Annotated in this window: 53 protein-coding genes (1 of these 53 only partly in view); 18 read left to right on the top strand and 35 right to left on the bottom strand. The window is 66.9% G+C overall.

Annotated elements, in window-relative coordinates; translation table 11 throughout:
- Positions 1–1,523, bottom strand: the 5' portion of a protein-coding gene (locus ACVKN3_RS13385; protein ID WP_354514622.1) for an electron transfer flavoprotein-ubiquinone oxidoreductase. It extends 85 nt beyond the left edge of the window; only the first 1,523 of its 1,608 coding nucleotides appear in the window; the start codon lies at positions 1,521–1,523; its stop codon lies beyond the left edge, outside the window.
- A 160-nt stretch (positions 1,524–1,683) separates the two neighbouring features.
- On the opposite strand from ACVKN3_RS13385, the gene ACVKN3_RS13380 reads away from it, so the two are divergent.
- Both ACVKN3_RS13380 and ACVKN3_RS13375 read left to right on the top strand, forming a co-directional pair.
- Positions 1,684–3,084 carry an amidase gene (locus ACVKN3_RS13380; RefSeq protein WP_285405827.1) on the top strand — a complete coding sequence of 467 codons (1,401 nt, stop codon included), beginning with the start codon at positions 1,684–1,686 and terminating at the stop codon, positions 3,082–3,084.
- Positions 3,081–3,695, top strand: coding sequence for an alpha-ketoglutarate-dependent dioxygenase AlkB family protein (locus tag ACVKN3_RS13375; RefSeq protein WP_285405877.1), 615 nt, complete (start codon positions 3,081–3,083; stop codon positions 3,693–3,695). Before ACVKN3_RS13380 ends, ACVKN3_RS13375 begins: the two co-directional genes overlap by 4 nt.
- Here ACVKN3_RS13375 and ACVKN3_RS13370 read toward each other — a convergent pair.
- The 4 genes from ACVKN3_RS13370 to ACVKN3_RS13355 are packed head-to-tail and all read right to left on the bottom strand — an operon-like array spanning position 3,643 to position 7,126.
- Complete coding sequence (locus ACVKN3_RS13370) at positions 3,643–4,263, bottom strand: ABC-type transport auxiliary lipoprotein family protein (RefSeq protein ID WP_285405826.1); 621 nt, start codon at positions 4,261–4,263, stop codon at positions 3,643–3,645. The genes ACVKN3_RS13375 and ACVKN3_RS13370 overlap by 53 nt on opposite strands.
- Positions 4,260–5,198 (bottom strand): MlaD family protein, encoded by a 939-nt coding sequence (locus tag ACVKN3_RS13365; protein WP_354514619.1) that lies wholly within the window; start codon positions 5,196–5,198, stop codon positions 4,260–4,262. The genes ACVKN3_RS13370 and ACVKN3_RS13365 overlap by 4 nt, the downstream gene beginning before the upstream one ends.
- Positions 5,199–5,201: 3 nt before the next feature.
- The gene (locus ACVKN3_RS13360; protein ID WP_285405824.1) at positions 5,202–5,987 is read right to left on the bottom strand and encodes an ABC transporter ATP-binding protein; all 786 of its coding nucleotides are present in this window, start codon (positions 5,985–5,987) and stop codon (positions 5,202–5,204) included.
- Positions 5,984–7,126 (bottom strand): MlaE family ABC transporter permease, encoded by a 1,143-nt coding sequence (locus ACVKN3_RS13355; protein ID WP_354514617.1) that lies wholly within the window; start codon positions 7,124–7,126, stop codon positions 5,984–5,986. Before ACVKN3_RS13355 ends, ACVKN3_RS13360 begins: the two co-directional genes overlap by 4 nt.
- A gap of 125 nt (positions 7,127–7,251) precedes the next feature.
- Here ACVKN3_RS13355 and gcvT point away from each other — a divergent pair, with 125 nt between their 5' ends.
- From gcvT to ACVKN3_RS13335, 4 genes are all read left to right on the top strand, one after another.
- A complete protein-coding gene (gcvT, locus tag ACVKN3_RS13350; RefSeq protein ID WP_285405822.1) occupies positions 7,252–8,358 on the top strand; it encodes a glycine cleavage system aminomethyltransferase GcvT in 1,107 nt (368 codons plus the stop codon).
- A 90-nt stretch (positions 8,359–8,448) separates the two neighbouring features.
- Positions 8,449–8,844, top strand: coding sequence for a glycine cleavage system protein GcvH (gcvH, locus tag ACVKN3_RS13345; protein ID WP_285405821.1), 396 nt, complete (start codon positions 8,449–8,451; stop codon positions 8,842–8,844).
- A 433-nt stretch (positions 8,845–9,277) separates the two neighbouring features.
- Positions 9,278–9,949, top strand: coding sequence for a met regulon transcriptional regulator MetJ (gene metJ, locus ACVKN3_RS13340; RefSeq protein ID WP_285405820.1), 672 nt, complete (start codon positions 9,278–9,280; stop codon positions 9,947–9,949).
- 234 nt (positions 9,950–10,183) lie between these two features.
- Positions 10,184–11,230 carry an energy transducer TonB gene (locus ACVKN3_RS13335; RefSeq protein ID WP_354514614.1) on the top strand — a complete coding sequence of 349 codons (1,047 nt, stop codon included), beginning with the start codon at positions 10,184–10,186 and terminating at the stop codon, positions 11,228–11,230.
- A gap of 29 nt (positions 11,231–11,259) precedes the next feature.
- On the opposite strand, the gene ACVKN3_RS13330 is transcribed toward ACVKN3_RS13335, so the two are convergent.
- The gene (locus ACVKN3_RS13330; protein WP_354514612.1) at positions 11,260–12,642 is read right to left on the bottom strand and encodes a serine hydrolase domain-containing protein; all 1,383 of its coding nucleotides are present in this window, start codon (positions 12,640–12,642) and stop codon (positions 11,260–11,262) included.
- A gap of 181 nt (positions 12,643–12,823) precedes the next feature.
- On the opposite strand from ACVKN3_RS13330, the gene ACVKN3_RS13325 reads away from it, so the two are divergent.
- The gene (locus ACVKN3_RS13325; RefSeq protein ID WP_354514610.1) at positions 12,824–14,113 is read left to right on the top strand and encodes an NTP/NDP exchange transporter; all 1,290 of its coding nucleotides are present in this window, start codon (positions 12,824–12,826) and stop codon (positions 14,111–14,113) included.
- Here ACVKN3_RS13325 and ACVKN3_RS13320 read toward each other — a convergent pair.
- From ACVKN3_RS13320 to mtgA, 3 genes are read right to left on the bottom strand one after another with little or no spacing between them, the layout of a single operon-like run.
- A complete protein-coding gene (locus tag ACVKN3_RS13320; RefSeq protein ID WP_354514608.1) occupies positions 14,098–14,526 on the bottom strand; it encodes a CBS domain-containing protein in 429 nt (142 codons plus the stop codon). The genes ACVKN3_RS13325 and ACVKN3_RS13320 overlap by 16 nt on opposite strands.
- Before the next feature lie 47 nt (positions 14,527–14,573).
- Complete coding sequence (locus ACVKN3_RS13315; protein ID WP_285405816.1) at positions 14,574–15,545, bottom strand: glycosyltransferase family 2 protein; 972 nt, start codon at positions 15,543–15,545, stop codon at positions 14,574–14,576.
- Between the two features lie 8 nt (positions 15,546–15,553).
- Positions 15,554–16,294, bottom strand: a complete 741-nt coding sequence (gene mtgA / locus ACVKN3_RS13310) for a monofunctional biosynthetic peptidoglycan transglycosylase (protein ID WP_354514606.1) — start codon at positions 16,292–16,294, stop codon at positions 15,554–15,556.
- A 106-nt stretch (positions 16,295–16,400) separates the two neighbouring features.
- On the opposite strand from mtgA, the gene hslO reads away from it, so the two are divergent.
- Positions 16,401–17,324 (top strand): Hsp33 family molecular chaperone HslO, encoded by a 924-nt coding sequence (gene hslO, locus ACVKN3_RS13305; protein ID WP_354514604.1) that lies wholly within the window; start codon positions 16,401–16,403, stop codon positions 17,322–17,324.
- Positions 17,325–17,493: 169 nt separating this feature from the next.
- Here the strand turns inward: hslO and ACVKN3_RS13300 are convergent, their stop codons facing one another.
- Complete coding sequence (locus tag ACVKN3_RS13300) at positions 17,494–20,385, bottom strand: bifunctional diguanylate cyclase/phosphodiesterase (protein WP_456991901.1); 2,892 nt, start codon at positions 20,383–20,385, stop codon at positions 17,494–17,496.
- Positions 20,386–20,648: 263 nt separating this feature from the next.
- Here ACVKN3_RS13300 and ACVKN3_RS13295 point away from each other — a divergent pair, with 263 nt between their 5' ends.
- Positions 20,649–21,608, top strand: a complete 960-nt coding sequence (locus ACVKN3_RS13295) for a hypothetical protein (protein WP_285405812.1) — start codon at positions 20,649–20,651, stop codon at positions 21,606–21,608.
- 1,053 nt (positions 21,609–22,661) lie between these two features.
- On the opposite strand, the gene ACVKN3_RS13290 is transcribed toward ACVKN3_RS13295, so the two are convergent.
- From ACVKN3_RS13290 to ACVKN3_RS13270, 5 genes are all read right to left on the bottom strand, one after another.
- Positions 22,662–23,570 carry a DUF4097 family beta strand repeat-containing protein gene (locus ACVKN3_RS13290; protein ID WP_285406318.1) on the bottom strand — a complete coding sequence of 303 codons (909 nt, stop codon included), beginning with the start codon at positions 23,568–23,570 and terminating at the stop codon, positions 22,662–22,664.
- Positions 23,571–23,593: 23 nt separating this feature from the next.
- Positions 23,594–24,022 (bottom strand): hypothetical protein, encoded by a 429-nt coding sequence (locus tag ACVKN3_RS13285; RefSeq protein ID WP_285406316.1) that lies wholly within the window; start codon positions 24,020–24,022, stop codon positions 23,594–23,596.
- The gene (locus ACVKN3_RS13280) at positions 24,019–24,576 is read right to left on the bottom strand and encodes an RNA polymerase sigma factor (RefSeq protein ID WP_285406322.1); all 558 of its coding nucleotides are present in this window, start codon (positions 24,574–24,576) and stop codon (positions 24,019–24,021) included. The genes ACVKN3_RS13285 and ACVKN3_RS13280 overlap by 4 nt, the downstream gene beginning before the upstream one ends.
- Positions 24,577–24,651: 75 nt before the next feature.
- Positions 24,652–26,436, bottom strand: a complete 1,785-nt coding sequence (locus ACVKN3_RS13275; protein WP_354514601.1) for a phosphoenolpyruvate carboxykinase (GTP) — start codon at positions 26,434–26,436, stop codon at positions 24,652–24,654.
- 108 nt (positions 26,437–26,544) lie between these two features.
- On the bottom strand, positions 26,545–27,135 hold the full coding sequence (locus ACVKN3_RS13270) for a TetR/AcrR family transcriptional regulator (protein ID WP_285406314.1): 591 nt from the start codon (positions 27,133–27,135) through the stop codon (positions 26,545–26,547).
- A gap of 140 nt (positions 27,136–27,275) precedes the next feature.
- Between ACVKN3_RS13270 and ACVKN3_RS13265 the strand changes: the two genes are divergently transcribed.
- Both ACVKN3_RS13265 and ACVKN3_RS13260 read left to right on the top strand, forming a co-directional pair.
- Positions 27,276–28,151 (top strand): alpha/beta fold hydrolase, encoded by an 876-nt coding sequence (locus ACVKN3_RS13265; protein WP_456991897.1) that lies wholly within the window; start codon positions 27,276–27,278, stop codon positions 28,149–28,151.
- A gap of 60 nt (positions 28,152–28,211) precedes the next feature.
- Complete coding sequence (locus ACVKN3_RS13260) at positions 28,212–30,683, top strand: acyl-CoA dehydrogenase (protein ID WP_354514599.1); 2,472 nt, start codon at positions 28,212–28,214, stop codon at positions 30,681–30,683.
- Positions 30,684–31,113: 430 nt separating this feature from the next.
- Here ACVKN3_RS13260 and ptsP read toward each other — a convergent pair whose 3' ends face one another.
- The 12 genes from ptsP to ACVKN3_RS13200 all read right to left on the bottom strand — a co-directional run bounded on the left by ptsP (position 31,114) and on the right by ACVKN3_RS13200 (position 41,128).
- Positions 31,114–32,868 carry a phosphoenolpyruvate--protein phosphotransferase gene (ptsP, locus tag ACVKN3_RS13255; protein WP_285406312.1) on the bottom strand — a complete coding sequence of 585 codons (1,755 nt, stop codon included), beginning with the start codon at positions 32,866–32,868 and terminating at the stop codon, positions 31,114–31,116.
- A 35-nt stretch (positions 32,869–32,903) separates the two neighbouring features.
- Positions 32,904–33,173, bottom strand: coding sequence for an HPr family phosphocarrier protein (locus ACVKN3_RS13250; RefSeq protein ID WP_285406310.1), 270 nt, complete (start codon positions 33,171–33,173; stop codon positions 32,904–32,906).
- The gene (locus tag ACVKN3_RS13245) at positions 33,166–33,558 is read right to left on the bottom strand and encodes a PTS sugar transporter subunit IIA (protein WP_345782914.1); all 393 of its coding nucleotides are present in this window, start codon (positions 33,556–33,558) and stop codon (positions 33,166–33,168) included. Before ACVKN3_RS13245 ends, ACVKN3_RS13250 begins: the two co-directional genes overlap by 8 nt.
- A 39-nt stretch (positions 33,559–33,597) precedes the next feature.
- On the bottom strand, positions 33,598–34,479 hold the full coding sequence (gene rapZ / locus ACVKN3_RS13240; protein WP_456991894.1) for an RNase adapter RapZ: 882 nt from the start codon (positions 34,477–34,479) through the stop codon (positions 33,598–33,600).
- A gap of 20 nt (positions 34,480–34,499) precedes the next feature.
- Positions 34,500–35,402, bottom strand: a complete 903-nt coding sequence (gene hprK, locus ACVKN3_RS13235) for an HPr(Ser) kinase/phosphatase (RefSeq protein WP_051939046.1) — start codon at positions 35,400–35,402, stop codon at positions 34,500–34,502.
- Between the two features lie 167 nt (positions 35,403–35,569).
- The gene (gene hpf, locus ACVKN3_RS13230; RefSeq protein WP_285406307.1) at positions 35,570–35,923 is read right to left on the bottom strand and encodes a ribosome hibernation-promoting factor, HPF/YfiA family; all 354 of its coding nucleotides are present in this window, start codon (positions 35,921–35,923) and stop codon (positions 35,570–35,572) included.
- A 122-nt stretch (positions 35,924–36,045) separates the two neighbouring features.
- The gene (locus tag ACVKN3_RS13225; RefSeq protein ID WP_036140026.1) at positions 36,046–37,536 is read right to left on the bottom strand and encodes an RNA polymerase factor sigma-54; all 1,491 of its coding nucleotides are present in this window, start codon (positions 37,534–37,536) and stop codon (positions 36,046–36,048) included.
- A 111-nt stretch (positions 37,537–37,647) separates the two neighbouring features.
- Positions 37,648–38,367, bottom strand: a complete 720-nt coding sequence (lptB, locus tag ACVKN3_RS13220; RefSeq protein ID WP_036140027.1) for an LPS export ABC transporter ATP-binding protein — start codon at positions 38,365–38,367, stop codon at positions 37,648–37,650.
- A gap of 4 nt (positions 38,368–38,371) precedes the next feature.
- Positions 38,372–38,953, bottom strand: a complete 582-nt coding sequence (lptA, locus tag ACVKN3_RS13215; protein WP_036140028.1) for a lipopolysaccharide transport periplasmic protein LptA — start codon at positions 38,951–38,953, stop codon at positions 38,372–38,374.
- The gene (gene lptC / locus ACVKN3_RS13210; RefSeq protein ID WP_051938635.1) at positions 38,916–39,515 is read right to left on the bottom strand and encodes an LPS export ABC transporter periplasmic protein LptC; all 600 of its coding nucleotides are present in this window, start codon (positions 39,513–39,515) and stop codon (positions 38,916–38,918) included. Before lptC ends, lptA begins: the two co-directional genes overlap by 38 nt.
- Entirely contained in the window at positions 39,512–40,060 is a 549-nt protein-coding gene (locus tag ACVKN3_RS13205) for a KdsC family phosphatase (RefSeq protein WP_354514594.1), read from the bottom strand. Before ACVKN3_RS13205 ends, lptC begins: the two co-directional genes overlap by 4 nt.
- Positions 40,061–40,114: 54 nt before the next feature.
- On the bottom strand, positions 40,115–41,128 hold the full coding sequence (locus tag ACVKN3_RS13200) for a KpsF/GutQ family sugar-phosphate isomerase (protein ID WP_036140031.1): 1,014 nt from the start codon (positions 41,126–41,128) through the stop codon (positions 40,115–40,117).
- A 171-nt stretch (positions 41,129–41,299) separates the two neighbouring features.
- Here ACVKN3_RS13200 and ACVKN3_RS13195 point away from each other — a divergent pair, with 171 nt between their 5' ends.
- Positions 41,300–41,539, top strand: a complete 240-nt coding sequence (locus ACVKN3_RS13195; RefSeq protein WP_036140032.1) for a BolA family protein — start codon at positions 41,300–41,302, stop codon at positions 41,537–41,539.
- A gap of 57 nt (positions 41,540–41,596) precedes the next feature.
- Complete coding sequence (gene murA / locus ACVKN3_RS13190; RefSeq protein WP_036140033.1) at positions 41,597–42,856, top strand: UDP-N-acetylglucosamine 1-carboxyvinyltransferase; 1,260 nt, start codon at positions 41,597–41,599, stop codon at positions 42,854–42,856.
- A 175-nt stretch (positions 42,857–43,031) separates the two neighbouring features.
- Here the strand turns inward: murA and ACVKN3_RS13185 are convergent, their stop codons facing one another.
- The 3 genes from ACVKN3_RS13185 to purM all read right to left on the bottom strand — a co-directional run bounded on the left by ACVKN3_RS13185 (position 43,032) and on the right by purM (position 45,804).
- Positions 43,032–43,730, bottom strand: a complete 699-nt coding sequence (locus ACVKN3_RS13185; RefSeq protein ID WP_285406302.1) for a DUF3108 domain-containing protein — start codon at positions 43,728–43,730, stop codon at positions 43,032–43,034.
- A gap of 387 nt (positions 43,731–44,117) precedes the next feature.
- A complete protein-coding gene (gene purN / locus ACVKN3_RS13180) occupies positions 44,118–44,759 on the bottom strand; it encodes a phosphoribosylglycinamide formyltransferase (protein ID WP_456991889.1) in 642 nt (213 codons plus the stop codon).
- Between the two features lie 7 nt (positions 44,760–44,766).
- Positions 44,767–45,804 (bottom strand): phosphoribosylformylglycinamidine cyclo-ligase, encoded by a 1,038-nt coding sequence (purM, locus tag ACVKN3_RS13175; RefSeq protein ID WP_354514589.1) that lies wholly within the window; start codon positions 45,802–45,804, stop codon positions 44,767–44,769.
- 137 nt (positions 45,805–45,941) lie between these two features.
- Between purM and ACVKN3_RS13170 the strand changes: the two genes are divergently transcribed.
- The 3 genes from ACVKN3_RS13170 to hda are packed head-to-tail and all read left to right on the top strand — an operon-like array spanning position 45,942 to position 48,791.
- Positions 45,942–46,928 (top strand): DUF2066 domain-containing protein, encoded by a 987-nt coding sequence (locus ACVKN3_RS13170; RefSeq protein WP_354514587.1) that lies wholly within the window; start codon positions 45,942–45,944, stop codon positions 46,926–46,928.
- A gap of 4 nt (positions 46,929–46,932) precedes the next feature.
- On the top strand, positions 46,933–48,099 hold the full coding sequence (locus tag ACVKN3_RS13165; protein ID WP_354514585.1) for an AI-2E family transporter: 1,167 nt from the start codon (positions 46,933–46,935) through the stop codon (positions 48,097–48,099).
- Positions 48,096–48,791, top strand: coding sequence for a DnaA regulatory inactivator Hda (gene hda / locus ACVKN3_RS13160; protein WP_354514583.1), 696 nt, complete (start codon positions 48,096–48,098; stop codon positions 48,789–48,791). Before ACVKN3_RS13165 ends, hda begins: the two co-directional genes overlap by 4 nt.
- Here the strand turns inward: hda and ACVKN3_RS13155 are convergent.
- The 3 genes from ACVKN3_RS13155 to ACVKN3_RS13145 form a co-directional block, all read right to left on the bottom strand.
- Positions 48,788–49,813 (bottom strand): metallophosphoesterase family protein, encoded by a 1,026-nt coding sequence (locus tag ACVKN3_RS13155; protein ID WP_354514581.1) that lies wholly within the window; start codon positions 49,811–49,813, stop codon positions 48,788–48,790. The genes hda and ACVKN3_RS13155 overlap by 4 nt on opposite strands.
- A 32-nt stretch (positions 49,814–49,845) precedes the next feature.
- Positions 49,846–50,874, bottom strand: a complete 1,029-nt coding sequence (locus tag ACVKN3_RS13150; RefSeq protein ID WP_354514579.1) for a metallophosphoesterase — start codon at positions 50,872–50,874, stop codon at positions 49,846–49,848.
- 128 nt (positions 50,875–51,002) lie between these two features.
- Positions 51,003–51,806: an inositol monophosphatase family protein gene (locus ACVKN3_RS13145; protein WP_285406283.1), complete on the bottom strand. Its 804-nt coding sequence runs from the start codon at positions 51,804–51,806 to the stop codon at positions 51,003–51,005.
- A gap of 134 nt (positions 51,807–51,940) precedes the next feature.
- Between ACVKN3_RS13145 and ACVKN3_RS13140 the strand changes: the two genes are divergently transcribed.
- Entirely contained in the window at positions 51,941–52,717 is a 777-nt protein-coding gene (locus ACVKN3_RS13140; protein WP_285406281.1) for an RNA methyltransferase, read from the top strand.
- Between the two features lie 15 nt (positions 52,718–52,732).
- On the opposite strand, the gene ACVKN3_RS13135 is transcribed toward ACVKN3_RS13140, so the two are convergent.
- On the bottom strand, positions 52,733–53,341 hold the full coding sequence (locus tag ACVKN3_RS13135) for an exopolysaccharide biosynthesis protein (RefSeq protein ID WP_285406279.1): 609 nt from the start codon (positions 53,339–53,341) through the stop codon (positions 52,733–52,735).
- A 59-nt stretch (positions 53,342–53,400) separates the two neighbouring features.
- The gene (locus tag ACVKN3_RS13130; RefSeq protein WP_285406277.1) at positions 53,401–54,723 is read right to left on the bottom strand and encodes a hemolysin family protein; all 1,323 of its coding nucleotides are present in this window, start codon (positions 54,721–54,723) and stop codon (positions 53,401–53,403) included.
- A 112-nt stretch (positions 54,724–54,835) separates the two neighbouring features.
- Between ACVKN3_RS13130 and ACVKN3_RS13125 the strand changes: the two genes are divergently transcribed.
- Positions 54,836–55,465, top strand: a complete 630-nt coding sequence (locus ACVKN3_RS13125; RefSeq protein WP_285406276.1) for a DUF47 domain-containing protein — start codon at positions 54,836–54,838, stop codon at positions 55,463–55,465.
- Position 55,466: the final 1 nt, after the last annotated feature.

Below are 55,466 nucleotides of genomic sequence, written 5' to 3'. Positions count from 1 at the left end.
TTGCAGTGCACGCAGTTGGCCGAGTTGATCTGCAGGCGGCGCCCGCCTTCGTCCTGCACCATCTCGTAGACGCCGGCCGGGCAGAACCGTTCGCACGGGTTGCCGTATTCCGTCGTGCAGCGATCCACGCAGATGGACGTATCCAGCACCTTCAGGTGCACCGGCTGGTCCTCGTCATGCTCGGTGGCCGCGAAATACACGCTGGCCAGGCGATCGCGCGGGGGCAAGGTGCGGTCGACATAATCCTTCTTCGGTGCCTCGTACTCGCCCAGCTTCTGCAGCGCCGACCAGTCGGCGTGATTCTTCAGTGTCCAGGGCGAACGGCCGCCGGTCACGGTTTCCCACGCGGCGTTGATCAGGCCCCACCACAGGCCCTTGTTGAAACCGGGCCGGATGTTGCGGACCTTCTTCAGCTCGCTCATGACGACGGAGTCGCGCAGCTTTGCATCCCAGCCGGCCGGGCTTAGCGCGTTGCCCAGGAGATGTTCGGCCGCGAGCATGCCCGAGGCGATCGCCTGGTGCGTGCCCTTGATCTTCGGGACATTCACCAGCCCGGCAGAATCGCCGATGAGTACGGCGCCCGGCATCTCCACCTTGGGCAGTGACTGGAAACCGCCCTCGACGATGGCGCGTGCGCCGGCGGAGACAATGGTGCCGCCGTCTAGAAGGCCCTTGACGTTCGCATGGTGCTTGAACTGCTGGAACGCCTCGAACGGCGAGAACATCGGGTCCGGATAGTCCAGGCCGGCGACGAAGCCGATCGCCACCCGGTCGTTTTCCATGTGATAGAGGAAGCTGCCGCCATAGGTGTCGTTGGCCAGCGGCCAGCCCGCGGTATGCACCACCTTGCCGGGTTGGCCACGACCGGGCGGCAGCTGCCACAACTCCTTGATGCCGATGCCGTAAGTCTGCGGGTCGCTGTCCTTGTCCAGGGCGAACTGCCGGATCAACGATTTGGTGATGTGACCGCGGCAGCCTTCGGCCAGCACGGTGACCTTCGCGCGGATGTCGATGCCCTCGGTGTAGCCGGGCTTGTGCGTGCCGTCGCGCGCCACGCCCATATCGCCGATGCGCACGCCGTTCACCGCGCCCGCGTCGTCGAACAGGGCCTCGGCGGCGGCATAGCCGGGAAACACATCCACGCCCAGTGCTTCCGCCTGCGGCGCCAGCCACGCGCACAGCGCGCCAAGGCTGACGATCACGTTGCCGTGGTTATTCATCTGCGGCGGCGTGACCGGGAGTTTCGTGCCGGAGGCGTGGTCGCGCAGCAGCCAGAATTCGTCGGTGGTCACCGGCACGCAGATGGGCGGCGGCGCCGTGCGCCAATCCGGCAGCAACCGATCCAGCGGCCCGGTTTCGATCACGGCGCCGGACAGGATCTGCGCACCGATCGTCGAGGCTTTTTCGATGACGCAGACCGACGTGTCGGGATTGAGTTGTTTCGCACGCATCGCGAACGCCAGGCCGGCGGGGCCGGCCCCGACGACGACGATGTCGTATTCCATGGTCTCGCGGTCGCTCATGGCTGGCTCACTCGAAGTCGGCTGGCGGGGTGACTGACCCATCATTGTCAGGCTTCGTCGCAAGGGGGGCAAATCGCCGTTTGAAACGTCCTCACGCGAGGGGGCCTTGCACGACGTTCACATATCGCGTTCATAATCGTGCCAAGCGCCAGGAGATTTCATGAATACGATGCCGCCGGTGGCCGACACCGACATGCGCCGCGCCACGCTCTTGCAGATCCTGCATTGGCTGGCTATCGGAAGGGTGCAGCCGCAAGCCCTGTCCGATGTCTACCAGAACGCTATCGAGCGCCTCAATCCGCGTTTGAACGCCTTCGTCGATTACAGCGTCTCGCTGATCCAGGAACAGGCCCTGGCCGCGGATCGTCGCCGTCGCGACGGCGTCATCGGGCGCCTGGACGGTATACCGATCGCGATCAAGGACAACTTCGACGTGGCCGGCGTGCCCACACGTGCCGGCATGCGGCGGCGCAGCGTCGTGCCCGACGAAGATGCGCACGTGGTGGCGCGCCTGCGCGCGTCGGGCGCCGTTCTACTGGGCAAGACCAACATGGACGAGGGCGCACTGGGCCTCACCACCAACAATCCCGTGCATGGCGCGACGCACAACCCGCATCGGCTGGGTTACACCGCGGGCGGTTCGTCCGGCGGCGCGGCCGCGGCCGTGGCGTCGGGCATGGCGGTGGCGGCCATCGGTTCGGACAGCCTCGGCTCCATCCGCGTGCCGGCCAGCTATTGCGGCATCTATGCGCTGAAGCCGACCCATGGCGAGATCTCGGCGAGGGGCCTGGTGCCGGCGGCGCGTCGCCTGGATGCCGTGGGCCTGCTGGCGCGCGGGGTAGACGATCTCACCGTGCTGCTGCAGACGTTGGCCGGCTACGACGCGGACGATCCGCGCTCGCGCCGCCGTCGCGTGGCGTTCTCGCCACCGGACTGGGAGCCGGGCAACCTGCGCGCGGGTTTCCTGCCCGACCTGACTGCCATCGGCGTCGGGCAGGACGTGATCGATGTGTTCGAAGCGGCCCTGGCGCGCCTGCAGGGTGAGCTGGGCGAGCGCCGCCAGGTCGATTTCTCGGACTGGGATTTCGCCCGGACGCGGCGGGCGGGCCTGCTGCTGATGGAAGCGGAGATGATCCACACCTTCGCCGCGGAACTGGCCGACGAGGCCTATCCGGTATCGGCGGGCTTCCGCGACATGGTCGGCTTCGCTACCCGCAAGTCGGCTGCCGACTATGCCGCCGCCGATGGCGTACTGGATGCAGCCACCCTGAAGATGCGTCGCCTGTTCGCACAAGTGGACGTGCTGGTGCTACCGACCACGCCGCAGGGTGCCTTCCCGCTCGACGGCCCGGTGCCTGCCTCCCAGGCCGACCTGTGCGGCTTTGCCAGCCTGGCGGGTTGTCCGGCGGTCAGTATTCCCATGGGCACGCTGGCCAACGGTATGCCGATCGGCATGCAACTGGTCGGCGCGCGCGGTTCGGACCTGCGCCTGCTGGAACTGGCGGCGGTGTGTGCTTCGTCGCTCGATGCAGAGCCCGCCTACCCGGTGGAACCCGCCTGACTGCCGCGTGGCAACCGGTCGATCTGCCGGGTGCCGAGGTGGATCTCGCGCCGGCATGGCTGCCGCGCGACGAAGCGGATGCGCTGCTTGCGTCGCTGCTCGCCACCTTGCCGTGGGAGGTCCATCGCATCCGCATGTTCGGGCGGCAGGTGGACTCACCTCGCCTGAGTGCGTGGATCGGTGACGCGGACGCCGCGTACCGTTATTCAGGCACCCGCTTCATTCCGCATCCGTGGCCGGACTCGCTGCACGCGCTGCGCGAGCGTGTGGGGGCCGCGTGCGGTACCTCGTTCAACAGCGTGTTGGCCAACCTCTACCGTAACGGTGCCGACCGGATGGGCTGGCACAGCGACGACGAGACCGAACTCGGTGCCGAGCCGGTCATCGCTTCGGTCAGCTTGGGCGCGGCACGGACATTTCGTTTTCGTGCCAGGGCAGGAGGTGGCCCGGCCGTGGCGGTGGACCTGCCGCACGGCAGCCTGTTGCGCATGGCTGGCGCGACGCAACGCTTATATAAGCATGAGTTGCCGGCGCGACGACGCGTGGACGCGCCAAGGATCAACCTGACGTTCCGCCAGGTGGCACCGCCTGCTCCAGGGTCCAGGCGGTGATCTGGCGGGCCAGCGTGTCCATCGCCCGGCCGAACGCCTCGACCACCTGCGGCACGGCCTTGCCGTCGACCGGCTCGCGCACCTCGAAGCGGCGCGCGCCGACCATCTGGTGCTTGCGCGTGCCAGCGAGGATGGCATCCAAACGGATCACTACAGTTGGCTTGCCGTCGATGTACTCGGTCTGGAACGCGGCCAGGCTGCCATCCAGCTCGTAGTCGGCGCCGAGATTGCCGTCGTCGATGCCGATGGCGCGCACGCGGCCGGTATCGCGGAAGGCATCGGCCAGCCGGTCGCGCACGAGGTGCGGCACGCTGTCGGCCCAGCGCGCGCCGGCGTAGACACTGATGGTATTGGCTTCGGGCACTACGGCGATGCGTGCGCTGTCGAGCGCGCGCGGTGCCGTGGGGGTGGCGATGCGCAACGTCCAGGCCACGCTCGTCGTGGTCGCCGGACGCGCCGCCGGTGCCGCGGGCAGCAGGTAGACACGGGGCGATTCGGCCTTGGGCAGGATCGAGCAGCCGGCCAGCAAGGCAAGGCATAGCGGAGCGGCGAAGCGGGCCAGTCTCATGGCGTGAACTCCCTGGTTTTCTCGCGACCGAGCAGGTAGCCGCTGGGGTTTTCGTCGAGGCGCCGGGTGATCGACCGCAGCGAGCCCAGTGTGTCGCGCAGCTCGTGCAACGCGGGTGCCAGATCGCCCAGGCTGGCGGCACCGCCGTTGATCGCGTCGGCATTGTCGTTGAGCAGGCGATCGACCGATGCCGTGGCGCGTTCCAGCGACGCCATCGCCCGCTGCGCGCTTTCCAGCGTGGCCTTGCCCTGCGTGTCGATCAGGCCGTTGGCGTTGTGCACCAGGGCGCGGCTTTCCGCCAGTGTGTCGTCGGCCTGTCGGGTCACGCTCACCAGTTGCCTGATCAGCACGCGGATGTCCTCCCGCTCGTCGGCGATCACGGCCGTGGTCTTGTCGAGGTGATCGAGCGTGTTCTGCACCCGCTGCACATTGTCCTTGGACAACAGCTCGTTGGCCTTCGCGGCGGCCTGGCTGATGTTGGTCATCAGGTCCTCGCCGTTGGCCAGCAAGCGCGCGAACGGCGACGGGTCGGCGACGATCACCGGCACCTGGCCATCGTGTCCCACCATCAGCGAGCTGCCCGGCGAGCCGCCGGATAACTGGATGATGGCGACGCCGGTCACGCCGGTGAGGGCAAGCTTGGCGTGGGTATCCTTGCGCAGCGGCGTGTCGCCGGAAAGGCGCACGCGGGCCAGTACACGGCGCGGGTCTTCGGGGTCCAGCCTCAGCTGGGTGACGTCGCCCAGCCGGATGCCGTTGTACTGCACGGTGCCGCCCTTCGACAGGCCGGTCACGGCTTCATTGAAGACGATGTCGTAGTAGTTCCATTCCTGGTCGGAATGCGCCCTGGCCAGCCACACGCCGAAGGCCAGGCCGAAGAGGACGACCAGGACCGCGAACAGTCCGATCAGTACGTGGTGGGCACGGGTTTCCATGGTTCATTCCTTGCCGCGGTGGGCGGCGAGCGTGGCGGCACGGCCGCGCGGTCCGTTGAAATACGCCTGCACCCAGGCATCGTCGGTACGTGCGACCTCGTCGATGGGAGCGGCGGCCAGCACGCGCCGTTGCGACAGCACGGCCACGCGATCGCACGTGGAATACAACGTATCCAGGTCGTGTGTCACCAGGAACACGGTCAACCCCAGCGCATTGCGCAGGGTGACGATCAGGCTGTCGAACGCCGCGGCGCTGATCGGGTCCAGCCCGGCGGTGGGTTCGTCGAGGAAGAGGATCTCCGGGTCGAGCGCCAGCGCACGTGCCAGGGCAGCGCGCTTGATCATGCCGCCGGACAGCTGCGAGGGGTATTTGCGCCCCGCGTCCGCGGGCAGTCCGGACAGCGCCAGCTTCACGCCGGCAAGCCGTTGCGCGTCGCCGCGAGCCAGGCCGGCATGTTCGATCAGGGGCAGCGCGATGTTCTCGGCCACGGTCAGCGACGAGAACAGGGCGCCGCTTTGGAACAGCACGCCGAAGCGACGCTCCACGCGCGAGCGTTGTTCGTCGGACAACGCCAGCAGGTTTTCGCCGAAGACGCGTACCTCGCCGGCCACCGGTCGCACCAGTCCGACGATGGTGCGCAGCAGCACCGACTTGCCGGTCCCCGAGCCGCCGACGATGCCGATGATTTCACCGCGGTAGACGTCGAGGTCCAGGTCCTCGTGGACGGTCTGCGCGCCGAAGCGGTTGACCAGCCCGCGCACGGCGATCACGGTCTCCTTGGCGCTCACCAGCCCATCTCCATATAGAAGAGGGCGGCCAGCGCATCCAGCAGGATCACCACGAAGATGGACTGCACCACCGCCGAGGTAGTGTGCTCGCCCACTGACTGCGCGCTGCCGCTCACCTTGAAACCTTCCATGCATCCGATGACGCCGATCATGAAGGCGAACAGGGGCGCCTTGACGATGCCGACCACGAACTGGCCGAGCGAGATGTCCGACTGGAACATCGACAGGAACATCGAGGGCGACATCTTCAGCACCGCCATGCACACCACGCCGCCACCGGCGATGCCCGCGATCATCGCGATGAAGGTGAGCAGGGGCAGGGCGACCAGCAGCGCCAGCACCCGCGGCAGCACCAGCAGCTCCACCGGGTCCAGGCCCAACGTGCGGATCGCATCGATCTCCTCGCGGGCCTTCATCGAGCCGATCTGCGCGGTGAAGGCACTGGCGGTGCGACCGGCGAGCAGGATGGCGGTAAGCAACACGCCGAATTCCCGCAGGAAGGCGAAACCGATCAGGTCGACGGTGAAGACACTGGCGCCGTAACTGGCCAGCGCCGTAGACCCGAGGAAGGCGACCACGGCGCCCACCATGAAGGAAAGCAGGGCGAGGATGGGTACCGCATCCAGGCCGGTCTGTTCGATATGCGCCACCAGGGACGTGACGCGCCAGCGCCGGGGCCGCCATGCCGTGGCGAGAAATCCCTGCAGGGTGATGCCGATGAACGCCAGCAAGGTCGCCGTCTGTTTCCAGGTGCCTTCCAGCGCGCGGCCGATCCGCTCAAGCATGTCCACGAAGCCGGCATCGCGCTTTCGCTTCGTGCCGGTGCAGTAGGTGTCCATGGCGTCGCCGACGGTCTGCAGCAGGGCCCGGCGGGCGGCGGGCAGCACATCGTCCCGGGCGAGTTGCCGCGTGCGTGCGCTACCCAGCAGCTCGGCGACGACGAAGGCGCCCGACGTATCCATCGCGCCGAGCCGGTGGGTATCGATCACGGTGTCGCCATCGATCGCACCGGCCAGTTCGCCGGCGCGACGCTGCAGGTCCGTGTAGTGGGCGAGCGTCCAGTCGCCCGCGAGCATCAGCCGCTGGCCGGCGGCGTCGCGGGTAAGGGTGGCCGAGCCGGGGCGGGATGCCGATGCCATGGGCGGAACACTAACAGGAGCCGGCGCCCGCGCGGCGATCGTGCTGCACCGCGATTGGCCTTCTGCACCGCCGCGGCCGATAATGCCGGGCTACTGCCTACCGCCATCTCCTGCAAGGTAAGACGATGACCGACAAGACCGAACTCAACGCCACCCACCGCGAACTCGGTGCCCGCATGGTCGACTTCGGCGGTTGGGACATGCCGATCGCCTACGGTTCGCAGATCGAGGAGCACCACGCCGTCCGCAAGGACGCCGGCATGTTCGACGTCTCGCACATGACCGTGGTCGACCTCACCGGCGAGCGCACCCGCGAGTTCCTGCGCAAGCTGCTCGCCAACAACGTCGACAAGCTGACCAAGAGCGGCAAGGCCCTCTACACGTGCATGCTCGCCGAGAACGGCGGCGTCATCGACGACCTCATCGTCTATTTCCTGCGCGAGGATTTCTTCCGCCTGGTCGTCAACGCCGCGACGCGCGTCAAGGATCTGGCCTGGATCGAGAAGCAGGCCGCCGCGTTCGGCGTCACCGTGCGCGAGCGCCCCGAGTTCGGGATGATCGCCGTGCAGGGCCCCAACGCCCGCCAGAAACTGCTCGGCCTGCTGCCGGACGAGGTGCGCGAGAAAGCCGGCAAGCTGGGCAAGTTCGCCGCCCTCGAGGTGGAAGGGCCGAACGGCATGCCGCTGTTCCTCGCCCGCACCGGCTACACCGGTGAAGACGGTTTCGAGGTCGTGGTGCCCAACAGTCGTGTCGTCGAATTGTGGAACCTGCTGCGAGAGGCAGGCGTCGCCCCGGCGGGTCTGGGTGCACGCGACACGCTTCGCCTGGAGGCCGGCATGAACCTCTACGGCCAGGACATGGACGAGACGGTCAGCCCCTGGGAAGCCGCGCTCGCCTGGACGATCTCGCTCGACGAGGGACGCGACTTCATCGGTCGCGCGGCGCTGGAAGCGATGAAGGTCCAGGGCGTGCCGCGCGTCATGATCGGCCTGGTGATGGACGAGAAGGGCGTGCTGCGTCACGGCCAGAAAGTGCTCACGGCCATTGGCGAAGGTGAGATCCTCTCGGGCGGGTTCGCACCCACGCTTGGCAAGTCGGTGGCCTTCGCCCGGGTCCCCGCGGGTGACCATGGCGATGTCCGGGTCGATATCCGCGGCCGCGAGATTCCGGTGCGCGTGGTCAGGTTCCCGTTCGTCCGCGACGGCCAGCCCATGCCGGGCATCGTCGATTGATCCGCTGCATGCTTTCGCGAAACGCGTGGACCGGCGACAATGGCCCGACCCGCTATCGCACCCCCGTCCCGAGCTAACGAGGAATACCCCATGAGCGAAATCCCAGGCGATCTGAAGTTTGCCAAGTCCCACGAGTGGGTCCGCGTCGAGCAGGACGGCACGGTCACCGTCGGCATCTCCGACCATGCTCAAGGCGCATTGGGCGATCTGGTCTACGTCGAACTGCCGGAAGTCGGCAGCAGCGTGCAGGCCGGCAACGGCACCGCCGTGGTCGAATCGGTCAAGGCCGCCTCCGATATCTACGCACCGGTGTCGGGCGAGATCATCGAGGTCAACGCCACGCTGAGCGACAAGCCGGAAACGATCAACGAGGATCCTTACGAGGCTGGCTGGATCTTCAAGCTGAAGGTCGACGACAAGAGCGAAATCGACAGCCTGATGTCGGCCGACGAGTATGCCGAGCTCATCGAAAACGGCGACGACTGATCGCCCCTGTCGTGCTTCAACCCGATGCCGGTCGTCCTCGACCGGCATTTTTTTGTCCGCGGGGCGTCTCCGGAGAAATTTTTTTTTTGGCCCAGTCGTCTTCCGTTCATCCCCGGAATTCGCCCCTGAGGCAGTCGCCGGCCGGTATGAAAATATCGCGCGACGATCCTCGCGCCGCGCATGCTCTTTTATTGGAAAGGCGATAAAAAACGCTTTATTTACGGTGTTTGCTGAACGGCCTGTCCGTCGCAGCGTGTTTCGTTATGGAAGTCCATTAGTACGCCGACAGCGTCGACGGTAACGCCCACGGCCACCGTGCAGTCCGTTCGATCGTCGGTTATGTGTCCGCAACGTCTTCAATTTAGAGCCAAAATTTATTGACAGCGGAAATGTTGAGGAATAGCTTTTGCGTCAATTGACGGGGAACCCGGAAATGGAAACAGAAAAATTCATCAGGCCGTACGTGGAGCATGGTTCGAAAGCGGGTGCGGTTCGCAAGATCACCGTCTCGATTCCGCTGCATATCCTCCGCCTGCTATCCGATGAACGTACACGCCGCCAGGTGAACAATTTAAGGCACGCGACGAACAGCGATCTGCTGGTTGAAGCGTTCCTTCATGCTTTTACTGGGCAACCACTGCCAACTGATGAGGAGCTGAGACGAACCATGGCCACTGCCAAGAAAGCCACTGCCAAGAAAGCCGCCGCCAAGAAGGCGACGAAGAAGTCCACCGTAAAGAAGACCACCGCGCGCAAGACGCCGGCCAAGAAGGCCTCGACCCGCAAGGTCGCGACCAAGAAGGCGTCGACCCGCAAGTCGCCGGTCCGCAAGACCACCGCCAAGAAGGCTGCGGTCAAGAAGACCTCGACCCGCAAGGTCGCCACCAAGAAGGCTTCGACCCGCAAGTCGCCGGTCAAGAAGGCCACCACCACCCGCAAGGTCGCCGCCAAGAAGACCGCCCGCAAGGCAGCTACGCCGCGCAAGGCCGCCGCACCGCGTAAGGCAGCTGCCCCGCGCAAGGCTGCCGCTCCGCGTAAGGCCGCCACCAAGAAAGTCGCCACTGCCAAGGTTGCTCGCGCTACCCGGACCGCCAAGGTCAAGTAAGCGTTACCTACTTATAAGAACGTGCTTTGCGAATTATCTCCCCGCGGTGCCCAGCGCGGGGAGACGCTTCGAAACTTGACCCCGGCTTGCCGGGGTTATTCATTTGTGGGACGGCCATGCTGGATTCACGCGGCCATTACGGTTACCTTGTCGCCACATCGCGCTGCGGGGGACGGGGGGTCCACCGCGTCAAGCCATAGGGGGCGCGCGTCTTGCGGAGTCCGTACGACCGCCATGGATAACCGTCTACGCACCATCGAGCGCCGCCGCCAGCGTGGCGCGATCAGTCCCGTCACCCTTGCCGTCGTCGTCATCGTCGCCGCGCTTGCCGTCGCAGCCTGGTTCCTCATCATCAAGCCCTACCGCGATGCCCACGAGGCGGAAGCACCGGCACCGGTCGCCGTGCAGAATTCGACAGCCACGCGTGACACGACGCCCGTGGCCAACGTCGATGCCCTGAGCGTCGACCAGCTGCTGGCCGAAGCGCGCACCGCCATGAACGAGCAACGCCTGGTGGCGCCCGCCGGCAACAATGCGTTCGAGTTCTACATGAAGGTGCTGGAGAAGCAGCCGGGTAACCCCGTCGCCGCCGACGCGCTGCGCGAGACCTTCTCCTACGGCTCGGCCGCGACCGAGCAGACGATCAACCAGCGTGATTTCAACGAAGCCCAGCGCGAGATCGACCTGCTTGCCAAGGCGGACCCGGAAAACTACACGCTGACCATCCTGCGCTCGAAGCTGGATGCGCAGCGCAAGACACTGGACCGCGAGCAGCAGCAGGCCCTGGACGCCCAGAAGGCCCAGCAGCTTGCCCAGCAGAACGCCGCGGCGAGCCGTCAGCAGCAGGCCGAACAGGCCGCCTCCGCCGAAGCCCAGCGTTCGCAGGCGGCACGTGAGCAGGCGGCGCGTCTTGCCCAGTCGCAGCAGCAGGCCGCCCCGGCCGCCGCCGCGGTCACGCGTCAGGCCGCGACCGCGCCCTCGGGGCCCGCCGCGGCCGAAAGCGGTACGATCAGCGATGCCGTGCTGGTCCGCCAGGTCAGCCCGCGCTACCCGACGGCCGCCATGCGTGCCAATCAGGAGGGCTGGGTGGATGTCGAACTGACGGTAGGCGTCGATGGCGCCGTGTCCAATGTCACCGTCGTCGATTCACAGCCCAAGCATGTATTCGATCGCTCGGCCATGGACGCGGTGGGTCGCTGGGAGTTCAAACCGGCCATGCGCAACGGCGAGCCGATGGCCGTGACCCTGCGGCGCCGGTTGCAGTTCAACCTCGGCCGGTAAGGCGTGTGTCCCCCCTGCCGGGGGACGCGTCAGTCCGACGCTTTCTTTTTCTTCTTGGTCGAGGTGGCGGGCGCTGTCTTCTTTGCCGGCGCCGCCTTGCCCTTCGCCTTCGCCTTCGTCTTCGACTTCGTAGCGGCTGCCTTGGCCGGCGCAGCCGCGGCCTTGGCCACCGGCGCCGCGCGCACGTTGCCTTCCACACCGGCCCAGTCGACGTGATTGAGGCCGAGCAGGCTGTCGAACACCATCGGCATGAGGCCGGCCGGTATCGGGCCCGCACCGTTCCACATGGTCACTACGCCGGCGTGGTATTTCGGGAAGAAGCCGATCATGGTGCGGTAGCCCGACACGGCGCCCGCGTGGAAGATCAGGTCCTCGTTGGCGTACTTGAACACGCGCCAGCCCAGTGCATAGTGGGCTTCGGTCACGCGTGCACGGCGCCAGGGCAGCGAGTGCACCTCGGAGGGCGTGTCTACTTCGGGCGCATGCAGCACGTCCAGCGACGGTGTCGGCAGGACGTCCGGACGTCCACCCATCTGGGCCATCAACCACTGCTCCATGTCGCGCAGGCTGGCGTTGACACCGGCCGCGGGGGCGACCCGGTAGTAGCTGTCGTTGGGCTCGTAGGGAATCCAGTTGTGCGGCCCGCCACGATGCGGTCGTGCCCAGCTCTTGCTGGCCTCGAGGGCATCGCGGCCGTAGCTGGCGGTGGTCATGCCCAGTGGCGCGAAGATGCGCCGCTCCACCTGACGGAAGAAGTAATCACCGGTGGTGGCGTAGATCACGTCGCCGATCATGCTGAAGGCCACGTTCTGGTAGCCGTAGCACGCGCCGACCTTGCACGAGAGGTCCACCTCGTCGAGCTTGCGGACCAGCTCCTCGTAAGGCGCGTCGGCCTCGAGCATGTTGTCGTAGGTGTTGCGCGGCAGGCCCAGACGCTGGCCGAGGATGTCACGCACCGTGGCCTGCTGCGCGGCCTGCATGTCCTTGAGCTTGAAGTACGGGATGGTGTCGATCAGCTTGGTGTCCCAGCTGAGGAACCCCTGGCGCACCAGCACCGCGGTGACGCCGGTGGCGAAGGCCTTGGACAGCGAGGCCAGGCGGAATACGGTTTCCGGCGTGGCGGCTTCCTTCGTCTTCGCGTTGGCATAGCCGATGGCTCGCTCGTAGACCACCTTGTCGTCGACGATGATGGCCGTGACGATAGCCGGTGCCGCGTCGCGGGCTTCGGCGGCATCCATCCAGCGTTTGTAGTTTTCGATCGTGTCCTTGACCCGCTCGGCCGGCAGTTTTTCCGACGCGGGGTCGACATGGACCACCGGCGGCTTCTGCGGGGGCGGCGCCGCGAGGGCCAGGGGGACAGCGGAGGCGCAGGCGAGGGCGCAGGCGAGCAGGGAGGCGGAACGAAACGACATGCTTATCTCGCGCGGTCGAGGCGTGGGGGCACGCCGCGGGAAGGGGGATGCCAGCGAGCGCGGCATCGTCGTCCGCATTGTCTTTCACTTCCGGGTTCGCCACAACGCATGCGCCTTGACCTCCCTGAACGAAAGCGGCGTGCTAGTCTCGACGTAGATTCCCGCGGAACGCCCGCCACCCGTGAACGTCCGTCGACGCGTCGCCCTGGGCGAGGGCAGGACCCTCGCGCTATCCGTCATCGCCTTCTTCTTCGTGATGACGTCCTATTACGTGCTGCGCCCCGTTCGCGACCAGCTTGCCGGCGCCGCGGGGTCGCAATCGCTGCCCACGTTCTACGCCATCGTGTTCGTGGTGATGCTGGCGCTGACGCCCGTATTCGGCTGGCTGGTCTCGCGCTTTCCGCGCAAGCGCGTCATCGGCAGCAGTTACCTGTTCTTCGCGGCGTCCATGCTGGCGTTCATCCCGGCCTTCGTCGCCCAGGACCGGATCGGCGCGGTGTCGCTGGGGCGCATCTTCTTCGTCTGGGTCAGCGTCTTCAACCTGTTCGTGGTGTCGCTGTTCTGGAGCTTCATGGCCGACGTGTACCGCAGTCAGCAGGCGCGCGTCATGTTTCCGTTCATCGCCGCAGGCGGCATGGCCGGCGCGCTGCTGGGGCCCCTGCTGACCCGGTTGCTGGTTCAGCGGCTGGGTGTGCCGGCCATGCTGGTGGTGTCCGCCACGCTGCTGTTGCTGGCGCTGGGCGCGTTGCTGGCCCTGTCCGGGCGCCGCGACATCAACGACGACAGCGCCGGCGCGCCGGTGGGCGGGTCGATCCTGCAGGGCGCCAAGGCCGCGTTCTCGCAACCGTTCCTGCGCTACATGCTGGTGCTGATGCTGCTGGGCGACGGCATCGCCACCATGGGCTACACGCTCATGGCCGATTACACCAAGGCCCACTTCGTGGACAACGCGGCGCGCACGGCCTTTTACGCCGACCTCGACCTGTGGACCAACTGCTTCGGTGCGTTACTGCAGCTGACGCTGACCCCGATGATCATGCGCGGCCTGGGCGTGGTCTGGGCGATGGTGTTGCCGGCGCTGGCCAACATGCTCCTGTTGCTGGGCCTGTCGCTGGCCGGGCTGGTCGACCTGCACGTGGGCGGCTGGACGATTCCGGTGATCGCCATCGTCCTGGTCGGCTCGCGTGGCATGACCTACGGGATGACCAAGCCAGCGTCCGATGCGCTCTACACGCGCACGCCCCGCGAGGTGCGCTACAAGGGCAAGAACTTCATCGAGACCGCGGTGTGGCGCTTCGGCGACCTGGTGGTCACTACCGGTCTGGTCGCCCTGCGCGGCGCGGGCGTCGGCATCACTGCGATCGGTCTCACCGCGGCCGGGCTGGCCTGCGTGGCCGCGGAGATGGGGCGTCGGGCGGCGACATCCCCCGACCTGCTGCCGGAGCAGTCTGACGATCAGCCGGTGATATAGCTCTCGAGCTGGCTGATGGTTTCTTTCTGCTCGGAGATCACCGCCTTGACCAGGTCGCCGATGGACACGATGCCGACCATCGCTTCGCCATCGATCACCGGCAGGTGGCGCAGGCGACCGTCAGTGCACAGGCGCATGCACTCGTCCACCGTGGCGTCGATGGACACCGTGATCACACTGGCCGTCATGATCTCGGCCACCGGCGTGTCGCGTGACGAGCGATCCTTCAGGATCACCTTGCGTGCGTAATCGCGCTCGGACACGATGCCGACCAGCAGGTCGCCCTGCATGACCACCAGCGCGCCGACGTTCTTTTCCGCCATCTGCCGGACCGCGTCATACACGGACGCCTCGGGCGCCACGGCGAAGACCGCCTTGCCCTTGCCTTCGAGAAGATGCCTGACCTGCTGCATGATCGTGACTCCGCTGCATGCGGCGTGCCGCCGCGGAAACAGCGAGTCTACGCCGGCGGCTGTCCGGTGGGGTCACGGCCAGGTGAACGCGCCTGCCCGCGGCGCGACTCCACGTAATACAGCGGGCGCCGCTTGGACTCCGCGTAGGTCCGTCCGATGTATTCGCCGATGACGCCCAGCGCCAGCAACTGCGCGCCGCCCAGGAACAGGATGACCACCATCAGGGTCGGGTAACCCCGCACCGGGTCGCCCCAGAGCCAGACCTTGAGCAGCACCCACAAGCCGTAGAGGAAGGCGAGCAAGGCCGCTGATACGCCCAGCCATGTGGCGATGCGCAGCGGCGCGGTTGAAAACGAGGTGATGCCTTCGACGGCCAGGTTGCCCAGCCGCCAGTAGTTCCATTTGGTGACGCCGGCATGGCGGGCATCGCGGTGGTATACCACCGATGTCTGCCGGTAGCCGATCCAGGCGAACAGGCCTTTCATGAAGCGCTGGCGCTCACGCAACCCACCCAGCGCCTCCACGGCGCGACGCGAGAGCAGGCGGAAGTCGCCCGTATCGCGTGGCAGCGGGGTATCGGCCACGCGCTCCATCACCCGGTAGAACGCCGCGGAGGTGAATCGCTTGAAGCGTGTTTCGCCGTCGCGTTCCCCGCGCGTCGCGTACACCACGTCGAAGCCTTCCTGCCAGCGCGCCACCAGCGTGGGGATCAGCTCGGGCGGGTCCTGCAGGTCGGCGTCGATCACCACCACCGCATCGGCGTCCGCGACGTCGAGGCCGGCCGTCATGGCCGCTTCCTTGCCGAAGTTGCGTGACAGGCGCAGCGCCACCACGCGCGCGTCGCGCTGCGCGATGGCCTCGATCAGCGCCCAGGTGTCGTCGCCACTCCCGTCGTCGACATAGATGATGCGCGACGCCGCGGCCAGGCCGTCGAGCACGGCGCCCATGCGCGCGTGGAATTCGTCGATCACCTGCGCTTCGTTATAGGCCGGGACGACGATCGCGAGGGAGTAGGTCATCGGTGTGCTCAGCGGACGCGTCCGGCCGCCGGTGCCGGTCGCGTGAGGTAGGCCGGTCCGCCGAGCTGGCCCATCTGCTGGGCAATCCACGCCGCGCGACGCTGCACATAGGCGCTGGGCGCATCGGCGTGGAACCGCCGCGGATTGGGCAACACGGCAGCCAGGCGGGACGCCTGCGCCACGCCCAGCCGGTCGGGCGTGGTGTGGAAGAAGGCTTCGCTGGCGGCACCGACGCCGTAGACGCCGTCGCCCAGCTCCACGGTATTCATGTAGACCTCGAGGATGCGCTGCTTGGACCACAGTGCTTCGATCAGCACCGTGTAGTACGCCTCCAGGCCCTTGCGAACGAAGCTACGGCCGTTCCACAGGAACAGGTTCTTGGCGACCTGCTGGCTGATCGTGCTGGCACCGCGCAAGCGCTTGCCCTCGTCGGCGGCGTCGATGGCATCCTGGATCGCATCGACGTCGAAGCCGTGGTGGTAGGGGAATTTCTGGTCCTCGCCGGCGACCATGGCCAGGCCGACCTGCGGCGATATGCCTGCCCAGGGCACCCAGTGGCGGCGGTAGGTGAAATCGCTCTCGCCGCCGAGCAGGGCGCCGATCCGGCGCTCCATGATCATGGCGCTGGTCCAGGGTGGGACGAAGCGCAGCACCCCGACCACGAGGCACGACAACGCCACCCAGGAAACCACGAGCAGCGCGACGATGTGGACGAGGCGGCGGGGCAGCGAGCGAGGCGTCGGGCTCATGGCGTCACGGCGAAGAAGGATGGCGCAGTATAAGGGCCGCGCGCGTGCCGGGCTTGTCGACGACGTGCTGCATCCCCATCTCCCGTCGGATCACCCGGAGGCCACCGTGACCGATTCGCTCCTCGATACCCTTGCATCCGAAGACATCCTGCACCGCTTCCTGTTGGAGAAAGCCGGCGTGCGCGGCGTCTTCGTCCGCCTCGGCGCCAGCTGGCAGGACATTGCGTCACGGGCGGAGTATCCGCCGGCCCTGCGCGACCTGCTGGGCCAGGCGATGGCGGCCTCCGCGTTGCTCACCGGCAACATCAAGTTCGAAGGTTCGCTGTCGCTGGAGTTCAAGAGCCAGGGCTCACTGCGCCTGCTCTTCGCCGAATGCACCGACAAGGGCCGCCTGCGCGGGCTGGCACGGTTCGAACCGGACCAGCTTGCGCCCGGCGGCGAACTCGACTTCAGGGCGCTGCCGGAAGCGGCCCTGGCGATCACCATCGGCCAGATCGACCGCGGTCGCTACCAGGGTCTGGTCGACCTGGACGCGCCGTCGCTGGCCGAGGCGCTGGAAAGCTACTTCGAGCGCTCCGAGCAACTGCCGGCCCGCATCCTCCTGGCCGCGGACGGCCAGCACGCAGTCGGCCTGTTCCTGCAGCCCGTGCCGGGCGAGGGCGGCCATGACGCCGCGGAAAACGACGACGATGCCTGGGAACGCGTCGGCCATCTGACCGCGACGCTGAGCGCCAGCGAGATGCTGACGACGCGCCCGGAGGAACTCCTGTTCCGGCTATACCACGAGGAAACGGTGCGCCTTTATGAGCCCAGGTCGCTGGCCTTCGGCTGCACCTGCTCGCAGGAACGCGTGGAAGGCATGCTGCGCGCGCTGGGACGCGAGGAAGTCGAGGCCACCCTGGAGGATCGCCATGGCGAGATCGAGGTGATCTGCGAGTTCTGCGCCACCCGCTACGTCTTCGATCGCGTCGACGCCGAACGCCTGCTCACCCAGTCCGACACCCCTCCCTCCCCCAAAACCCTACAGTAGGAGCGCACGCTGTGCGCGAAAAGCCAACAAAGCGGTGAAGCGGCAAGCCCGCGAAAAGCCAACGAAGCGTTGAAGCGGCAAGCCCGCAAAGACAACATCGCGACGGCGCGGCAACCTCGCATCGCGCACATCGTGCGCTCCTACATCGCCTTTTAGGAGCAACTGGGGATCAGGCATCCAACGACAGCGGTGCCGCCAGCCACTTGCTCGCCGGCTGCGGCTGCGCGAACAGGAAACCCTGACCGAAGCGACAGCCGATGCGCTGCAATACGCGCATCTGCGACTCGGTCTCGATGCCTTCGGCGATCACCTGCATCCGCAGCGAATCCGCCAGCGCCTGGATGGCGCGCACCACGGCGGTGCTGTGAGCCTGGTCGTCTTCGGCGGGCAGCTCGATCACGAACGAGCGATCGATCTTCAGGGTTTCGATCGGGTACTGGTGCAGGTAGCTCAACGACGAATAGCCCGTGCCGAAATCGTCCAGCGCGATACCCACGCCGTGCCCTTGCAGGTTCTCCAGTATCCGTTTCACCTGGGCCGGGTTTTCCAGCAGGGCGCGCTCGGTCACTTCCACGCGGATGCATCGTGCCGGTACGCCATGCTGGGCGAACAGGTCGAGCAGGCGCTGGTCGAGGTCGGGCGAACGAAAGTGGCTTCCCGAGACGTTGATGCTGATGAAGCCCTCGTCGCGCGTGAGCGCGCGGGCCTGCCGTGCGACCTGCTCGAAGATCTGCCAGTCGATCGCCTCGGAGCAACCAGTATCTTCGGCCACCGCCAGGAACTCGCCGGGCGGAAGCAGGCCGCGCTCCGGATGGCGCCAGCGCAGCAGGGCTTCGTAGCCCACCACACGCAGGTTTTCCAGCTCGACGATGGGCTGGAAGAACGGCACGAACTCGTTACGGGCGATCGCCCGGCGCAGGTCGCCTTCCAGTTCGAGCAGCGACAACGCTTCGCGCCGTAGCCGATCGTCGAAGATGGCCGCGCGGTGGCGTCCTTCGTCCTTCGCGCGGTACATCGCCGAATCGGCGTCGCGCAGCAGTTCTTCCGGCCGCGTGTACTCGGGCGTGGGCAGCGCGATGCCGATGGATGCGGAGGTGAAGATCTCCTTCGCCCCCAGTCGGAACGGCGTCTGCAACTGCGCGATGATCCGCTCGGCGATCTGCGTGGCGGCCTGTGGATCGGTGATGCCCTCGACCAGTACGGCGAATTCGTCACCGCCCAGGCGCGCCACCACGTCGCGTGTCTTCAGGCAGGCGCGCACCCGCCCGCCAACCTGGAAGAGCAGGTCGTCGCCGACGAGGTGACCCACCGAGTCGTTGATGACCTTGAAGCGGTCCAGGTCGATGAACAGCACCGCGAACAGCTCGCCCGGGTTTTCCCGGTAATGGTTGAGGGCCTGTTCCAGGCGTTGCAACAAGAGCGTGCGGTTGGGCAAGCCGGTGAGCGAATCGTGCAGGGTTTCGTACTTGAGGCGGCGCTCGACGCGCTCACGCTCGGCGATCTGCTCGCGCAGGTCGCGGTTGGCCAGGGCGAGCGCACGCGTACGCTCGGTCACACGGCGTTCGAGGCTGGCATACGCCTGCTTGAGGGATTCGGTGGTGTATTTGCGCTGCAAGGCGTTGGCGATGTGGTAGCTGACGAAGGTCAGCAGTTCCTGGTCGCGTGCGCTGTAGGTGTGCTCGGGCGAGTAGCTCTGCACCGCCAGCACGCCCATGGATTTCTCGTTCCAGATCAACGGCACGCCCAGCCAGTGCAGCGAGCGCGCGCCGCTGGTGGAGAGCACGTGGTCGCGGTTGAGGCGGTCGATTTCCTCGCGGTCGGCCAGCAGGGCCTTGCCGTTGCGCAGGACGAATTCGGTCAGGCCGCGGCCCAGTTCACGCGGTTCACGCGAGCCGTCCAGTTCGTCCACGGAATAGGGGAAGGTCAGCTTGTTCTGGTCTTCCGAGAGCAGCGCAATATAGAAGTTGCGTGCGTACAGCAGGCCGCCGATGACGCGATGCACGGCGGCGTAGAAATTTTCGATGCTGTCGGACGTGTTGGCCAGCTCGGCGATGCGGAACAGGGCGGCTTGCAGGCGCTCGCCGCGCTGGCGTTGCAGCACCTGTTGACGCAGCACGCGGTTGGCCTCGCGCAAGGCGGCGGTACGCGTGGTGACGCGGCGTTCCAGTTCCTCGTGTGCCTGGCGACGCTCGAGTGCCGTCTGTACGTGCTGGGCGACATAGGTGAGCAGGTCGCGGTCGTTCTCGGTGTAGCGTGTATCGTCCCGGTAGCTCTGAACGACCAGCGCCCCGACCACGTCGTCGCCCCGTTTCATCGGCACGCCCAGCCAGTCGTCGCTAGGCGGCCCGATGGCCACGCGCCGGCTGGGCAGGCTTTTTTCCAGCTCGTTGCTGGCGCCCATCATGGACCGGCCGCTCATCAGCACGTGCCAGGTCAGCGAGTTCTCGATCGCGTCGATCAGCTGGATGCCCTCGGGATCGGGGATGTCGTCGTCCAGCGTGTCCACGAAATACGGAAAGCGCACCGTACGGTTCTGCGCGTCGTACAGGACAATGAAGAAATTTTCGGCGTACATGAGGCTGCTGACGATGCCGTGCAGCGCGCTCATCATGTCCTTCATGTTGTGCTCGGCGCCGGCCTGCTCGGCGATGGCGTAGAGCGCACGCTGCAGCCGCTCGGCAAGCGCCAGGCGCGAGATGGCTTCATAGAGGCTGGCGGTTTCGGCCAGCTGGCGCAGGCGTGCGGAGGCGAGGCGACCCATCCATGCGATGAGATCGGTCCAGGCAGGCGCATCGTCGTCGATGGCGAAGTCGAGGCTGCGCCCGGTTTGGGGATCGGCGCCCAGTGCGATCACGGTGCCGGCTCGGGTCGGGGCATCCTCGGTCTGGCGCCAGAACACCCGGGCGTCCGGCAACAGGCAGCGCGCGAAGGATTCGCACTCGTCGCGGATGCCTTCAGGGTCCGCGGCCCGCAGCAGGCGCTCGACGGCGTCGTGCAACGGCTCGACCTCCCCCATACCGGGGGTCAACGTCGTCGGGCTAGGGGATGGAGCTATGGTCATCGCCTGACAAGGATTCCGGTCATGATTGGGTGAGTCTATATGCGTTACGACGGCCGTGCGATGGCCGGCCCGGCGCCGAATCCGTTGTGCCCCACGCGTCCGGTCCCCCACTCGTCATAAACGGCAGCTAAGCTTTTTCCTGAACCCCAGCCTTCTCGGGGTGTTAGTAAAAAGTAAAACGGGGTATAGTCCCAATCGTCTCCGTCGGGCTGATGACGGGGGCACGGGGAGGCAACCATCAGCCGCTGACCACCAGACCTTTCATGCGCCGATCCGTACTCACCTTGCTACTGCTGATGCCGCTCGCCGCGGCAGGGCAGACCGCGTCGGTGGGCTCGGATGCCACGGCCACGCGTCTGCTGTCGCAGCAGCCGGATGCCTACGCCCGGACCAACGCGGGCTCGCTGCCACTGTGGCGCGCCCCCGACGGCCGGATGCTGGCCCTCCAGGCCGATGACCGCGCCGATCCGTCCAAGCCGCTGGCGCTGCATGCCGTGGATGCGGGTCCGTTCCTTGCCAGCGGCCTGCAGTACGACCTCGGCCCTCGCCTCCAGGCGCATGCCAGCGTGAGTGGGCAGGGCTGGGCGAACACCGCCGCGTCCTGTGCCACCGCCGCGTCCAGCAGCCTCGACAGCCGCTGTTACACGCCTGGGGCACCGCCGCGCATCGTCGGTAGCGAAGTCGGCGCCACGTTCCGCGGCACGGGCTACAGCGTCGGCCTCGGCGTCGGTTCCAGCCGGCCCACGGGCGGCGGCGCCGCGCTGCCGCGTGTCCTGCCGGGTCTGGCGACGGCCTCGGGCCTGCCGGTCAATGCCTTGTCCTCCAGCACTGAACTCAACGCACACGGCCGGGTCGACCTGGGCGCGCGCAGCGGCATCGACCTGGGCGCCAGTGTCGGTCGCATCCGGCTCCTGCCCGGTAACCTGCTGGGCATCGGTTCGGTTGACCAGAAGGCCCTGAGCTTCGGCGTCGACCGCGGCCCCATCTCCGGTGCGATCACCGGCCGCACCATGCAGCCGGAAGCCAACATCGTGAATGGCCTCAACCCGGACCGCCGCTGGAGCGCTGTCGACCTTGGCGTGACCTTCCGGCTGCCCTGGCGTGGCGAGCTGTCGGTCGGCGCACAGAACGTGTGGTCGTCCGGCAATGCCCCCACATTGCCCGCCGGGCCCGAGCCCGACCAGTCCCGAACACCCTACGTCCAATACCACCAGGACCTCTGAAAAACCCGCCCCCATGAGGCGGGTTTTTTGTTTACACATGGTTGGTTCGCGCATGGATATGCGTTATCCGCGCAAAGGTGTGTAGGAGCGCACGATGTGCGCGAAAAGCCAATAAAGCGGTGAAGCGGCACCGCTCGAACAAGAGCCGGCGGGTAGGCCCCTCGGGGCCACGCCTGCGGCGACCCGTCAAGGAAAGGCCGCTGGCGCGGCCGTGTACCTGGTTCGCGCACATCGTGCGCTCCTACGCGCGGCCGTGTATCTATTGCCCTACGGGGCGGGTCGGGCTTCGAACGGGGGTTTCCGATTCGCCCTCCGTGGCTCAGCGGAAACGGCCGGCCGTCCTGGCCGGCCCCCTGCGGGCTTTTTCCGTTCGAAGCCCTCGCCTGCGGCTACCGGCCCCGAGGGGGCTACCCGCCGGCTCTTCCAATGACTGAGGTGGGTTGTGACGCGAGCGACCGCAGACGTGCAGGGTATGGCGTCGCCGCTTTGTTGGCTTTTCGCCCACATCGTGGGCTCCTACCCCAGGGGTAGGACAGGTCGCCGCATATCCAACGCGTGATCCGCCGTCTGGGGGGGGTAGGAGCGCACGCACGTGCGCGAACCCTCGACACACCTAAGGCGACCGATGCCATGCACACCAGGCAAGCGAGCGTTCCCACCCACGAAGCGAAACCCCGCTCTTCGCTCTCCCCACACGCGACCTCAGTCGTCGAAAGAGCCGGCGGGTGCCACCCTCGGGGCCGGTAGCCGCAGGCGAGGGGTTCGAACGGACAAGGCCCGAAGGGGGCCGGCCAGGACGGCCGGCCGTTTCCGCTGAGCCATGGATGGCGAATCGGAAACCCCCGTTCGAAGCCCGACCCGCCCCGTAGGGGAATATATAAACGGCCGCGCACGCGGCCCTTCCTTGACGGGTCGCCGCAGGCGTGGCCCCGAGGGTGGCACCCGCCGGCTCTTGCTCCAACACCTCAAGACGCCAACACCTCAAGACGCCAACACCTCAAGACGCCAACACCTCAAGACGCCAACACCTCAAAACTCCAATGCCCCACCCCCTCAGCGCCCCTGCCCACGAATCCGCACATCACCGCTGAACGACTCCACGTGGATGGTGCCATTGCCGCTGCCGATCGTGGTTTTCAGTTCCTTGCCCGGGCCATCCTCACCCTTGGACGGCGTGCCGAAATCGCTGCGCAGGTCGCCACTGAACGTCGATGCTTCCAGCCGGGCGGAGGTGTCGCCCGGAAGCTGGATCTGCACGTCGCCGCTCATGGAATCGACGGTGAGCTTGCCGTCCCGGACCAGGCCGCCGGTAACTTGGGTATCGCCCGAGACGGTGCTGAAATTGGCCTCTTTCCAGGGGCCGCCGCCGACGGTCATCCGGCCGGAGACGGTCTGCGCCTCGACGCGGTCGGTGACCGAGGGGGCGGTGATATCGCCCGATACGGTCTGCAGATCGGCCTTGCCCGCTCGGCCGGCGAGGTCGATGGTGCCACTGACGGTCTGCATGGTGACTTCGGGTGAGCGCAGGTTGGCGCGGACCCTTCCGCTCACGGAATCGACATCGATCTTGCCGCCATCCAGGCCGTCCATGCTCACCGGCGCGCTGACCACGTTGATGGACACCGACACCGAGCGCGGCACGCGGATGTTGAGCACGGTGGGCTGCATGCGGGTGTCGTTGCCCCAGCTGAGCCAGTTGCCCTTCTTTTCGTCGCCTTCGACATGGATATCGACCTCGCGATTGTCGCCGTCGATCTCCAGGGGACGGGCGCCGTCGCCGAGGGTGCCGGACACCTGGATCTGGTTCTTGTCCCAGGCGGTGACAGTGACCTCGCCCTTGACGTTGTCGATGGTCACCTTGGCGTCGGGTCGAATGTCTTTCGACAGGTTGATCGGGGTCGAGGCCATGGCCTGACCGATCGAGAACGCCAGCAGCAGGGGAGTGAGATAGAGCGTTTTCATGGGGGTGTCCTGGCTGTACGTGTTTAGCCGGCTTGCTTTTCGAGATTGCGCAGGCGATCGCGCTGGCGTTCGGTACGCAGCAGCAGTCGCTGCAGCGCAGGGGATTCGGGGGAGTCCTGCATGGCCTGGGTCAGCTCCATGTGGGCAGCGTCGAGCTCGACCGCGGCGCCGGACAGGCGAGGATCGCTGGGCTTCCAGACCTGCCGGCTGGCCAGGCCATCGCCGCCTGCCGGCCCGACCAGGTGCAGGCCGAGGCCGCCACCCAGTACGGCGACGCCGGCGATGGCGGCGGCCATCAGCCAGGGCTGCGCGCGTCGGCGCCGGGGGGCGGCGAGGGCGGCGCGCGCGGTCGACTCGTCCAGCCGCGCGTCGATGTCGGCCCAGAGGTCGCGATGCGGCGTGACCGGGCGGTTGAGCGAGCGCATCTGGCGCAGGTAATCGAGTTCGTTCATGGTGTGTCTCCCAGGGCGCGGCGGAGCAGCCCGCGCGCACGGTGCAACTGAGCCTTGGAGGACCCCACCGCCATACCCAGCTCGGTGGAGATCTCTTCGTGTTTCCAGCCTTCCACGTCGTGCAGTACCAGCACGGCGCGCGCGCGCGGCGGAAGCGCGGCGATGGCTTTTTCGAGTTCGTCGCGCTCGACGGCGCGCACGGGATTGTCGGTGGACATGATGTCCGGCAGGTGGTCGTCGTCCATGATGCTGACCGGATCGGCGTTGCGGGCGCGTATGGACATCAGCGCCACGTTGACTGCCAGCCGGTAGACCCAGGTGCCGAAGGCGCTTTCGAAGCGGAAGCCGTCCAGTTTCTGCCAGGCACGGACGAAGGCCTCCTGAGTGAGGTCTTCGGCACGGGCATGGTCGAACGCGGCCAGCCGCAGGACGGCGCCGTAGACGCGATCGGCGTGGCGGCGATACAGCGTCTCGAAGGCCTTGCGGTCGCCGGCGATCGCCGCGCGGACCACCGCGTCGTCGGTGGTCGCGACGACGGGCGGCTCAGACGGCATCAGGGCGGTGGCGGTGAGGCATAGGGCATTCATCTTGCCAGCTTGGATGCCGGCAAGGGCGAAACGGTTTAACGATCAGGCGACGTTGGTCGCCTTGCGCTCCAGCGCGGCATCGAGCGCGTCGCTGACGCGGGTGCGTTCGGCCTTCAGTCGCGACGGCATACGCTCGCCGAAGCCGTCCAGATAGAGTCCGATGGCGCGAAGTTCCTCGGTCCATCCCTCCACGTCCACATGGAGCAGGTCGTCCAGCGCGCCGGGCTTGAGCGACAAGCCATCGGTGTTGAGCTCGCCCGCGGCGGGTACGATCCCGATGGGTGTCTCGACGCCCTGGGCCTTGCCCGTCACGCGCTGGATCATCCAGTCCAGCACGCGCAGGTTCTCGCCGTAGCCCGGCCACATGAAGCGGCCTTCGGCATCCTTGCGGAACCAGTTGACGTGGAAGATCCGCGGCAGCCTGGCGCCGGGCTTGTCGAACGACAGCCAGTGGGCGAAGTAATCGGCGAAGTTGTAGCCGCAGAAGGGTTTCATCGCCATGGAATCGCGGCGAAGCACGCCCACGGCGCCCGTGGCGGCGGCCGTGGTTTCCGAGCCCATCGATGCGCCGACCAGCACGCCGTGCGCCCAGTCGCGGGCTTCGAACACCAGCGGCACCAGGGACGGACGGCGGCCACCGAAGACGATGGCCGAGATCGGCACGCCGGCGGCGTCCTCCGACTCCGGCGCCCAGCTGGGGCATTGCCTGGCGCTGACCGTGAAGCGGGAATTGGGATGGGCGGCCGGACCGTGGGTGCCGTCGAATGGGCGGCCCTGCCAGTCGGTGGCCGGCTCGCCTTCGCCCAGGCCTTCCCACCAGGGACGCTGGTCGGCGGTGAGGGCGACATTGGTGAAGATCGCATCGTGGCCCAGCGTGGCCAGCGCGTTGGGGTTGGTCCCCGCACCGGTGCCGGGTGCGACGCCGAAGTAACCCGCTTCGGGATTGATCGCCCAGAGGCGTCCATCCGCGCCCGGTGTCATCCAGCAGATATCGTCGCCGACGGTCCAGACCTTCCAGCCCGCCTCCCGGTAGCCCTCGGCGGGAATCAGCATGGCCAGGTTGGTCTTGCCGCAGGCCGACGGGAACGCCGCGGCGATGTAGTGCTTTTCGCCCTGCGGGTTTTCCACGCCGACGATGAGCATGTGCTCGGCGAGCCAGCCCTCACGGCGTGCCTGGTGACTGGCGATACGCAGCGCATGGCATTTCTTGCCGAGCAGCGCGTTGCCGCCGTAGCCGGAACCGATCGACTTGATCGACAGTTCCTCGGGGAAATGCATGATGAAGCGGCGTTCCGGGTCCAGGTCGCCCGTGGAATGCAGGCCCTTCACGAAGCGGCCTTCGCGTTCGATACGTGCCAGGGAGGGCGCACCCATGCGCGTCATGATGCGCATGTTGGCCACGACGTAGGGGCTGTCGGTGATTTCCACGCCGCAGCGCGAGAGCGGCGAGTCGATCGGGCCCATGCAATAGGGGATGACGTACATCGTGCGTCCGCGCATCGCGCCTTCGAACAAGGCATCGATCTTGGCGTGCGCTTCCGCCGGCGCCATCCAGTGGTTGTTCGGGCCGGCATCGTCCTGCTCGGGGGTGCAGACGAAGGTGAGGTGTTCGACGCGCGCCACGTCCGACGGATGCGAGCGGTGCAGGTAGCTACGCGGGTTGCTCGCCTCGTTCAGCGGCAGCAGGTCGCCGCTGGCGAGCATGGTGCGGACCAGTCCGGCGTACTCGGCATCGGAGCCGTCGCACCAGTGGATGGACGCGGGACAGGTGAGGCGGGCGGCCTCGTCGACCCATCGGTTCAGTGCTTCCAGGGAACTGCCGTCCAAACGCATCCGTCGTGGTCTCCAGTAAAAGTCCATGGAGACAGTAGTTTGCGATGCGTGGTATTGGCAAGGCACGGTGCAGCAAAACGGCACCGTGCCATTCAGGCGCGATCAGTCGTTGACGTGCGCCGGCGTCAGCGTGGCGATCATGTGCTCGACATAAGCGTCGAATTCCTCATGACTGAGGCGGGGCAGTCCGAGCGTGAAGTTGAGCTGCAGGAAGCCGACATAAGCCGCGTAGGTGAGGCGCGAGCGATGCAGGGCGACGACCGGGTCCAGCCCGGCCTCACTGTAGAGCCGGGTCAGGAACTCCATCCGGCGCTGGGAGACGCGCGACATCACCGGGACCACCTGCGGGTGGTCCAGTGCCTTCAACAGGGCCGCATAGACGCGATGGGGCTGCATCTCGTGAGCCACGCGCCGGAACAGCTCAGGGAAGCGCTCGAGCGGATCGGGAATGCGCTCGATCTCCGCGAGCACCTCGCGTTCGCCGTATTCCTCCCAGCGTTCCAGGGCCGCCTGCAGCAGCGCCTCGCGCGTGCGGAAGTGCCAGTAAAAGCTGCCCTTGGTGACGCCTAGCCGGCGCGCAAGGGCTTCCACCGCAAGGGCGCCCACGCCCTGTTCGGCGATAAGGGCCAGCGCGCCGTCTTCCCAGTCTTCGGCAGAGAGGCGGACTCGTTCGTTCTTGGCACCGTCGTTCATCGCCGCATGGTAGCGGAGCCGCCGCGGTTTGCAATCCAGGGGCCTTCGGAGGTGCTGCATAAGACCTTGACTTGGAAGCCATTGCATGACCGTACGCGGGCGTATTGACGCACCCGCCCGACACCCACATACTCCACCGTATGGTTGCTGATGCCCTTTCTGCCTGCCCGACCCCGACCCGCCTCGTCGCCATGGACGGGGTGGCGCTGTCGATCGAGCGCAGGATAGGGCACCGATCGCCGACCCTGCTGTTCGCCCACGGCTTCGGCCAGACGCGCCATGCCTGGACCGGCGCCGCGGTGGCCCTGGCGGAGCAGGGCTTCGGCAGCACCACGTTCGATGCCCGGGGTCACGGCGAGAGCGACCGCCTGCCTCGCGGTGAATACCACATGCAGCAGTTCGTGGACGACCTGCTGGTCGTGGCGGCGGCCTCCGCTTCGCCGGATGGCAGGCCTCCGGTTCTGGTGGGCGCGTCGATGGGCGGCCTGCTGGGCCTTGCCGCGGCGGGTGGATCGTCCGGAGCTGCGCCGTTCTCGGCGCTCGTGCTCGTCGATATCACGCCGAGGTGGGAAACCGCGGGGGTGGAACGTATCCTCGGCTTCATGCGCGCTCACCCCCACGGCTTCGCCAGTTACGACGAGGCGGCCTCGGCCATCGAGGCGTACCTGCCCCAGCGTCGCGAGCGCAAGACGGCGACGCAGCTGGCGCCGCTGCTGCGCCGGGGAGACGACGGCCGGCTGCGCTGGCACTGGGACCCGGCACTGCTCGACGGCATGGTGGCCGAGAGCGAACGCTACCAGCCGCAGTTGTTCGAAGCGGCGGCGCGGGTCAGTGTGCCGGTGCTGCTGTTGTCGGGTGCCCGCAGCGATGTCGTCTCCAGCCAGACGGTGGAGGAATTTCTCCGGCTGGTGCCGCACGCGCGACATGTCAGCCTTCCCGGGGCAACCCATATGGTGGCGGGGGATGCCAACGACGCGTTCACCCGCGAGATCGCCCTGTTCCTGCGTACGCTCTGAAACGCTCCACGCCGTACCCGATACCCTTTTCCGTAGTTCGACTGTAACGAGGTGATTCCGATGTCTGCGATCCTGGTTGTGCTGGCGGCGCTCATCGCCTCCGGTGCCTGTGCCTACCACCGCACGTCCCTGAAGACGTGGGCCATCGCCACGGGCGTGACCATCCTCGTGGTCGGCGTGCTTGCCGGCGCGCCGGTGACCACCGTGGTCCTGCTCATCCTGCTGGCCCTCGTCGCCGCGCCGCTGATGATGGTGGACTTCCGTCGCAAGAAGATCAGCGCGCCGCTGCTGTCCCTGTTCGCCAAGGTCACCCCGAAACTGTCGGACACCGAACAGACTGCGCTAGAGGCCGGCACCGTCGGTTTCGAGGGCCAGTTGTTCTCGGGCAAGCCGGAGTGGTCCGAACTGCTGCGCCAGCCGCGCCCGGAGCTGTCGGTCGAGGAACAGGCCTTCCTCGATGGCCCGGTCGAGGAACTGTGCAGCATGATCGACGACTGGCAGATCACCCACGAGCTGGCCGACCTGCCGCCGAACGTCTGGGACTTCATCAAGAAGAACAAGTTCTTCGGCATGATCATTCCCAAGAGCTACGGTGGCCTTGGCTTCTCGGCGCTGGCCCATTCGGCGGTGCTGCAGAAGCTGTCCAGCATGTCGCAGACGGTGGCGTCCACCGTCGCCGTGCCCAACTCGCTCGGGCCTGGCGAACTGCTGATGCATTACGGCAGCGACGAGCAGAAGAACCACTACCTGCCGCGCCTGGCCGATGGCCGTGAAATTCCCTGCTTCGCTTTGACCGGCCCCTACGCGGGTTCCGATGCCACCTCCATCCCCGACTTCGGCATCGTCACCAAGGGTGTATGGAACGGCGAAGAGACGGTCGGTATCCGCCTCACCTTCGACAAGCGTTACATCACGCTGGCCCCGGTGGCGACCATCGTCGGCCTGGCCTTCCGCATGTACGACCCGGACAAGCTGCTGGGCGACAAGGAAGACCTCGGCATCACGCTGGCGCTGCTGCCGCGCGAAACCCCGGGGCTGGAGATCGGGCGCCGCCATTTCCCGTTGAATACGCCGTTCCAGAACGGCCCGGTGCACGGCAAGGACATGTTCGTGCCGTTGTCGGTGCTGATCGGCGGCCCGCACATGGCCGGCCAGGGCTGGCGCATGCTGGTCGAGTGCCTGTCGGTGGGTCGTGCCATCTCGCTGCCGTCGAACGCCACCGGTGCCTCGCGCATGGCGGTGTCGGCCACGGGCTCGTATGCACGCATGCGCAAGCAGTTCGGCCTGGCCATCGGTCGGTTCGAGGGCGTGGAAGAAGCCCTGGCCCGGATCGGTGGCCTCACCTATGCCATGCAGGCGCTGTCGCGTGCCACGGCCGCTGCCGTGGACCGCGGTGAAAAGCCCGCCGTGCCGTCGGCCATCGCCAAGTACCACGCCACGGAGTGGTGCCGCCAGATCGCCTCCGACGCTATGGACGTGCACGGTGGCAAGGGCGTCATCCTCGGCCCGAAGAACTACATGGGGCGCGGCTGGCAGTCGGTGCCCATCGCCATCACGGTGGAAGGCGCGAACATCATGACGCGCAGCCTGATGATCTTCGGCCAGGGTGCCATCCGCTGCCATCCTTACGTGCTGAAGGAAATGCAGGCCCTGGGCATCGCCGACTACCGCGAGCGCCTGAAGACCTTCGACAAGGCACTGTTCGGTCATATCGGCTTCGGCATCTCCAATGCGGTGCGCAGCTTCGTACTGGGCATCACGGCCGCGAAGATCGGTGACACCGCCGGCGACGCCTACACGCGCCGCTACTACCGCAAGCTCAACCGCTACTCGGCGGCGCTGGCGCTGTGTGCGGACGTCGCCATGGGCGTGCTGGGCGGCAAACTGAAGTTCAAGGAGAAGCTGTCGGCTCGCCTGGGCGACGTGCTGTCGTACCTGTACATCGCCAGTGCGATGCTCAAGCGCTACGAGGACACAGGTCGGCCGGAATCCGACCGTCCGCTGCTGGCCTGGGCGTTCCACCAGTGCGTGTGGAACATGCAGATGGCGCTGGACGGCGTGATCCGCAACTTCCCCGTGCGCCCGGTGGCCTGGCTGCTGCGGGCCCTCGTCTTCCCGTTCGGTCGGCGCGAAGTGCCGCCGTCGGATCGCCTGGGTCGTCGCGTCGCCGCGCTGATCACCGCGCCCAGCGAAGCCCGCGACCGCCTTACCACCTGGAGCTACACGACGCCTACGGCAAACAACACCGTGGGTCGCATGAATGCGCTGTTGCCCGATGTCATCGCCGCCGAGCCGGTGGAGCGCAAGTTCGTCAAGGCGCTCAAGGGTGGCCAGCTGAAGGCGCACACGTACAACGAGCAGCTGGCCGAAGCGGAGAAGCTGGGCGCCATCAACGCTGCCGAGCGCGAACTGCTGCAGCGTGTGCGTGATGGCGTGGCGGAGTTCATCGCGGTGGACGATTTCGATACCGAGGAACTTCGCGCCAATGTGATTCGCAACGCGGAACAGATGAAGGCGGTACGCGCGGCGTAACGTCCGCTAACGATCGTTGCTGTCATGCAAAGGGGCCACGAGACATCGTGGCCCCTTTTTTTGTGCGCCATCCCCACCATCGCAACATGGACACGCATCAAGGCATCGTGGCCGGCACCCATCGCGACATGGGAATGCACCACGGCACCGCGGCGGTGTGTAGGAGCGGACGATGTCCGCGAACCCTCACGGTTACGCCCTGCGAACAACGCCATGCCTCACCATCCTGGCAGGCGTTTCCCTCAGCCGAACGAAGCCGGCATACGGACCGAAAACGCTCGCCCGTGCAAACGGTCTCGCCTCATTCGCGATAGGTGGGTTGAGGGTTCGCCGACATCGTCGGCTCCTACCGGACGCCGGGGCGTTGTGTCAGACACGGTCGGTCATGATGCCGGGCGTGGTATCGGACGCGCCGCCGGTCGTTGCGTCGTCAGTCTGACGGGCAGGCGTCCTGCAATGCCTCGACTTCGAGCAACCTCGCCTCGACCTCATCGCGTGTGTGCGCGCGGAACAACTGCGGCGCGGCGCGACGCAGGGCACGGCAGTCCAGCTGCGTGAGCCGGTCGCGCACCTGGAGCAGCTGGCCGGGATGCATGCTGAATTCTTCCAGGCCCATCGCCAGGAGCAGGGCGGTGAAGCGTGTATCGCCGGCGATCTCGCCGCACAGGCTGACGGGCTTCTTCGCCCGGCGCGCGCTGGCGATGACGTGGGCGATCAGTCTCAGGAAGGCCGGCTGCAAGGGATCGTAGATGCCTTCCAGGGCGTCGTTGTTGCGGTCTGCTGCCAGCACGTACTGGGCGAGGTCGTTGGTGCCGATGGCCAGGAAGTCGGCCTTCTCGAGGATGGAGGTGACCCCGATGGCGGCGGCCGGTACCTCGATCATGGCGCCCAGGTCGATCCGCTCGGGCAGTTCGTGGCCGGCACGGGCCAGGTCCTCACGCGCCTTCTTGACCAGCCGGCGCACCTCGGTCATCTCGCCCAGGTGCGTGATCATCGGCACGAGGATACGCACGGGACCGTAGCAGGCCGCGCGCAGGATGGCGCGCAGCTGCACGCTGAAAATGTCGGGATAGCGTAGCGAGAGGCGCACGCCACGCACGCCCAGGGCCGGATTATCCTCGCCGCGGATGGCCAGGCCGGCGGAATCCGCCTTGTCGGCACCCAGGTCCAGCGTGCGGATGGTGACGGGCAAACCGCCCATGCCGAGTACCACGTCGCGGTAAGCGACGAACTGTTCCTCCTCGGAGGGCAGGCCACGCTGGCGCAGGAACAGGAATTCGGAGCGGTACAGGCCGACGCCATCGGCGCCGCGGGAACGGGCAAGGGTGACGTCGCTGGTCAGCTCCGCGTTGGCATAGAGCCGCACGTGGGCGCCATCGCGGGTATGTGTCGGCGCGGTGGCCAGCGCGGCCAGGCGCCGGCCTTCCGCAGCGGCCTGGCGTTGCCATTGCCGGTAGCGGGCGAGATCCTGCGCGGTGGGATGGACGATGACCTCGCCGTGCTCGGCGTCGATCAACACGAGGTCGTCGTCGTTGATCGTCGCCAGCGCGTCCTTGGTCCCGACCACCATGGGCAGGTTGAAGCTGCGCGCCAGGATGGCGCTGTGCGAATAGATGCTGCCGGCGCTGGCGATGACGCCGAGCATGCCCTGGCCCGCCATGCTCGCCATGTCGGCCGGCGCGACGGTGTCGCTGACGATGATCTCGCCGACGCGTGCGGCCAGCTTGCGTTCCTCGCGGCTGGACTGCTGGAGCAGCGCGGACATCACCCGCCCGATGACCTGGTCGATGTCTTCGCCGCGGCTCTTCAGGTAGGGGTCGTTCATCGCGTCGAACACGGCTGCGAGGCGATCGCGCTGCATCTTGAGCGCGGCGCTGGCCGTGTAGTGGCCGACGGATACCAGTTCGTCCAGGCCGCGCAGCAGTTCCTGGTCGTCCAGCAGGAGGCTGTGGGCGTCGATGAAGTCGCCGACCTCGCGGGCGAGCGCGCCGTGCAGCTTGCCGCGCAGTTCGCGCAGTTCCGTACGCGCGCTGTCGATCGCCTTGTGCAGGCGCTCGATTTCCGGGGCGACTTCGGTGTCCTCGAGCATTCGCGTGTCGACGGCGTAGATGCTCGGCTGGACCAGGCGCGCACGACCCAGGGCCATGCCCCGGGCGGCTTGCGTACCGGTCAGCAGGTACCTCATGGGGGGCTGGCGCTATGAGCGTGATGGGTCATGGATCAGGCGCCTTCGTCGAACTTGCGGTCGAAGAGGTCGACCACGGCGGCCAGCGCGGCCTCCGCGTCGTCGCCTTCGGCGCGCACGGTGAGCGACGTGCCCATGCCGGCGGCCAGCATCATCACGCCCATGATGCTCTGCGCGTTCACTTCACGGCCCTTGCTGATGAGCCAGACCGTGGACTTGAAGCCCGCCACCAGTTGCACGAGCTTGGCGGAGGCACGCGCGTGCAGGCCCAGCCGGTTGGATACCACGATGTCCCGTTCAAGCATGGTCGATGAAGATCCCGCCGCGACCGCCGCTGGCCGCTATCTCGGCCAGTTCGGTCAGCGATTTTTCCGAATAGTTGAGTACGCGCAGCAGCATGGGCAGGTTGAGCCCCGATACGCAGCGGAGGTGGACGCCCAGTTCGCTCAGCGACAAGCCGATATTGCACGGCGTGGCGCCGTAGAGGTCGGCCAGCACCAGTACACCGTCGCCGTGGTCGAGGTCGCGGGCGTGCTTGGCGGTGAGCGTGCGCATGATGTCCGGATCGGAGCTGGGCGGGACTTCGACCGCGTCGACGTCCATGGGCAGCTTGGGCATGACGTGGCGGGCAGCCGAGATCAGCGCCTTGCCGACGGCTTCGTGGGTCATGAGGAGCACACCGACGCTCATGGCCCGGGTACTCGCACTGGCTTGGGCTGGGTCATGGGGTCACTCGAGTTCGCGATGGAAGGTAAGTACGTTGCCGCGTTCCGAGCGGAAATGCTGGGCCAGCTTCTCGACCATGTAGACCGAGCGATGGCGGCCCCCTGTGCAGCCGATGGACACCGTGACATAGCTGCGGTCCTCACCTTCGAAGCGTGGCAGCCAGGTGTCTAGCCAACGGGCGACGTCGGCATAGTACTCGCCCACGAGTGGATTGGCGTCGAGGAATTCGCGCACCGGCAGGTCGCGGCCGGAAAACGGCCGCAGGCGAGGATCCCAGTGGGGGTTGGGCAGGCAGCGGGCGTCGAAGACGAAATCGGCATCCGACGGCAGTCCGCGGCGGTAGGCGAAGGACTCGAACAGCAGGGTGGTGCCGTCCGAGGCGGCCGCGTAGCCCGTGGCGAACAGGCGGCGCAGCTGGTGGACGTTGAGGTCGCTGGAATCGATGACCTTTTCGGCGATGGACACGAGCGGGCGCAGCAGGCGCCGTTCTTCCGCGATGGAATCGGCCAGCGAGCGTTTTTCCGCCGCCAGCGGGTGGCGGCGGCGTGTTTCCGAATAACGCTTGATGAGGACGTCGTCGCGGCTGTCGAGGAAGATCAGGTGCACGTGCACGCCGGCCGTGGACAGCTCGGAAAGCACATGGGGCATGCGCGAGAGATCGATGCGGCGATTGCGCACGTCCACCCCGACAGCGATGCGTCGGCGCGGACCGTGCTCGCCCTGGCTGACGGCGGCGACCAGCTGAGGGATCAGTTCCGCCGGCATGTTGTCGACGCAGTAGAACTCGAGGTCCTCCAGCGCGCGCAGGGCGACGGTCTTGCCGCCCCCGGACATGCCCGTGAGCACCACGAGGTGGATGCCTTCTGGCTCGACGATGGGGCTCATGACGTCCTCGTTCATCTCGGTCACCATGGCGGTAGCCGGCGCATCTGGTGCGCCTGGCGGTCGATGAAGGTCTGTGCCGGATCGATGCCCTTGCTCTTGAGCACGTGGTTGCGCACGGCGGCTTCGACCAGCACGGCAAGGTTGCGGCCCGGCGCGACCGGGATGGTGATCTTGGGGACGTCCACGTCCAGCACGTTGCGCCGGCTGACATCGCCAGTGAGACGGGTCATGCCGTCGATGTCCTCGCCGGAGGTGAGCGGCTTGAGGTGGACGACCAGGCGCAGGTATTTGGAGGGCTTGACTGCCGTGTGGCCGAACATCTCGCGGATGTTGAGCACGCCCAGGCCGCGGACCTCGAGCAGGTCCTGCAGGAGTTCGGGGCAGGCGCCGTCGATCACGTCCGGAGCGATCAGCGTGAACTCGGTGGCGTCGTCCGCCACCAGCCGGTGGCCGCGGCTGATCAACTCGAGGGCGAGCTCGCTCTTGCCCGAGCCGGGCTCACCGGTGATGAGCACGCCGATGGAGAAGACCTCGAGGAAGACGCCGTGAAGGGTGACGCGGGGCGCCAGCGTGCGGGCCAGGTGGTACTGAAGGTAGGTGAGCAGCTCATGGCCGCGCTTGGTGCTCTGCCAGAGCGGGGTGTCGGTTTCTTCCGCGACCTCGCGAAGGTCGGGGGGGATCGACTGGTCTTTCGTGACGATCAGCGCGGCCGGCTGGTAGGCGGCGATCTTGTGGATCACTTCCCAGCGCTGGCGCGACTCCAGCCCGTCGAGGAAATTGAGCTCCTCGGTGCCGATGATCTGGATCTTGTTGGGATAGATGACGTTGAGGTAGCCGACCAGCGAGGGCCGGCGGCTCTGCTTGGCGTTGGGCTCGAGCACGCGTGACTCACCGCGCATGCCCGCGGCCCAGCGCAGCGCCATGCGGTCGTAAACGCCGTCGAAGAGTTGTCTGGCGGTGAGCCGGTCCACGCGTGAGATCCCTTTGGATGGCAAGACCGGCGCGAAAACGCCGGCCAGGGGGCTATTGTGCCATCAAACGCGCGGTGGCTTGCCCGGCGGCGCCTGAGGGCGGCCGCCGGGCGGTGGGGTCAGCTGGTGCTGGCGACGCGTGCGTCGCGGCCTTCGCTGTTGTGGTGATCCTTCAGTTTTTCCTTGTGCTTGCGCAGCTGGTCGGCCAGTTTGCCGATCATGGCGTCGATGGCCGAGTACAGGGTGTCACCCTTGTTGTCGTCTTCGAGGCGGGCAATCCCTTCGGCATGCAGGCGGGTGCCGGCGCAGTGCAGGGTGCCACCGGCCTTGTGTTCGTTCTTGTCGACGGAAAGAACCACGTCGAGGGCTTTGATGTTGTCGAAAAGGCGTTCGAAGCGGCTGACTTGCTGCTCCACGCGCTCGCGCAGGGCGGGGGTGATATGGATGTGCTGGCCGCTGATCTGGATTTGCATGACGCCTCCTTCTTGCTGAGGGTGTCGCCGTGGGGCGACAAGATCGGAACGACGGGGGTGCCGTTCCTCAAGCCTGAACTCCTGGGACCGTGGCGCGCCGATGGGGTTCCCCCCGATGTTTCTCAACTTGCGCGTACGCGTTCACTGGAGCTGGGAATGCGCATCGCTTCCCGGTACTTGGCCACCGTACGGCGAGCGACCTGAATGCCGCGTCGATGGAGTTCTTCGGCCAGCGCCTGGTCGGACAGCGGGCGCCGGGCGTCTTCGGCCGTGATCAGCTTGCGCAGCATGGCCTGGATGGCCGTGGCCGAGGCGCTGCCGCCGTCTTCGGTAGAGACGCCGCTGGAAAAGAAGTGTTTCAGCTCGAAGGTGCCGCGCGGGGTGTGCATGTATTTGCGCGTGGTGACCCGGGAGATGGTCGATTCGTGCATGCCCACCTCTTCGGCCACCTCGCGCAGCACCAGGGGATGCATGGCTTCCGGGCCGTAATCGAGGAAGGCGCTCTGCCGGCGGACGATGACCTCGGCGACCTTGGTCAGGGTTTCCGCACGGGATTGCAGGCTTTTCAGCAGCCAACGGGCCTCCTGCAACTGGCCCTTCATCCAGGTGGCGTCGTCGCCGCGTGCCCGGGCGATCAGGTTGCAGTAATGCTGGTTGAGACCCAGCCGCGGCTGGGAGTCGGGATTCAGGCTGACGTGCCAACGTCCTCCCTCGCGCCGGGCATACACGTCGGGTGCGACATATTCCACGGGGGTGGCATCCAGGGCCGCGCCGGGACGCGGATCGAGGCTGCGGATGAGGGCGGCGGCCGCGGCCACGTCGGCCTCGGCGGCTTTCAGCTTGCGGGCGATCCGGACGCTGTCGTTGCGGGCCAGCAGTTCCAGTTCCTCGTTGACGATGCGGATCGCCAGGTCGCGATACGGCGTTTCCGCCGCGAACTGGGATAACTGGCAGAGCAGGCAGTCGCGCAGGTCGAGGCTGGCGATGCCGGTGGGATCGAAGCGCTGCACGCGCTGGCGCACGGCTTCGATCTCGCCGACGCCCGGTCGCAGCTCGGCGGGCAGGGCGGCTTCCACCGCCTCCACGCCATCACGCAGGTAGCCGTCCTCATCCAGCGCGTGGATGATCGCCGTGGCGATCGCGTGGTCGCGGGGCGAGAACTGGGACAGGTTGAGCTGCCACTCCAGGTGTTGCTGCAGGCTCTGTGGCGCGGCGTTCTGCGGTTCGAAGCCGTCCTCGTCACCCCCGCCGCTGGCTCGCGAGGAGGCGCTGCCACCGTAGTCGCTCGCCTCGCCGTGGAAGCGGTCGTCCTCCCATTCCGGCGCGAGTTCTTCGGACGGGGTGGCGGTGGACTCGTCGTCCTTGGCGGACTTCGGGGTTTCCTGGCGGGACGGGTAGTCGTTATCGAAGTCCGGCCCGTCCGTGGACTCGCCGTCCGGATCGGCTTCCGCCTCGGCATCCTCGGCGAACTCGAGCAGCGGGTTGCCTTCGGCAATCTGGCGGAGCTCCGCTTCGAGCTCCAGCTGCGACAACTGCAGCAGGCGGATGGCCTGCTGCAGCTGGGGCGTCAGCGTGAGCTGCTGGTTGAGGCGAAACTGGAGTCCGGGTTTCATGCCTGCGATGCGTTAGGGGTTCAATGGCATCCTAACCCCATGCGACGTGCACAACCAGCATCCGCGCAGGCCGGACGTTCCGGCCGAATTCGCGTCACGACCAGGCGTGGATCAGATCCGGAATTCACGTCCCAGGTACACCTCACGGACCTTCTCGTCGGCGAGGATGTGTTGCGGCGTGCCGCGGGCGAGCACCTCGCCGTCGTTGAGGATGTAGGCGCGGTCGCAGATGCCCAGGGTCTCGCGGACATTGTGGTCGGTGATGAGCACGCCGATGCCGCGTTCCTTCAGGTGACGAACGATGCGCTGGATCTCGCCCACGGAGATGGGATCGACGCCCGCGAACGGTTCATCCAGCAGCATGTAGCGCGGCCGTGCGGCGAGGGCGCGGGCGATCTCGACACGGCGACGCTCGCCACCGGACAGGCTGATGCCTTTCTGGTCGGCGATGTGGGCGATCTTGAGTTCGTCTAGCAGGCTGTCCAGTTCGTCGTCGCGCTGCTTCTGGGTCATGCCCTCGCGCAGTTCCAGCACCGCCATGATGTTGTCCGACACGCTGAGCCGGCGGAACACCGACGCTTCCTGGGGCAGGTAGCCGATGCCCAGCTTGGCGCGCGCGTGCATCGGCAGGCCGGTGATGTCCTTCTCGTCGAGCTTGATCACGCCGGCATCGGCCTGGATGAGGCCGACCACCATGTAGAAACAGGTGGTCTTGCCGGCACCGTTGGGACCGAGCAGGCCGACGACCTCGCCTTCGCTGATGGAAAAAGCGAAGTCGCGAACCACCTTGCGGGCGCGGAAACGCTTTTGCAGGCCTTGGGCTGAAAGCATCGGGTCAGGGCTTCTTCGGGGTGGGGGCAGGCGTGGCCGGCTTCGCAGGCGCGGCGCCCGGCGGCGGGTTCTTCGGCTGGAAGGTCATGTGCACGGGGGCGCCGCCGGAGCTTTCGCCGGTCATCGTGCTGTCCTTCGTGTTGTAGGTGAGCTTGTCGCCTTCGGCGCTGCCCTTCACCGGCTGCTTGACCTTCGCGTTGCCCGTGAGCACGGCGTAGTCCTGGTCGACCTTGTAGTCGATGTTCAGGGCCTGGCCGTCCATCGGGTTGTCGTCGTCGTCCAACTGGTGGATGGTGGCCGGCTTGCCGTCGACGATGATGCGCGTGATCGAGTTGTTGGCGTCGAGGAAACCCGTCGCCTTGTCGCCGGTGATCTTCAGCGTGCCCTGGGTGATCACCACGCTGCCCGTCCAGATGACCTTGCCGTTGGGCTGCTGCGAGCCGTCGAAGGATTTGGAATCGACGTTGGCCGGCTGCTGGCGGTCGGACTGCTTGGCGGCCACGGGCAGGCTGGCCACCAGCGCCAGTCCGAGCACCGCGAGGAGGGCCTTAGCGCTTGGCGGGCAGGTACGTGCTGTGGACTGCATCGAGGAGCTCCAGGTGCTTGGTATCGAGATTGGCGCGCATGCCAACGCCGTTCATTGTAGAGGTTCCCTGGACGATCCGGGCTGCCTCGGCCGTCTCCAGGCGGTTCTCCTTGGGCCACGCGGTGACCTCGGAGGTGTCGATGCTGGCCGGCGGCGTCTGCGCGAAGGCCACGCGGTCCATGTGGACCTTGCCCTGCAGTTTCAGCACGGTGCCATCCTTGTTGACCCAGCCGTACTGCGAATGGCCCTTCCACGGCGGCACGTCCACTTCCTTGGTGGACGGCAGCACGAAGTCGGGCGCGTTGATATAGAGCGAATCGTCACCCTCGCGCCGTTCGAGGTGCGGGGCGATGAGGGTGAAGGCCAACTTGCCCTGCTCGTTGTAGGAGTCCAGGTCGAAGTTGGTCAGCACGTAGCCCGAGCGCGGTGGGCCGACGAAATCCTGCAGTTTCTTCTGCGGTGCCACCCAGTAATACAGCAGCACGCTGGCGCCCAGCGCCACGACGAGGATGCCGGCGATGCCACCGGCGCTGCGATCCTTGAGCAGGTTGAGTGCGCTCACTGCCAGCGATCCCGTTCGGCTTCGGCCTTGCCCTGGGCGGCAAGGATCATGTCGGCGACTTCGCGGGCGGCGCCGTAACCACCGGACAGGCGGGTACGCCAGTGGGCGCGCTCCGCCACCCAGGGGTGGGCATTGGCCACGGCGACCGACAGCCCGGCGATGCCCATGGCTGGCAGGTCGGGGAGGTCGTCGCCGACGAAGGCGGCCTGCTCCGGCGTCAGGCGCAGGGCGCTGAGCAGCTCGTTGAGGCAGGCGCGCTTGTCCTTCTGGCCCTGGTAGACGTGCGGGATGCCCAGCTCCTCGGCGCGCAGGGAGACCGGATGGCTGATCCGCGCGGTGATGATCGCGACCTTGATGCCGTTTTCCTGCAGGCGCTTCAGGCCGAGGCCGTCATGCACGTGGAAAACCTTGATTTCGCGACCGTCTTCGCCGTACCAGAGGCGACCGTCGGTCAGCGTGCCATCCACGTCGAAGACGACGATGCGCACGCGGGCCGCACGTTCGGCGATATCGGCAGGAATGTCGGTGTAATGCGTATAGGCCATGGGATCGATATGGGGACGAAAGGGCGCGTCGGGGAGCCGCGCCGGGTCCGGTCGTCAGACGACGCGGGCGCGAAGCAGGTCGTGGATGTTCAGCGCGCCGACCACCTTGCCGGAGGGGTCGGTGACCAGCAGCGCGTTGATCTGGTGTTTTTCCATCAGCTGGGCCGCCTCGACGGCCAGCTTGTCCGAGCCGATGGTCTTCGGGCCGCGGGTCATCAGTTCGCCCACGGTGGCGCCGCGCAGGTCCACATCGTCGTCGTCGAGCGCGCGGCGAAGATCGCCGTCGGTGAACACACCGAGCAGGTGGCCCTCGCCGTCGATCACCGCAGTCATGCCCAGGTGCTTGCGGGTCATTTCCACCAGCGCCTCGCTGACCGAGGCGTCCACGCCGATGCGCGGCACGTCGTCACCGGTGTGCATGACATCGGCGATGTGCAGCAACAGGCGGCGCCCGAGGCTGCCGGCCGGATGCGAACGGGCGAAGTCGTCCGAGGTGAAGCCACGGGCCTCGAGCAGGGCCACGGCCAGGGCATCGCCCATGACCAGGGCGGCGGTGGTGCTGGAGGTCGGTGCAAGCCCGTGGGGACACGCCTCGGACGGCACGTTGGCGTCGATGTTGACCTCGGCCTGCCGCGCCAGCGACGACCGCGGGTTGCCCGTGATGGCGATCAAAGGTATGCCCTGGCGCTTTACCGCGGGCAGGATGAAGAGCAGTTCGTCCGTTTCCCCGGAATAGGAGATGCCCAGCAGGATGTCGTCGGGCTGGATCATGCCGAGGTCACCGTGGCTGGCCTCGGCGGGGTGGACGAAGAACGATGGGGTGCCCGTGGAGGCCAGCGTGGCGGCGATCTTGCGGGCCACGTGGCCGGACTTGCCCATGCCGGACACCACGACACGTCCCTTGCAGGCCAGGATCATCCGGCACGCCTCGACAAAGGTGGCGTCGATCTTCGTTTCAAGCGCCCGGATGGCCGCGGCTTCCGTGACGATCACCGTACGGGCGCTGCGCACGACGGCTTCGACGTTCACGGCGGAATGATCGGTGGGCGGGGCGGTGCGGGCGTTCATGCGGCCTCGGGAGTCCGGGTGGTGGCTTCTGACCCGGGATGTCCATTTCTGCGACACCGGATTTCCATTACCATTACATATTCTCATTTTATCGGCGCCGCCATCGACCGGTGGTTCAGGGTCCGTTTCGGAACCCTCCCGGGCGCGGCCCACCCCCTCATCGGAGAACCCATGGACGCTGCGCGCATCCAGGCATTGATCGAAGCCGGCCTGCCCGGTGCCAGGGTCGCCGTTCACGGCGACGACGGCGTTCATTTCGAAGCCGAAGTCGTCTCGGACCAGTTCGCCGGCAAGCTGCCGCTGGCCCGTCACCGCCTCGTCTACGCGACGCTGGGCGACCTCATGGGCGGTGCCATTCACGCCCTGGGCCTCAAAACCCTCACTCCCGACGAAGCCGCCGGCCGCCGCTGATTCCAGCGCGCCAGGCGACACGCTCGCTCTGTTTACCTTCCCAAGGCATCTCCTTCCATGGCCAAGATCCTGATCAGCGGCGGCCAGCCGCTCAACGGTGAAGTGGGCATCTCCGGCGCGAAAAACGCCGTACTGCCCATCCTCGCGTCCTGCCTGCTCGCCGACGAGCCCGTCAGCATCGGCAACGTGCCGCACCTGCACGACGTCACCACCTTCATCGAACTGCTCGGTCGCATGGGCGTGCGCGTGGTGCTGGACGATCGCATGAAGATGCACATCGACCCGCGCCCGGAAAACTCCTGTGTGGCGCCCTACGACCTGGTGCGCACCATGCGCGCCTCGATCCTGGTGCTGGGCCCGCTCGTGGCGCGCCACGGCAAGGCCGAAGTGTCGCTGCCCGGCGGCTGCGCCATCGGTTCCCGGCCGGTCGACCAGCACATCCGCGGCCTGCAGGCGCTGGGCGCTGAGGTCACCGTCGAGAACGGCTACATCAAGGCCCGCGCCGGTCGCCTGAAGGGCGCCCGCATCGTGATGGACATGGTGACCGTCACCGGCACCGAGAACATCCTGATGGCGGCGACGTTGGCTTCGGGCACCACGGTGATCGAGAACGCCGCCCAGGAGCCGGAAGTGGTCGACCTCGCCCACTGCCTGATGGCGATGGGCGCCAAGATCGACGGCGTCGGCACGTCCACGCTGATCGTCGAGGGCGTCGAGCGCCTGCACGGCGCGCACTACGAAGTGCTGCCGGATCGCATCGAGACCGGCACCTTCCTGGTCGGCGCGGCGATGACCGGCGGCAAGGTGCGCGCCCGCGGCGCGCGTGCCGACACGATGGATGCGGTGCTGCAGAAGCTGGAAGAGTCCGGCGCGCATATCAGCACCGGTCCGGACTGGATCGAGCTGGACATGGGCGGGCGCCGTCCCAAGGCGGTCAACCTGGTGACGGCGCCTTATCCCGCGTTTCCGACCGACATGCAGGCGCAGTTCACCGCGCTCAACTGCATCGCCGAAGGCGTGGGCGTCATTACGGAGACGGTGTTCGAGAACCGCTTCATGCACGCGCTGGAACTGCAGCGGCTGGGCGCCGACATCCGCCTGGAAGGCAATACCGCCATCATCACCGGCGTGCCGAAGATGACGGGTGCGCCGATTATGGCCACGGATCTGCGTGCGTCGGCCTGCCTCGTGCTGGCCGGCCTGGTCGCCGAGGGCGACACCACGGTCGACCGCGTTTACCACATCGATCGCGGCTACGAGAACATCGAGGAAAAGCTGGGCGTGCTGGGCGCGCATATCCGGCGTCTGCCGGGCTAATCCTCGCTCATCGGCGGGTCGGCGCAGTGCCCTCATGACCGCAGGAGCGCACGCTGTGCGCGACATCTTTTGAGGCTGTGCGCCGAATCCTGCGCGTCACGTCAAAAATGTCGCGTCACATGTGGAGTATTGCGAAGAGATATCGCGCACAGCGTGCGCTCCTACGGGTCGAGGGTTATTTGCCCTCGAACCGCACCAGCTCCAGCGTCAGGTCGCCACCGTCCTTCTGCGCCAGCTTGACCGGTACCGGATATTTCGCCGGCGCATACCAGGCGTTGAAGCCGCGGTCGGCGTCGGTCCGGTCGACGCGCACGGTGTCGAACGTGCCCGCGGGCACCTTCACTTTCTCCTTGCCCGACACCTTGAACTGCTGGTTCTCCACTTCTTGCTTCACCGCGACGGGGAAACTGGCCTGCTGCTTGCCATCGCGCAATGCCACGCCCAGGGCCAGGGGCAGCGTATTGCGCTCGATCATGCCCTGCGCCGCCGGGTAGCTGAAACTCTTGCTGTTGTCCTTGACCTGCACGGTGTTGCCCTGCACGGTCATGTCGCGGGTCTTCTGCTTGAAGGACGCATCCAGCTGGTAGTGGTAGCTGACCACCTGAGGCACGGAGCCAGCCCAGGTGAACCGCGAGGTTTCCGTCGAATTGGCCCCCAGCGCCGCGGCCAGGCCCGCCGTACCCTTGGTGGTGTTCGTGTATTCGTACTGGCCGTTGCCGGCCGCTTTCAGCACGATGGTGGCCTCGCCGAGCGGACTGCCGCCCTGCAGGACGTTATAGGTAGCGGTGAAGGACTGCGGCACGCTCGCGGCGAACGCGGCGGCGGGCAGGGCGAGGGCCAGCGCGAAGCCGGCGCGGATCAGTGGGTTCTTCATGGTTCCGATTCTAGCCACGCCGGCTGAATGCGCGTCGACGCGCCCACCCGGCGAACCACAAGGCGCCCGACGCCCCATGGCGGCGCCCGACGCTCCGGTTGGGGGGGTAGGAGCGCACGCACGTGCGCGAACCCTCCATATCACCTACCGCGAACGAGGCCATGCCCCACACCCAAGCCGGCGTTTCCGACCGCAAAACTAAAGCCGATTGCTCTTGTGTTGTGGCCTTTGCTCTTGGCGAAAAACGCCCCGCATCTCCCTACGCACGGCCTCATTCGCGATAGGCAAGGGTGAGGGTTCGCGCACGTGCGTGCGCTCCTACGCCAAGTGCCGGGGATACGGGGTTATACGGCTGGGGAGACGGGTTAGTCGACCAGGAATATGGGGTTAGACGGCCAGGGCAGCTGGAGTAAGCGGCGATGTCAGCGGCTGCCCGTCGAAGAGGGGCGTGCCCTGCCAGCGCAGGCGGCCCGTGGCGATGGCGCGGACGACGGCAGGTAGCAGTGCGTGCTCTTCCACCAGCAGGCGCTCGGCCAGGGAGGCTTCGCTGTCGTCCGGGCGCACGTCGATACGTGCCTGCGCCACGACGGGGCCACCGTCCAGCTCTGCCGTGACGAAATGCACGCTGGCGCCGTGCTCGGCGTCGCCCGCAGCCAGGCACTGGCGATGCGTGTGCAGGCCACGGTATTTCGGCAGCAGGGAGGGGTGGATATTGATCGCGCGGCCCTCCCAGGCAGCGACCACGGCGGCATCGATGATCCGCATGTAGCCGGCCAGCACCAGCAGGTCTGCGCCACTGTCCGCCACGTGGCCGAACAGGGCGCGGTCGAAATCGGCGCGGGTGGGGTAGTCGCGCGGGTTGAGCGCGAGCGTGGGAATGCCCGCATCGCGTGCCACGGTCAACGCCCCGGCGCCTGCCTTGTCGCTGCCGACCAGGACGAACGTCACCGGAAGCCGCGCGGCGATCAGCGCGGCGAGGTTGCTGCCGCGCCCGGAAGCGAGCGCGGCGACACGCAGGGGGCGATCCACGGGCGCTTCAGGCGATGTGGACACGCTCGTCGCCGCTGGCAGCGACCACCGAGCCGATCGTCCAGGTATCGAGGCCGTGACCGGCGAGCACGGCCTTCGCCGCGTCCACCTGGTCGGCCGCGAGCAGCACGGTGAAACCGATGCCGCAGTTGAAGGTGCGCCACATTTCCTCGCGGGTGACGTTGCCTTCGCGCTGCAGCCACTGGAACACGGGCGGCAGCGGCCACGAGGCGGCGTTGATCGACAGACCGAGGCCGTCGGGTACGACGCGAATGATGTTTTCCTTCAGGCCGCCGCCGGTGATGTGGGCCATGCCGTGCACGGCCACCTTGGCGATCAGTTCGAGCATCGGCTTGACGTAGATGGTGGTCGGGGCCATCAGGGCATCCCCCAGGGTCGTGCCGCCGATGTCGCTGTCCAGCGGCGAGCCCGCGCGTTCCAGGATGCGCCGGATCAGCGAGTAGCCGTTGGAGTGCGGGCCCGACGAGGCCACGCCGAGGATGACGTCGCCGGCCACGATGGACGAGCCATCGTTCATCGCGGATTTCTCGACGGCACCGACCGTGAAGCCGGCCAGGTCGTATTCGCCCGGCGGGTACATGTCCGGCATCTCGGCGGTTTCGCCACCGATCAGCGCACAGCCGGCCAGCTCGCATCCGCGGGCGATGCCGCCGACCACGGACGCTGCGGTGTCCACGTCGAGCTTGCCGGTGGCGAAATAGTCGAGGAAGAACAGCGGCTCGGCGCCCTGTACCAGCACGTCGTTCACGCACATGCCCACCAGGTCGATACCGATGGTGTCGTGGCGGCCGAGCTGGTGGGCGAGCTTGAGTTTGGTTCCCACGCCGTCGGTGCCGGAGACCAGCACCGGTTCCTTGTAACGTCCGGAAAGGTCGAACAGGCCGCCGAAGCCGCCCAGCCCGCCCATGACCTCGGGACGGAAAGTCCGCTTGACCATGGGCTTGATGCGCTCGACGAGCGCGTTGCCGGCATCGATGTCGACGCCTGCGTCGCGGTAGGTGAGGGAGCCCTGGTCGGAGGACATAAGCGGTTCCGGCGCGTATTGGAAACCGCGAATGATAACAGCAAGCGGGCACCCGGCCTTGGCCTGCACGCGCTTTGGATGGACGGCGTGCCAAGGTTTGGGCAGACTTCCCGTCTTCACAAAGCGACGCCACGACCATGCGCCCAGCCCGTCTCCTCGTCTTCCTGACGCTCCTCGTGGCCGCCTGCATCGGCCCCGCGATGGCGCAGACCTCCCTTTACACGGTGACCGTGCCCGTAGCCGACACCAGTGCGGCGGTACGTGACCAGGCCTTCGCCAACGGGCTGACCCAGGTCCTGGCGCGGGCTTCCAACGGCGCCGACCCTCGCGGCAAGCCGGGCTATGCCCAGGCGATGAAGCAGCCCGGCGGCCTGGTGCAGCAGTACCAATATGCCCGCACCGGAGGCGCCAACGGCGCCCCGCTCAGCCTGGATATCGTGTTCGATCCCGGTGCGATCCGCCGCGTGCTGGCGGTGGGCGACGCGGCCGTCGCCGCGCCCAAGGCCCCGGTACTGGTGGTGGCACGCGATGCCAGCGGCAAGCTGCTCAGCCAGCAGGACCTCCTGCCCCTGGCGCAGATGGCCGATACGCGCGGCTACCAGATCGTGGTGCCCAAGCCCGACGCCGTGCCGGACGTCAAGGCGTTGGCCGGCGGTGATCCCGCCGCGGTCGCCAACGCAGCCCGGCAGTACAACACCGGCGTCGTCCTGGTCGGTAACATCGGTGACGACCAGATCGACTGGACCCTGGTCTCGGCCGGCAAGACCACCAGCTGGAAGGACAGCGGTGAAGCCCGTGCGGCCCTGCTGAGCAATGGTGCCAACGCCATGGCCGACAAGCTGGATCGCCAGTTCGCCGCGACGCAGGGTGGCAGCACCTCGGGCAAGGTCTGGGTGTCGGGCCTGCATTCGGCGTCCGATTACGCCGGCCTGCTGGCCACGTTCCAGAACGATCCCTCGATCAAGACGGTGGCGCCGGTCGCCGCCAGTGCCGACGGCGTGCTGTTCACCGTCAATGCCGCCGCCCCGCTGGCCCGCCTGGTCGCCGGCTATGCCTCGGCTGGCCATGTGCTGGCTGCCGATCCCCACGACGGCGCCGATCTCGCCGTGCGCTGGGTGCCCTGACGCCATGACGCACGACACCTCACGCCGCTGGCAGATGCTTGCGATCATCGCGGTCATCGCCTTCCTCATCTGGCTGCTCGCCCCGGTGCTGATGCCGTTCGCCATCGCCGGCATGCTGGCCTACCTGGGCGACCCCTTGGCCGATCGCCTGCAGCGGCTGGGCATGGGTCGCGGCTGGGCGGTCAGCATCGTGTTCACCGTCATCACCCTGGTCTTCGTCGGTGTGCTGCTCCTGCTGGTGCCGTTGATCGAGCACCAGTTCGAAAACCTGTCCGAGAACCTGCCGCGCTACGTGGACTGGGTGCGAACCACGGCCCTGCCGTGGATCCAGGTGCGTCTGCATCTGGACGCCAACGTCTTCGATACCGACCGCCTGCTGGCGACCATCCGTGAGCACATCGGCTCGGTAGGCAGCATGGCCGCCGCGGCGATGACCAAGCTCACGCAGTCGGGCATGGGCGTGGTGATGTGGTTGACCAATCTCGTGCTGATCCCGGTCGTGGCGTTCTATCTGCTGCGCGACTGGGACACCATGATCGCGCACATCCAGCGCCTGCTGCCCCGTTCGATCGAGCCCACCGTGGTGCGCCTGGCGCGTGAGTCCGACCAGGTGCTGGGCGCCTTCGTCCGCGGCCAGCTGCTGGTGATGCTTGCCCTGGGCGTGTTCTACGGCCTCGGGCTGACCCTGGTCGGCATCTCGATCGGCCCGCTGATCGGCATGGTCGCCGGCCTGCTCAGCTTCGTGCCCTACCTCGGCTTCATGATCGGCTTCGTCGCCGCCCTGATCGCCGCGCTGGTGCAGTACGGCGACTGGACCCACGTGATCCTGGTCGGCGTGGTGTTCACCGTGGGCCAGCTGCTGGAAGGCTACGTGCTGGTGCCGCGCCTGGTCGGCGGCAAGATCGGCCTGCACCCGGTCGCGGTGATCTTCGCCGTACTGGCGGGCGGTCACCTGTTCGGCTTCCTCGGCGTGTTGCTGGCCCTGCCGGCTGCCTCCGTGGTGGTGGTGCTGTTGCGCTACGTGTTCGCGCGTTATCGCGAGAGCGACCTCTACATGGAACCCGCGCCGCCGGCACCGGTGGCGCACAAGCTGGATGTGGACGTGGATGTCGACGTGCGCGTGCGACCGCGGCCGGACGATCCCCTGCCGCCGGTCGATCGCGCCCCATGAGCACACAGCTTCCCCTCGCGTTGCGCTGGCCGAGGCGCCAGCGCTTCGAGCACTTCCACGCGGGCGACAACGCGGCGGCCGTGGAGGCCGTGCGTGCGGCCGCCGTCGACGCGTTGGCGCCCTGGGTGTTCGTGGCGGGGCCGCTGGGCAGCGGGCGTACGCACCTGCTGATCGCGGCCTGCCAGGCCGCCATCGATGCGGGCCGCACCGCGCAGTACCTGCCGCTGGCGGGCCTGCGCGGGCCGCGGGCCGCCGCCATCCGCGGCATGGCCGGCAGCGATGTGCTGGCTATCGACGATATCGATACGATCGCGGGCGAGGCCGATGCCGAGCACGCCTTGTTCGACACGTTCAATGGCTATCGTGCCGAAGGCTGCACGCTGCTCTTCTCGGCATTGGGTGCGCCGGTGTCGCTGGACGTCGCGTTGCCCGACCTTCGCTCGCGGCTCGGCTCGCTGACCCAGGCCCTGCTCAAGCCACTGGCCGATGCCCAGCGCCGCGCGGTGCTGCGCGAACAGGCCGGCGCCCGTGGCATCGAACTGGACGACGTGGTGCTGGACTGGCTGTTCGCGCACCACGCCCGCGACCTGGGCACCTTGCTCGACCTGCTGGATACCCTCGACCGCGCGTCACTCGCCGCACAGCGACGGGTGACGGTGCCGTTCCTGCGCAACCTGCTGAAGAACGACTAGAGATCGATCTGGCCGATCAGCTCGCGGTTGGCGGGCGTGTTATCCCTCACGCCGTACACCTTCAGCTGCTTCGACTCGGGCCAGTGCTCGACGATCAGGTACGTGCGCTGCGAGGCCGAGCCACTGAGGAAGACCGGAATGTCGTCGGGACCACCCCTGTCGTAACGACCCATGCGTTCGTGAAGATGCCCCGCGAATATGGCAGCCACCTTGTATCGCTTCAGCAGCTTCTGCAGGTCGTTCGACCACGAGGTACGCAGCGTGCCGGGCTGGTGGGTATGGACCAGGACCAGGTCGCTCACCCGCGGGTCGCTGTAGTCGGGCAGGTAGGTCTGGAGCCACGGCACGCTGGACGTCACCCGGTAGTGATAGCTGTAAGGACCGAAGCCCCAGTCCATGCTGGCCGAATACTCGGGAAAGTTATTCAGCTGGAGCTGGATGACGCGGTCCCAGCCATCGGCCTTGAAGGCATACGACCAGCTGCCCTGCTTGAGAATGCCACCCGAGGGGTACGGCGTCGCCCGCATGTCGAAGCCGAGCACGTTGCCGTTGGTCCGATGCCAGTGCACGTGGTGGGCGAGGTTGTCCAGTGCCTCCATGGCGCAGTAAAGCAGTTTGCACACGGCGTTGGTCAGGTTGTTCTGGTAGTCGTGATTGCCCAGGCCGTAATACAGCCCGCTGCCGAGGGTTGCGAACAATTCGCTGATCTTCTGCTGCTCGGATCGTTTGCTCTGCGAGGTGATGTCGCCATTGACGATCACGGGGATCGATTGCCCTGGATACTGGTGGCGAAACGCATCGATGCTCCGGTATTGCTCGCGGATCAACGCTTCCGCCAGGGCCTTGTCGGCCTTGTCCGAGTGTTCGCCCGCGTCGGTGGCGGGGGTCCACGGGTATTGCGGGTCCGAGGTGACCACCATGATCCGTGGCTGTTCCGCATGGGCCGCGGCGACGGCGAAGAGCGCCGTCGCCAGCCATGAGGCGCGTGCTCCCGTTGCCCGGAACGGGCTGTTTTTTTTCATGACGACATCCTTGTTCGTTGCGTGTGTCGGTGTCAGACGGTGCCGACATCGACGGTAGCGATGAGTTCGCGTCCTTCCGGATCGTTGTTGCGCACGGCGAAGACGCGCAGCACCCTGGCCACGGTGTCGTGCTCCACGATGAGATAGGTGCGCTGGCTGGCGGATCCACTCAGGAAGACCGGCACGCCGTTGATGCTTCCATATCGGCCCAACCGGAAATGCAGGTGGCCCGCGAAGACCGCGGCGACGTGGCCGGCGGCCAGTGCCTCGCCGAAACCTTCCGAGTAGCCATCCGCGGAATGCACATGCGCTATGGCGAAATCGTACGCCCGGTCGGCCGGCGTGCCGTACCTGGGCACGCTGAGATGGGTGTCCAGCACATTCTTCAGCCAGGGTAGCGACGACCCGATGTCGAAGCGTGACGGACGGATACCCTCGGTGGACGCGAAGGAGACCTCGTAGGTCGGGTAGTTGTTCAGCTGCACCTGGAGCACTCGCTCCCACCCCGGCGTGTTGACGGCGTAGGCGAGGCTGCCCTCATAGCGATTGCCGGGAAACCCGGGTTGGACGCTGAAATCGAATGACACCTTGTCGGGCTTTGCCATGACGTGCTGCACGAGCCCCAGCACGCTGTCGCGCGCGCAGCCGTTGTTGTAGCAGCCCGATCCATCCTCCTGAAAAATGTTGTTCTGGTAGTCGTGGTTACCCAGTCCCAGATAGACGTTGTCGCCCAGGATGCCCAGCAGTTCATCCATGACCGCGCGTTGCCAGCCGTGCCCATAGGCGGTGAGGTCGCCATTGATGAAGACGGGGATGGTCTGGTCGGGCCGCCTGGCGCGGTACGCGGCGATGCTGCGGTATTGCTCCTCGATCAGTTGCCGGGAGCGGATCTTGCGCACCTCATCGGTTTCGCCCGGCGTGTCCGTCCAGGGGTACTGGGGATCCGAGGTGACGATCATGGTCTCGACCGTCGCATGCGCGGAGGGCCCATGAAGCAAGGCGGTCAGGCCCGCTGCGAACGCGAACGCGAACCGGGTGCATGATAAGGGAATAGGGAACATGCTGAACTCCTTGTCGGTAGAGGCTTGCGAACGTCCGGTTCGCGACGACAAGGTACGCTGCCGAAGACGCCATGGTCTGTCAGGCAACGAGAAGCTGCGGCGAGGGATTACCCTCGCCGCGTGTCGGATTATTCCCCGAGCAGGCGCGCCGTAGCGTTCGCCTTGATGACGTCGGTCATCGCGGCGGCCACCTTGTGGTTACCGGCGATGATGTTGCCGCTCTCGGGCAGGCCCTCGCGGCCGGCGAAGTCGCCGTAGACGCCACCGGCTTCGCGGACCAGCAGCGCGCCCGCGGCGATATCCCATACGTTGAGGCCCGGTTCGAAGAAACCGTCCATGCGACCGGCGGCCACGTAGGCCAGGTCGAGCGCGGCGGACCCCATGCGGCGGATGTCCTCGGCTTCCTTGAGCAAGGCCGAGGTCATGGCCAGCTGCGGCTCGAGGTGGTTACGCGCGCGGTAGGGATAACCCGTGGCAAGCAGGGCGCCGGCGATGCCTTCGCGCTTGCCGACCCGGATGCGGCGGTCGTTGAGGTAGGCGCCATCGCCCTTGCTGGCGGTGAACAGTTCATCGCGCAGGGGATCGAACACCACGCCGTAGACCGGCTCGCCCTTTTCAACCAGCGCGATGGACACGCAGAAGTGGGGGATGCCGCGCAGGTAATTGTGGGTGCCGTCCAGGGGATCGATGACCCACACCAGCGGGCCCTTGCCGATCTGCCCGGATTCCTCACCGAGGATGGCGTGGGTGGGGTAGGCGCGGCGCAGTTCCTTGATGATTTCGGCTTCGGCGAGGCGATCCACCTCGGAGGCGAAATCCATCCGCTGCTTTTCGACGACCGCAAGGCCTTCGAGGCGATTCATGTAGCGCAGGATGATGTTTCCTGCGGAGCGCGCGGCACGCGACGCGACGTTGACGGCGGGTCTTGGCATGGATATCGACTTGGTAAAAGAACAGGGGAGGGCGGTCGGGCCGCCTCGGTCGACGAGTCTAACACCCGCATGCCCCATGCCCAAGTCATTGCCGTTGTAGACTTTCCGGCCCTCGTCCAGCCTGCCCGTCGCCCATGGCCCTTTCCGAACTCCACGACCGCCTTCGCTTCGTCCTGGTCCGCACCTCGCACTCGGGCAACATCGGCTCAGCTGCGCGCGCCATGCGGACCATGGGCTTCGATCGGCTCACGCTGGTGGCGCCGCATCGCTTTCCCGATCCCGAAGCCACCGCCCTGGCCGCCGGTGCCGACGACGTGCTCGGGCAGGCGGCCATCCACGACGACCTGGTGGCGGGCCTGGCCGGTGCCACGTTTTCGCTGGGGCTGTCGGCACGCCGCCGCGGCGTCAACCTGCCCGAACTCGACCCCCGCGAAGGCGCCGCCCAGGCGATCGCCGCAGCACGGCGCGGCGAGCAGGTCGCCCTGGTCTTCGGCAACGAGCGCACCGGCCTGGAGAACGACGAGTTGGCGCGCTGCCATGCCATGGTGCGCATTCCCAGCGTCGACGATTTCAGCTCGCTGAACCTCTCGCAGGCGGTGCAGGTGGTGGCCTATGAACTGCGCACGGCGCTGCTGGCGGATGAGTCGCCCGTTGTCGTGCCGCCGAGTCTCGATGCGGATGCGGCCCCGGCCGACGCCGAACAGCTCGAGCGCTTCTTCACGCACCTGGGCGAGATGCTCGACGACATCGAGTTCCACAAGGGACGCTCGCCCACCACGATCATGCTCAAGCTGCGCAAGCTGTTCCTGCGTGCTCGGCCGGAGCTGCGTGAGCTGCGCATCCTGCATGGCATCCTCGCCGATGCACAGCGCATGGCCTCGCTGGCGCATGGCAAGGATGGCGCCGGCTGAAACGAACGGCGCCGGCTAGAACAGGTCGCGCGCGAAACCCAGCAACGCGCGGCTGAAGCTGGCCGACGCCACGACGATCGCCAGCGTGCTCGTCCACACCGCTACCAGCAGCGCTCCGTCGCGCTCCACCAGCGCGAAGGCGAACGCGATCAGCATGCCGCCGAAGACATAGTTGGTGAACGGGATCGGCAGGGCCAGCAGGATCCCGATCAGGATCATCACGGCACCGGACACGAAGGTAAAGGGGCGTCGGGTCAGCCGCTGCAGTCGCGGCTGGCACAGCTTCTCCAGGCGGCGGGTCACCGGTTCGATGCGGTCGAGGAATCGCAGCAGGCCAGCACGGGAGAGCGTACGCCGACGCAGGAAGCCCGGCACCCAGGGGTGTTCCAGGCCAATCAGCATCTCCAGCCCCAGGGCCACCACCAGCACCCCCATGATGCCGCCGATGCCCAGCGGCACCGGAATGAAATTGGGGATGGCCAACAGGAGCAGCAGGAAGCCGAAGGCACGCCGCTTCAGCGGCTCGAGCAGTCCCTCCACGGTGATCCGTTCGCCCGGTGCGGCGTGCAGGGCTGCGCGGAGCAGAGCGGCGGTCTTTTCTTCGCGGGGCTCGGTAGGGGTCATGACCCGACTGTCGCGGGCGGGGCTTGAACCCGTGCTTTACGTGGGCCGGTGATCCGGCCTCACTCCGCGCCGTGGGACGGTTCGTTGCCCGCCGGACCGACCAGCAGCTTGTCGATGCGGGCGCCGTCCATGTCCATCACCTCGAAGCGGTTGCCCCGCCAGACGAAGAACTCGCCCGCACGGGGGATGTGGCCGAACTGGGCCGTCATCATGCCGGCCACGGTGCGGAAATCGTGGTCTTCCTCGTTGGGGAGCTGGTCGATCTGCAGCAGCTCGCGCAGGTCGTCCGCCGGCAGGCTGCCGTCGATCAGCCAGCTGCCGTCGTCGCGTCGCACGATGGGGCCCTCGCGCTCGTCGTCGTCCGCGGCGGGGGCGGTGGCGCCGATCACGGCGGTCAGCAGGTCGTTGAGCGTCACCAGGCCCTCGATGTCGCCGTACTCGTCCACGGCCAGGGCCAGCTGCGTATCCGCGTCGCGAAACGCCTCCAGCAGGTCGAGCGCCCGCGCGGTGGACGGCACGAAAAGCGGTTTGACCACGCGCGCGAACAGGTCGAACTCACCCCGCTCGAAGCCGGCCACCAGCGATTTCACCTCGACGGTGCCGATCACCTCGCGCTCGTCGCCGCGGTAGACCGGATAGCGGGAAAACTGCGATTCGCGCAGCACCTCGAGGTTGTCTTCCCGCGAGGCCGCCACGTCCAGCCAGGCGATCCGCATCCGCGGGGTCATCACCGAACCCACGGCGCGATCGCCCAGCCGCAGCACGCGGTTGACCATGTTGCGCTCGTCGCTGTCGAGGATGCCCTGTTCGGCGCTTTCGGCCACCAGCAGCCGGATCTCTTCTTCGGTGGCCGCCGACGAGGTGCCGGCCCGGTTCAACCGCAGCAGATGCAGGATGCCGCTGGACAGGTGGTTGAGCAGCCAGACCATGGGCAGGGTGATCCGCGAGATCACCAGCATGGGCACGGCGATCTGGCAGGCGATGCGTTCAGGGGCGGTCAGCGCGGCGCGCTTGGGCACCAGCTCGCCGATCACAATTTGCACTAGCGACATGTAGACGAAGCCGGTCAGCCAGCCGGCGACGCGTGCGTACGGCTCGAGCCAGGCCGGGCCGCCCCCGTGCAGCAGCTGGGCGAAGTGCTCGCCCAGTCGGTCGCCCGCGATGGCGCCGGTCACCAGGATGATGAGGGTCATGCCCACCTGCACCGTGGACAGGAAGCGCTCCGGGGACTCGGCCAGCTGCAGCGCCACCCGGGCGCGACGGCTGTCGCGCGACATGGCCTTCAGCCGGCTCTTCCGCGAGGCGACCACCGACATCTCCGACAAGGCGAAGAAGGCGTTACCCAGGGAGAGCACGAGGACGAGCAGGAGTTCGGTGAGCATCGGTGGCTTATATAGCAGACCTGCACGCTTACGGTCGTGGACGATAGAGGCATACCCCGCGCCGCTCCGGTAACATTAGCGTCACATTTCCCCCGTTCCCCCAGGCGACGCCATGTTTTCTCTCCAGACGATCTTCGGCAAGGGCGACAAGTTCTACGGTCTGCTCGAGGCCAGCGCGGAAGCCGCTCGCGAAAGCGCCCGGGCCATGCACGAGCTGGTCACCAAGACCGACCGCACCCCGGTGATGGCCGCCTTCAGCACGGCGCGCGCCCGCGAGAAGGCCCTGCACGGGCAGATCGGCGAGGAACTGGTCAACACCTTCGTCACCGCGCTGGACCGTGAAGACATCGAGGCGCTGAATTCGGCGCTCTACAAGATACCCAAGACCATCGAGAAGTTCGCCGAGCGCTACGTGATCGTCGCCGAACGCCTGGGCGGCATCGACTTCGGCCAGCGAGCGGTGCTGCTGGAGCGCTCCGCCGAGGTGGTGGTGCAGATGATCGGCCAGCTGCGCCACGGCCTGAAGATCGACCCGGTAAAGAAGCTGCGCGACCAGCTCCAGGCCCTGGAGTCGGAAGCCGACCGCCTGCTGCTCGACCCCTACCGCACCCTTTACGCCGAGGGCTCCGATCCGCTCAAGGCCATCCTTGCCAAGGATCTGTTCGAGCTGGTGGAGAAGGCGGTCGACAAGTGCCGTGACGTCGGCAACGTCGTCTATTCCATCGTGCTCAAGAACTCCTGAC

The sequence above is a fragment of the Luteibacter sp. PvP120 genome, from assembly GCF_054055715.1.
This window is presented reverse-complemented; position numbering and strand designations above follow the sequence as displayed.

Coding starts and splice junctions, on each gene's coding strand:
- lptB (WP_036140027.1), bottom strand. CDS start 38,367: ATGCTTTCAGCCCAAGGCCTGCAAAAGCGTTTCCGCGCCCGCAAGGTG.
- ACVKN3_RS13335 (WP_354514614.1), top strand. CDS start 10,184: ATGGATAACCGTCTACGCACCATCGAGCGCCGCCGCCAGCGTGGCGCG.
- ACVKN3_RS13200 (WP_036140031.1), bottom strand. CDS start 41,128: ATGAACGCCCGCACCGCCCCGCCCACCGATCATTCCGCCGTGAACGTC.
- ACVKN3_RS13365 (WP_354514619.1), bottom strand. CDS start 5,198: ATGGAAACCCGTGCCCACCACGTACTGATCGGACTGTTCGCGGTCCTG.
- ACVKN3_RS13265 (WP_456991897.1), top strand. CDS start 27,276: ATGGTTGCTGATGCCCTTTCTGCCTGCCCGACCCCGACCCGCCTCGTC.
- ACVKN3_RS13250 (WP_285406310.1), bottom strand. CDS start 33,173: ATGCTTGAACGGGACATCGTGGTATCCAACCGGCTGGGCCTGCACGCG.
- rapZ (WP_456991894.1), bottom strand. CDS start 34,479: ATGAGCCCCATCGTCGAGCCAGAAGGCATCCACCTCGTGGTGCTCACG.
- ACVKN3_RS13140 (WP_285406281.1), top strand. CDS start 51,941: ATGGCCCTTTCCGAACTCCACGACCGCCTTCGCTTCGTCCTGGTCCGC.
- ACVKN3_RS13285 (WP_285406316.1), bottom strand. CDS start 24,022: ATGAACGAACTCGATTACCTGCGCCAGATGCGCTCGCTCAACCGCCCG.
- ACVKN3_RS13300 (WP_456991901.1), bottom strand. CDS start 20,385: ATGACCATAGCTCCATCCCCTAGCCCGACGACGTTGACCCCCGGTATG.
- ACVKN3_RS13270 (WP_285406314.1), bottom strand. CDS start 27,135: ATGAACGACGGTGCCAAGAACGAACGAGTCCGCCTCTCTGCCGAAGAC.
- ACVKN3_RS13150 (WP_354514579.1), bottom strand. CDS start 50,874: ATGTTCCCTATTCCCTTATCATGCACCCGGTTCGCGTTCGCGTTCGCA.
- hda (WP_354514583.1), top strand. CDS start 48,096: ATGAGCACACAGCTTCCCCTCGCGTTGCGCTGGCCGAGGCGCCAGCGC.
- ACVKN3_RS13225 (WP_036140026.1), bottom strand. CDS start 37,536: ATGAAACCCGGACTCCAGTTTCGCCTCAACCAGCAGCTCACGCTGACG.
- lptA (WP_036140028.1), bottom strand. CDS start 38,953: ATGCAGTCCACAGCACGTACCTGCCCGCCAAGCGCTAAGGCCCTCCTC.
- ACVKN3_RS13130 (WP_285406277.1), bottom strand. CDS start 54,723: ATGCTCACCGAACTCCTGCTCGTCCTCGTGCTCTCCCTGGGTAACGCC.
- ptsP (WP_285406312.1), bottom strand. CDS start 32,868: ATGAGGTACCTGCTGACCGGTACGCAAGCCGCCCGGGGCATGGCCCTG.
- murA (WP_036140033.1), top strand. CDS start 41,597: ATGGCCAAGATCCTGATCAGCGGCGGCCAGCCGCTCAACGGTGAAGTG.
- ACVKN3_RS13355 (WP_354514617.1), bottom strand. CDS start 7,126: ATGGCATCGGCATCCCGCCCCGGCTCGGCCACCCTTACCCGCGACGCC.
- ACVKN3_RS13330 (WP_354514612.1), bottom strand. CDS start 12,642: ATGTCGTTTCGTTCCGCCTCCCTGCTCGCCTGCGCCCTCGCCTGCGCC.
- ACVKN3_RS13320 (WP_354514608.1), bottom strand. CDS start 14,526: ATGCAGCAGGTCAGGCATCTTCTCGAAGGCAAGGGCAAGGCGGTCTTC.
- ACVKN3_RS13295 (WP_285405812.1), top strand. CDS start 20,649: ATGCGCCGATCCGTACTCACCTTGCTACTGCTGATGCCGCTCGCCGCG.
- ACVKN3_RS13170 (WP_354514587.1), top strand. CDS start 45,942: ATGCGCCCAGCCCGTCTCCTCGTCTTCCTGACGCTCCTCGTGGCCGCC.
- ACVKN3_RS13205 (WP_354514594.1), bottom strand. CDS start 40,060: ATGGCCTATACGCATTACACCGACATTCCTGCCGATATCGCCGAACGT.
- ACVKN3_RS13125 (WP_285406276.1), top strand. CDS start 54,836: ATGTTTTCTCTCCAGACGATCTTCGGCAAGGGCGACAAGTTCTACGGT.
- ACVKN3_RS13380 (WP_285405827.1), top strand. CDS start 1,684: ATGAATACGATGCCGCCGGTGGCCGACACCGACATGCGCCGCGCCACG.
- ACVKN3_RS13315 (WP_285405816.1), bottom strand. CDS start 15,545: ATGACCTACTCCCTCGCGATCGTCGTCCCGGCCTATAACGAAGCGCAG.
- gcvT (WP_285405822.1), top strand. CDS start 7,252: ATGACCGACAAGACCGAACTCAACGCCACCCACCGCGAACTCGGTGCC.
- ACVKN3_RS13260 (WP_354514599.1), top strand. CDS start 28,212: ATGTCTGCGATCCTGGTTGTGCTGGCGGCGCTCATCGCCTCCGGTGCC.
- ACVKN3_RS13290 (WP_285406318.1), bottom strand. CDS start 23,570: ATGAAAACGCTCTATCTCACTCCCCTGCTGCTGGCGTTCTCGATCGGT.
- ACVKN3_RS13245 (WP_345782914.1), bottom strand. CDS start 33,558: ATGAGCGTCGGTGTGCTCCTCATGACCCACGAAGCCGTCGGCAAGGCG.
- purM (WP_354514589.1), bottom strand. CDS start 45,804: ATGTCCTCCGACCAGGGCTCCCTCACCTACCGCGACGCAGGCGTCGAC.
- metJ (WP_285405820.1), top strand. CDS start 9,278: ATGGAAACAGAAAAATTCATCAGGCCGTACGTGGAGCATGGTTCGAAA.
- hprK (WP_051939046.1), bottom strand. CDS start 35,402: ATGGCGCTGCGCTGGGCCGCGGGCATGCGCGGTGAGTCACGCGTGCTC.
- ACVKN3_RS13185 (WP_285406302.1), bottom strand. CDS start 43,730: ATGAAGAACCCACTGATCCGCGCCGGCTTCGCGCTGGCCCTCGCCCTG.
- ACVKN3_RS13195 (WP_036140032.1), top strand. CDS start 41,300: ATGGACGCTGCGCGCATCCAGGCATTGATCGAAGCCGGCCTGCCCGGT.
- hpf (WP_285406307.1), bottom strand. CDS start 35,923: ATGCAAATCCAGATCAGCGGCCAGCACATCCATATCACCCCCGCCCTG.
- ACVKN3_RS13280 (WP_285406322.1), bottom strand. CDS start 24,576: ATGCCGTCTGAGCCGCCCGTCGTCGCGACCACCGACGACGCGGTGGTC.
- ACVKN3_RS13370 (WP_285405826.1), bottom strand. CDS start 4,263: ATGAGACTGGCCCGCTTCGCCGCTCCGCTATGCCTTGCCTTGCTGGCC.
- ACVKN3_RS13145 (WP_285406283.1), bottom strand. CDS start 51,806: ATGCCAAGACCCGCCGTCAACGTCGCGTCGCGTGCCGCGCGCTCCGCA.
- ACVKN3_RS13155 (WP_354514581.1), bottom strand. CDS start 49,813: ATGAAAAAAAACAGCCCGTTCCGGGCAACGGGAGCACGCGCCTCATGG.
- mtgA (WP_354514606.1), bottom strand. CDS start 16,294: ATGAGCCCGACGCCTCGCTCGCTGCCCCGCCGCCTCGTCCACATCGTC.
- ACVKN3_RS13135 (WP_285406279.1), bottom strand. CDS start 53,341: ATGACCCCTACCGAGCCCCGCGAAGAAAAGACCGCCGCTCTGCTCCGC.
- gcvH (WP_285405821.1), top strand. CDS start 8,449: ATGAGCGAAATCCCAGGCGATCTGAAGTTTGCCAAGTCCCACGAGTGG.
- ACVKN3_RS13165 (WP_354514585.1), top strand. CDS start 46,933: ATGACGCACGACACCTCACGCCGCTGGCAGATGCTTGCGATCATCGCG.